At 60.3% G+C, this 57,671-nt stretch carries 53 protein-coding genes (2 of these 53 running past the window's edge); 25 read left to right on the top strand and 28 right to left on the bottom strand.

Annotation, left to right across the window (positions count from 1 at the left end; all coding sequences use genetic code 11):
• The 4 genes in view from NMD1_RS14780 to NMD1_RS14765 are tightly spaced (at most 1 nt apart) and all read right to left on the bottom strand, a layout consistent with a single transcriptional unit that may run on beyond the window.
• On the bottom strand, nt 1-1,054 hold the 5' end (the start) of the coding sequence (locus tag NMD1_RS14780; RefSeq protein WP_125955325.1) for a 2Fe-2S iron-sulfur cluster-binding protein. It extends 1,646 nt beyond the left edge of the window; 1,054 of the gene's 2,700 nt are visible here — the first part of the coding sequence; it begins with the start codon at nt 1,052-1,054; the stop codon falls past the left edge of the window.
• Entirely contained in the window at nt 1,051-1,314 is a 264-nt protein-coding gene (locus tag NMD1_RS14775; protein WP_054123171.1) for a sarcosine oxidase subunit delta, read from the bottom strand. Before NMD1_RS14775 ends, NMD1_RS14780 begins: the two co-directional genes overlap by 4 nt.
• A 1-nt stretch (nt 1,315) precedes the next feature.
• Nucleotides 1,316-2,569 (bottom strand): sarcosine oxidase subunit beta family protein, encoded by a 1,254-nt coding sequence (locus NMD1_RS14770; protein WP_125955324.1) that lies wholly within the window; start codon nt 2,567-2,569, stop codon nt 1,316-1,318.
• Nucleotides 2,566-4,158: an NAD(P)/FAD-dependent oxidoreductase gene (locus NMD1_RS14765; RefSeq protein ID WP_158453969.1), complete on the bottom strand. Its 1,593-nt coding sequence runs from the start codon at nt 4,156-4,158 to the stop codon at nt 2,566-2,568. Before NMD1_RS14765 ends, NMD1_RS14770 begins: the two co-directional genes overlap by 4 nt.
• 77 nt (nt 4,159-4,235) lie before the next feature.
• Here NMD1_RS14765 and NMD1_RS14760 point away from each other — a divergent pair, with 77 nt between their 5' ends.
• Nucleotides 4,236-5,387: an MFS transporter gene (locus NMD1_RS14760; protein WP_158453968.1), complete on the top strand. Its 1,152-nt coding sequence runs from the start codon at nt 4,236-4,238 to the stop codon at nt 5,385-5,387.
• A gap of 310 nt (nt 5,388-5,697) precedes the next feature.
• The gene (locus NMD1_RS14755; protein WP_125955321.1) at nt 5,698-6,894 is read left to right on the top strand and encodes a nitrate/nitrite transporter; all 1,197 of its coding nucleotides are present in this window, start codon (nt 5,698-5,700) and stop codon (nt 6,892-6,894) included.
• A 56-nt stretch (nt 6,895-6,950) separates the two neighbouring features.
• Here NMD1_RS14755 and NMD1_RS14750 read toward each other — a convergent pair whose 3' ends face one another.
• Nucleotides 6,951-7,853: a LysR substrate-binding domain-containing protein gene (locus tag NMD1_RS14750; protein ID WP_125955320.1), complete on the bottom strand. Its 903-nt coding sequence runs from the start codon at nt 7,851-7,853 to the stop codon at nt 6,951-6,953.
• Nucleotides 7,854-8,051: 198 nt separating this feature from the next.
• Between NMD1_RS14750 and NMD1_RS14745 the strand changes: the two genes are divergently transcribed.
• The 5 genes from NMD1_RS14745 (at nt 8,052) to NMD1_RS14725 (ending at nt 14,489) form a co-directional block, all read left to right on the top strand.
• Entirely contained in the window at nt 8,052-9,407 is a 1,356-nt protein-coding gene (locus NMD1_RS14745) for a hydrolase (RefSeq protein ID WP_125955319.1), read from the top strand.
• 221 nt (nt 9,408-9,628) lie between these two features.
• On the top strand, nt 9,629-10,840 hold the full coding sequence (locus NMD1_RS14740; RefSeq protein ID WP_199558136.1) for an aspartate aminotransferase family protein: 1,212 nt from the start codon (nt 9,629-9,631) through the stop codon (nt 10,838-10,840).
• Nucleotides 10,837-12,279: a succinylglutamate-semialdehyde dehydrogenase gene (astD, locus tag NMD1_RS14735; RefSeq protein WP_125955318.1), complete on the top strand. Its 1,443-nt coding sequence runs from the start codon at nt 10,837-10,839 to the stop codon at nt 12,277-12,279. The genes NMD1_RS14740 and astD overlap by 4 nt, the downstream gene beginning before the upstream one ends.
• Complete coding sequence (locus NMD1_RS14730; protein WP_125955317.1) at nt 12,269-13,558, top strand: N-succinylarginine dihydrolase; 1,290 nt, start codon at nt 12,269-12,271, stop codon at nt 13,556-13,558. Before astD ends, NMD1_RS14730 begins: the two co-directional genes overlap by 11 nt.
• Nucleotide 13,559: 1 nt before the next feature.
• A complete protein-coding gene (locus NMD1_RS14725; RefSeq protein WP_118074338.1) occupies nt 13,560-14,489 on the top strand; it encodes an arginine N-succinyltransferase in 930 nt (309 codons plus the stop codon).
• A 169-nt stretch (nt 14,490-14,658) separates the two neighbouring features.
• On the opposite strand, the gene NMD1_RS14720 is transcribed toward NMD1_RS14725, so the two are convergent.
• The 20 genes from NMD1_RS14720 to NMD1_RS14625 all read right to left on the bottom strand — a co-directional run bounded on the left by NMD1_RS14720 (nt 14,659) and on the right by NMD1_RS14625 (nt 34,894).
• Complete coding sequence (locus NMD1_RS14720) at nt 14,659-15,735, bottom strand: IS5 family transposase (RefSeq protein ID WP_125955316.1); 1,077 nt, start codon at nt 15,733-15,735, stop codon at nt 14,659-14,661.
• 328 nt (nt 15,736-16,063) lie between these two features.
• Nucleotides 16,064-17,206 (bottom strand): hypothetical protein, encoded by a 1,143-nt coding sequence (locus tag NMD1_RS14715; protein ID WP_125955315.1) that lies wholly within the window; start codon nt 17,204-17,206, stop codon nt 16,064-16,066.
• Nucleotides 17,203-18,354, bottom strand: a complete 1,152-nt coding sequence (locus NMD1_RS14710) for a hypothetical protein (RefSeq protein ID WP_125955314.1) — start codon at nt 18,352-18,354, stop codon at nt 17,203-17,205. Before NMD1_RS14710 ends, NMD1_RS14715 begins: the two co-directional genes overlap by 4 nt.
• A gap of 502 nt (nt 18,355-18,856) precedes the next feature.
• Nucleotides 18,857-19,954 (bottom strand): cupin domain-containing protein, encoded by a 1,098-nt coding sequence (locus NMD1_RS14705; RefSeq protein WP_125955313.1) that lies wholly within the window; start codon nt 19,952-19,954, stop codon nt 18,857-18,859.
• A 22-nt stretch (nt 19,955-19,976) separates the two neighbouring features.
• On the bottom strand, nt 19,977-20,624 hold the full coding sequence (maiA, locus tag NMD1_RS14700) for a maleylacetoacetate isomerase (protein WP_125955312.1): 648 nt from the start codon (nt 20,622-20,624) through the stop codon (nt 19,977-19,979).
• Complete coding sequence (locus tag NMD1_RS14695; RefSeq protein WP_199558135.1) at nt 20,621-21,319, bottom strand: fumarylacetoacetate hydrolase family protein; 699 nt, start codon at nt 21,317-21,319, stop codon at nt 20,621-20,623. Before NMD1_RS14695 ends, maiA begins: the two co-directional genes overlap by 4 nt.
• A 50-nt stretch (nt 21,320-21,369) precedes the next feature.
• Nucleotides 21,370-22,569: an FAD-dependent monooxygenase gene (locus NMD1_RS14690; RefSeq protein WP_158453967.1), complete on the bottom strand. Its 1,200-nt coding sequence runs from the start codon at nt 22,567-22,569 to the stop codon at nt 21,370-21,372.
• 79 nt (nt 22,570-22,648) lie between these two features.
• On the bottom strand, nt 22,649-24,343 hold the full coding sequence (locus tag NMD1_RS14685; protein ID WP_125955311.1) for an aryl-sulfate sulfotransferase: 1,695 nt from the start codon (nt 24,341-24,343) through the stop codon (nt 22,649-22,651).
• 79 nt (nt 24,344-24,422) lie between these two features.
• Nucleotides 24,423-24,860 (bottom strand): VOC family protein, encoded by a 438-nt coding sequence (locus NMD1_RS14680; RefSeq protein ID WP_158453966.1) that lies wholly within the window; start codon nt 24,858-24,860, stop codon nt 24,423-24,425.
• Nucleotides 24,857-25,099: a lipoyl domain-containing protein gene (locus NMD1_RS14675; protein WP_118074345.1), complete on the bottom strand. Its 243-nt coding sequence runs from the start codon at nt 25,097-25,099 to the stop codon at nt 24,857-24,859. Before NMD1_RS14675 ends, NMD1_RS14680 begins: the two co-directional genes overlap by 4 nt.
• On the bottom strand, nt 25,096-26,079 hold the full coding sequence (locus tag NMD1_RS14670) for an alpha-ketoacid dehydrogenase subunit beta (RefSeq protein ID WP_118074346.1): 984 nt from the start codon (nt 26,077-26,079) through the stop codon (nt 25,096-25,098). The genes NMD1_RS14675 and NMD1_RS14670 overlap by 4 nt, the downstream gene beginning before the upstream one ends.
• 2 nt (nt 26,080-26,081) lie before the next feature.
• Nucleotides 26,082-27,029, bottom strand: coding sequence for a thiamine pyrophosphate-dependent dehydrogenase E1 component subunit alpha (locus NMD1_RS14665; protein WP_162896116.1), 948 nt, complete (start codon nt 27,027-27,029; stop codon nt 26,082-26,084).
• A 41-nt stretch (nt 27,030-27,070) separates the two neighbouring features.
• Nucleotides 27,071-28,498, bottom strand: coding sequence for an aldehyde dehydrogenase family protein (locus tag NMD1_RS14660; protein WP_118074348.1), 1,428 nt, complete (start codon nt 28,496-28,498; stop codon nt 27,071-27,073).
• Nucleotides 28,495-30,111, bottom strand: coding sequence for a sulfatase-like hydrolase/transferase (locus tag NMD1_RS14655; RefSeq protein ID WP_118074349.1), 1,617 nt, complete (start codon nt 30,109-30,111; stop codon nt 28,495-28,497). The genes NMD1_RS14660 and NMD1_RS14655 overlap by 4 nt, the downstream gene beginning before the upstream one ends.
• Nucleotides 30,112-30,113: 2 nt before the next feature.
• On the bottom strand, nt 30,114-31,559 hold the full coding sequence (locus tag NMD1_RS14650; RefSeq protein WP_118074832.1) for an aldehyde dehydrogenase family protein: 1,446 nt from the start codon (nt 31,557-31,559) through the stop codon (nt 30,114-30,116).
• A gap of 13 nt (nt 31,560-31,572) precedes the next feature.
• Complete coding sequence (locus tag NMD1_RS14645) at nt 31,573-32,283, bottom strand: SDR family NAD(P)-dependent oxidoreductase (RefSeq protein ID WP_125955310.1); 711 nt, start codon at nt 32,281-32,283, stop codon at nt 31,573-31,575.
• The gene (locus NMD1_RS14640; RefSeq protein WP_118074351.1) at nt 32,283-33,053 is read right to left on the bottom strand and encodes an SDR family NAD(P)-dependent oxidoreductase; all 771 of its coding nucleotides are present in this window, start codon (nt 33,051-33,053) and stop codon (nt 32,283-32,285) included. The genes NMD1_RS14645 and NMD1_RS14640 overlap by 1 nt, the downstream gene beginning before the upstream one ends.
• The gene (locus NMD1_RS14635; protein ID WP_233497708.1) at nt 33,050-33,808 is read right to left on the bottom strand and encodes a GntR family transcriptional regulator; all 759 of its coding nucleotides are present in this window, start codon (nt 33,806-33,808) and stop codon (nt 33,050-33,052) included. The genes NMD1_RS14640 and NMD1_RS14635 overlap by 4 nt, the downstream gene beginning before the upstream one ends.
• A gap of 339 nt (nt 33,809-34,147) precedes the next feature.
• Entirely contained in the window at nt 34,148-34,387 is a 240-nt protein-coding gene (locus tag NMD1_RS14630; protein WP_370073149.1) for an AlpA family transcriptional regulator, read from the bottom strand.
• 45 nt (nt 34,388-34,432) lie between these two features.
• Nucleotides 34,433-34,894, bottom strand: coding sequence for a transcriptional regulator (locus NMD1_RS14625; protein ID WP_118074354.1), 462 nt, complete (start codon nt 34,892-34,894; stop codon nt 34,433-34,435).
• Nucleotides 34,895-35,244: 350 nt separating this feature from the next.
• Here NMD1_RS14625 and NMD1_RS14620 point away from each other — a divergent pair, with 350 nt between their 5' ends.
• Genes NMD1_RS14620 through NMD1_RS14535 form a run of 18 tightly spaced genes read left to right on the top strand, consistent with a single transcriptional unit; the run spans nt 35,245 to nt 53,328 of the window.
• On the top strand, nt 35,245-35,574 hold the full coding sequence (locus NMD1_RS14620; RefSeq protein WP_011445803.1) for a hypothetical protein: 330 nt from the start codon (nt 35,245-35,247) through the stop codon (nt 35,572-35,574).
• A gap of 26 nt (nt 35,575-35,600) precedes the next feature.
• On the top strand, nt 35,601-35,888 hold the full coding sequence (gene traL / locus NMD1_RS14615) for a type IV conjugative transfer system protein TraL (protein ID WP_020819170.1): 288 nt from the start codon (nt 35,601-35,603) through the stop codon (nt 35,886-35,888).
• Between the two features lie 11 nt (nt 35,889-35,899).
• Nucleotides 35,900-36,472 (top strand): type IV conjugative transfer system protein TraE, encoded by a 573-nt coding sequence (locus NMD1_RS14610; RefSeq protein WP_125955308.1) that lies wholly within the window; start codon nt 35,900-35,902, stop codon nt 36,470-36,472.
• Nucleotides 36,472-37,230, top strand: a complete 759-nt coding sequence (locus tag NMD1_RS14605; protein WP_125955307.1) for a type-F conjugative transfer system secretin TraK — start codon at nt 36,472-36,474, stop codon at nt 37,228-37,230. Before NMD1_RS14610 ends, NMD1_RS14605 begins: the two co-directional genes overlap by 1 nt.
• Nucleotides 37,223-38,563: a TrbI/VirB10 family protein gene (locus NMD1_RS14600; protein ID WP_125955306.1), complete on the top strand. Its 1,341-nt coding sequence runs from the start codon at nt 37,223-37,225 to the stop codon at nt 38,561-38,563. The genes NMD1_RS14605 and NMD1_RS14600 overlap by 8 nt, the downstream gene beginning before the upstream one ends.
• On the top strand, nt 38,560-39,474 hold the full coding sequence (locus tag NMD1_RS14595) for a DsbC family protein (protein ID WP_125955305.1): 915 nt from the start codon (nt 38,560-38,562) through the stop codon (nt 39,472-39,474). The genes NMD1_RS14600 and NMD1_RS14595 overlap by 4 nt, the downstream gene beginning before the upstream one ends.
• 4 nt (nt 39,475-39,478) lie before the next feature.
• Nucleotides 39,479-40,288, top strand: a complete 810-nt coding sequence (locus tag NMD1_RS14590) for a conjugal transfer protein TraV (RefSeq protein ID WP_125955304.1) — start codon at nt 39,479-39,481, stop codon at nt 40,286-40,288.
• Nucleotides 40,288-42,831 (top strand): type IV secretion system protein TraC, encoded by a 2,544-nt coding sequence (gene traC / locus NMD1_RS14585; protein ID WP_125955303.1) that lies wholly within the window; start codon nt 40,288-40,290, stop codon nt 42,829-42,831. Before NMD1_RS14590 ends, traC begins: the two co-directional genes overlap by 1 nt.
• A 29-nt stretch (nt 42,832-42,860) precedes the next feature.
• Nucleotides 42,861-43,253 carry a hypothetical protein gene (locus tag NMD1_RS14580; protein WP_125955302.1) on the top strand — a complete coding sequence of 131 codons (393 nt, stop codon included), beginning with the start codon at nt 42,861-42,863 and terminating at the stop codon, nt 43,251-43,253.
• Complete coding sequence (locus NMD1_RS14575; RefSeq protein WP_125955301.1) at nt 43,250-43,657, top strand: type-F conjugative transfer system protein TrbI; 408 nt, start codon at nt 43,250-43,252, stop codon at nt 43,655-43,657. The genes NMD1_RS14580 and NMD1_RS14575 overlap by 4 nt, the downstream gene beginning before the upstream one ends.
• Nucleotides 43,644-44,168: a S26 family signal peptidase gene (locus NMD1_RS14570; RefSeq protein WP_125955300.1), complete on the top strand. Its 525-nt coding sequence runs from the start codon at nt 43,644-43,646 to the stop codon at nt 44,166-44,168. The genes NMD1_RS14575 and NMD1_RS14570 overlap by 14 nt, the downstream gene beginning before the upstream one ends.
• A gap of 59 nt (nt 44,169-44,227) precedes the next feature.
• Nucleotides 44,228-44,812 (top strand): type-F conjugative transfer system protein TraW, encoded by a 585-nt coding sequence (traW, locus tag NMD1_RS14565; RefSeq protein ID WP_375600805.1) that lies wholly within the window; start codon nt 44,228-44,230, stop codon nt 44,810-44,812.
• Complete coding sequence (gene traU, locus NMD1_RS14560; RefSeq protein WP_125955298.1) at nt 44,809-45,837, top strand: conjugal transfer pilus assembly protein TraU; 1,029 nt, start codon at nt 44,809-44,811, stop codon at nt 45,835-45,837. Before traW ends, traU begins: the two co-directional genes overlap by 4 nt.
• Nucleotides 45,834-46,598, top strand: a complete 765-nt coding sequence (gene trbC, locus NMD1_RS14555) for a type-F conjugative transfer system pilin assembly protein TrbC (protein WP_125955297.1) — start codon at nt 45,834-45,836, stop codon at nt 46,596-46,598. Before traU ends, trbC begins: the two co-directional genes overlap by 4 nt.
• Complete coding sequence (locus NMD1_RS14550; protein WP_233497655.1) at nt 46,595-48,322, top strand: conjugal transfer protein TraN; 1,728 nt, start codon at nt 46,595-46,597, stop codon at nt 48,320-48,322. The genes trbC and NMD1_RS14550 overlap by 4 nt, the downstream gene beginning before the upstream one ends.
• Nucleotides 48,303-49,154, top strand: coding sequence for a conjugal transfer protein TraF (locus NMD1_RS14545; RefSeq protein ID WP_125955296.1), 852 nt, complete (start codon nt 48,303-48,305; stop codon nt 49,152-49,154). Before NMD1_RS14550 ends, NMD1_RS14545 begins: the two co-directional genes overlap by 20 nt.
• A 1-nt stretch (nt 49,155) precedes the next feature.
• Complete coding sequence (locus tag NMD1_RS14540; RefSeq protein WP_125955295.1) at nt 49,156-50,592, top strand: conjugal transfer protein TraH; 1,437 nt, start codon at nt 49,156-49,158, stop codon at nt 50,590-50,592.
• Nucleotides 50,593-50,625: 33 nt separating this feature from the next.
• Nucleotides 50,626-53,328, top strand: a complete 2,703-nt coding sequence (locus NMD1_RS14535; RefSeq protein WP_125955294.1) for a conjugal transfer protein TraG N-terminal domain-containing protein — start codon at nt 50,626-50,628, stop codon at nt 53,326-53,328.
• Between the two features lie 9 nt (nt 53,329-53,337).
• Here the strand turns inward: NMD1_RS14535 and NMD1_RS14530 are convergent, their stop codons facing one another.
• The 3 genes from NMD1_RS14530 to NMD1_RS14520 all read right to left on the bottom strand — a co-directional run.
• Nucleotides 53,338-53,568 (bottom strand): hypothetical protein, encoded by a 231-nt coding sequence (locus tag NMD1_RS14530; RefSeq protein ID WP_125955293.1) that lies wholly within the window; start codon nt 53,566-53,568, stop codon nt 53,338-53,340.
• A gap of 293 nt (nt 53,569-53,861) precedes the next feature.
• Complete coding sequence (locus NMD1_RS14525) at nt 53,862-56,978, bottom strand: type III restriction-modification system endonuclease (protein ID WP_125955292.1); 3,117 nt, start codon at nt 56,976-56,978, stop codon at nt 53,862-53,864.
• A 12-nt stretch (nt 56,979-56,990) separates the two neighbouring features.
• On the bottom strand, nt 56,991-57,671 hold the final stretch of the coding sequence (locus NMD1_RS14520) for a site-specific DNA-methyltransferase (protein WP_125955291.1). The gene runs 1,335 nt beyond the window's last position; 681 of the gene's 2,016 nt are visible here — the last part of the coding sequence; its start codon lies beyond the right edge, outside the window — the gene reads right to left on this strand; the stop codon is at nt 56,991-56,993.

Below are 57,671 nucleotides of genomic sequence, written 5' to 3'. Positions count from 1 at the left end.
CTATGGTGACGCCGGTGACGCGTCCGCGCCCATGGGCCGACCGGACTAATGACGAAAAGAATAGATCGATTCCGTGCGCACGGGCGCGATCGGCAAGTTCGGGCAGCACCTGCGGCCTTGCATCGACAATGGCGCGCACCCCTACACCACACTGCGCAGCTTCAATAGCGGACCGCCAGCCCAGATCGTTGTTGACGAAGAAAATGCCGGATCGACCCGGCGCCACCGCATAATCCGCGACATATCTGCCGATCGCACCGGCGAGCATGATGCCGGGCAAGTCGTTGTTCGCAAATGCGATGCCGCGCTCTTGCTTGCCCGTCGCGAGAATGATCTGCTCAGCCCGGATGCGGTGGAGTACCCGACCTTCCGATGCGGCCAGCACAAAACCATGATCCCAGACTCCAAGAGCTGCAGTCTTTTCAAAGGTCCGAACACCTTCAAGGCTTGGAAGACCCTGATCCAGATCGACAAGCAATACCGATTTGCCGTCTCGCGCTGCCTGTGCCGCAGCGGCCAACCCCCTTCTGCCTCCACCTATCACTAGCAGATCACATTCCACATGACGCGCTTCGTAGCGCTGCGGATCGGGCACGACCGGCACCTTGCCAAGTCCGGCGGCGCGCCGAATCAGCCATTCGAACCAGTGCCAGTCCGGCCACATGAATGTCTTGTAGTAGAATCCGGCAGAGAACAGTCCGCGGAGACGATCATTCACGCCAGCAATGTCCCAGGTCAGTGAAGGCCAGGCATTGATGCTCCGGGCAACCAGCCCTTCCTCCAGAGCGATCATGGTGGCCTGCACGTTGGGAATGGAGGATAGGCCGTGCTCAAGTTGAACCAGTGCGTTGGTTTCCTCGCAGCCGACTCCCATAATACCGCGTGGTCGATGGAGCTTGAAGCTCCGTCCGACAAGCTGCACGCCGTTGGCGAGCAAGGCCGACGCCAGTGTATCGCCCGCAAGGCCTGCGTAGCGCTTGCCATTGAACGAAAAGTCGATGGACTGGCCGCGATCGATCCTGCCGCCGCCATGGGAAAGTCGGTAACCGGTCACGGCCGCGCAACTCCCATTACGTAAACCGCTACGACCTCGTGTGTTTCAGTATGCCGGATCAGATTGAACCAGACCCCGCAACCGTGCACATGGACCCATCGCTCGGCATGCTCGCCCTTGGGGTTAGCGCGCAGGAAGAGATACTCCTCCCAAGCCTGGTCGTCGCAGTCCAGCTCTGGTCGGTCGATATGGGCTTCGCCGCCATAGGCAAATTCGCGCTCGTCGCGCAGGCCACAGTTCGGGCAGGCAATCCGCATCATGTCAGTGTTCAATCCCGGCTGCCGCAGCTTCGTCGATGAGCGCGCCATCCCTGAAACGCTGGAGTCCGAAGGCGGTGGTTAGCGGATGGGGCTCATCCTTCGCGATCAAGTGCGCAAAAGCCTCACCGCCGGCCGGGATCGCCTTGAACCCGCCTCCGCCCCAGCCGACGTTCAGATAAATCCCCGGTACCGGACTGCGGTCAATGATCGGCGAGCTATCGGCCGTGTAGTCGACGATTCCAGCCCATTGGCGCAGGAGGCGCAGACTACTGAAGGTCGGAACAAGCTGGACGATGCCGGCAAGCACTTTTTCCATTGTCGCTGCGCTTCCGCGCTGGGCAAAGGACGGATAGGGATCGATGCCGCCACCGCACACAATGCCGCCCTTGTCCGACTGGCTGCAATAGCTTCCGATCACGGCTGAACCGATCACGGTGTGCAAGACGGGCTTGACCGGTTCGGAGACAAAGGCTTGGAGCCCATAGCTGGCGACAGGCAATCGGAAACCGGCCATCTGCGCGACCACTGACGAATGACCGGCCGTGGCGATCCCCACCTTGGTCGCACCAATGAAGCCTTTACTTGTTTCGACGCCCTGCACACCGCCGCTGATGTCCCGACGGAACCCGGTGACTTCGGTATTCTGAAGGATGTCGACACCCAGGGCATCGGCTGCCCGTGCATAGCCCCAGGCTACCGCGTCATGCCGGACAGTCCCTCCTCGTTTCTGGCGCATGGCCCCGTAAATGGGAAACCTTGCATTAGGATCGCCATTCAGGACAGGACAGAATTTGAGCACTTCCTCCCGTCCAAGCAGTTCGGCATGGATCCCGTTCAACTGCATCGCGTTCACAATTCGGCGCTGAAAATCGACCTCGTGCCGGCTGTGCGCGAGATTAAGGATTCCGCGGGCGGAATACATGATGTTGAAATTGAGCTCCTGCGAAAGGCTGGCATAGAGACGGAGCGAATGGTCGTAGAAGTCGGCACTTTCCTTGTAGAAATAGTCCGAGCGCACGATGGTCGTGTTGCGGCCGGTGTTACCGCCGCCGAGCCACCCCTTATCAATCACAGCAATGCGTCCAGGCCTGTAGTGCTTGGCCAGATGGTAGGCGGTCGCAAGGCCGTGGCCGCCAGCTCCGATGATAATCACATCGTAGCTGCTCGCCGGTTCGGGGGAGCGCCAAACCGGATCCCAATCCGTATTGCCACCAAGCCAGTTCCTGAGAAGCGCGAACGCCGAATATCGGCTCATCGGCGCAAATCCTTCAGAATGACTTGTGCTGAATTCCGGCCAGGAGCTCCCGTCACGCCCCCACCGGGGTGCGTGCCCGCGCCGCACAGATACAAACCGGCCACAGGCGTGCGGTAGCCCGACCAATCGGGGTGCGGGCGCATGAAGAACAACTGGGCGAGATTGAGATCCCCGTGGAAGATGTTGCCTTCGGTCAGTCCGTAGGTGCGCTCCAAATCCAGCGGTGTGATGACTTTACGTGCGACGATGCTGCCAGGGACGTTGGGCGCGACCCGGCCAATCTGTTGCACCACCTGATCGCCGAGCGCTTCACGTCGCGAGTCCCAGTCCCCCTCTCGCAGCCGAAAAGGAACATACTGGACAAAGCAAGTGAGCATGGTGCGGTCCGACGGGCAGAGCGTGGGATCGACCAAACTTGGAACCACGCAATCGACCCACAGCTCGTCTGCCACTTCGCCGAACTTTGAGGCATCATAGCAGCGCTGCATAGCCTCCATGCTGCCCATGACCGAAAAGACCGCGCGTTCCGCCGGAGTGGCGTCGAGCGACATGCCCCTGATCGAAGGTGGCTCGCTCAGGACCATGTTCACCTTGGCCGAAGGACCGGCCATCTTGATGGCGGCGATGTCCGATCGAAATGTCGGGTCGAGATGTTCCGCGTCGACCAACCCAAGGAACGTTCGCTTTGGGTCCGCATTCGACACGACCGCCTTGGCGTGAAACACTCGGCCATCGACCAGCTCGACGCCGGATGCCCGCCCGCCCTTTACGTAGATCCGCGCAACCTCTGCATTCGTGATGATTTCGGCGCCAAAGCCCCGGGCAGCGTTGGCCAGCGCATCGCTGACTGATCCCATCCCCCCGATAACATGGCCGCTGAAGCCCTGGATGCTATTATCACCACCGCCCAACAGGTGGAACAACAAGCCTAGGGTCGAGCCCGGATCATATGGCCCCCCATGCTTGCCGTAAACGTTGTTGGCCAGAAAGAGCCGGTGCGTCTCCTCGCTTTCGAAGTGTCGCTCGAGAAATTCGGCGAGGGAACCGGTCAGAAACCGCGTCATCGATGCAATTTCATCTCGCGAGATTCCCCAGAATTGGCGGGCCATTGATGCCAATTCCCCGAGCCGGTCGACCAAGCTCCCGCTCAGAGCCGGCGGAGGCTTGAGAAAGAACGGCTGCAGGTAGCGAGCGAGCGCCTTGAGTTGATGCTCGACCGCTACGAAGTTGTCGGCATCCTTCTGACTGTAGGTCCGAAGGCTTGCCGCAGTCCGCAACGGATCGGACCAAAGCGTCACGAGGCCCTCATCGGATGTCGGCACATTAAGCGCCGGGTCGCATGCGACCATTTTCAGCCCATGATCGGCGAGCCTCAGTTCCTTGACCACGGCGGGGGTAAGCATGCTGGCGATATACGAGCAAAATGACACACGGCACCCCGGCATCACTTCCTCGGTCACGGCAGCCCCGCCCACAATTTGGCGACGCTCGAGGACCAGAACTCTTGCACCCGAACGGGCAAGATATGCGGCCGCAGTCAGACCGTTGTGACCACCGCCTACCACAATTGCATCGAAAAAATCGGTCACGTGACTCGCCTGCCCTCTGGACTCTTGAAACAACCTCTCTACCATACACTAGTGTTTGGAGTTCGGAAGGTCAAAATTTGCTTGGACGCTTCGCCTCGATTTCGGGAATGCTTGCGGGATCGCTGATTGCCGAGATTGGCGGTTATACGATGCCTTTTGTGGTTGGCGGCATAGTCAAGGCCTACGCGATTCCTGAAGGTTGGATCGGCTTCATCATTGCGGGGCAGATCGCCTGTGCATCGCTGGTATCGATTGGACTGGCACCCTACCTGTTGCGTCTTGACCGAAGAAAGCTAGCTTTCGCAGGTGCGTTGCTGGTTTTGGCTGGCTATGCTGGCTCAGCATTGAGCCATGGCGCGGAGTTCCTCGTTGTGTCACGCTTGATAGGCGGGATCGGTGAGGGGCTGCTCTATGCTGCAATTGCCGCAACCGCTGCGGAAACCCCCAATGCGGATAGAACGTTTGCTCTGATTTGGGCCGCCGTCGTTGGATTGGCAGTGGTACTCTTTGTGACTTTACCACTCTTGCCTGACTGGGCTGGTCCGCGCGGAATCTTCGTAGCGTTGGGCATTGTTGTGTTGGCCCTTGTCCCATTGCTCCGAAACATCCCACCACGAGCCCAGGTGGTCGACACGACGGCGAAGCAACATCTTGCCACTATCGACGCCCGCGCGGTTACGCTTGGCCTTGTCGCTGCACTCCTCGCTATTCTGGCAAACGGGTACTATTACTTCATCGAAGGAATCGCCCAATCTATCGGTGGGACCGAAGCTCAAGCCGGCTATGCAATGGCTATCTCTGCTACTTGCGCTCTAGCCGGACCTGCCTTGGCGCATCGGCTTGGCACCCGGTTCGGAAGGACACCACCGTTGGTGCTTGGGTACCTGATAACTGGCTTAGGCGCCTATGCGGTTACCCATTCGGGCGACCAGACAATGCTTACAATTGCCATGTGCGTGTCCGGCACTGCCTATGTCTTCACTCTGCCATATCTTCTCGGCCTTGCTGCCGCCTCGGGTGGAGCGCCGCTCGCCGCGGTTGCGCGTGGAGGTCAGGGAATCGGAAGCGCATCAGCACCTGCGATTTCAGGGCTGATCCTGCTGAACGGAGGAACGTATCAGCAAATCGGAGCCTTGGCGCTTGGCTGTGCTGTATTGGCTCTGCTCCCCCTACTTCTCTTCAGCAGGTCAATTGCCTCCAATTCCATTGCAGCTGGAGGCGACAGATAAGCCCAGGCTTTTTGGCTAAGCCGATCCATCAATCTGCAACGGGCTTCGGGCCGACTGTGTCGGCAAATCCGAGAGTGAGACGGAATTGCAGAACATGTCCGAAGGAACTGGACGCAGGGTCCCTGACGGAATGGCGGAAGGCATTGCGGCAATGCGTATTTTGAGAATCAGAAGAACTTGCTGTCGGCTTACCAAAGTGATTTCACCAAGTGCACTCGGACACGAGGACATCGCGAAACGCTCCCGTTCTGAACACTCTGCTTACTGACATGCAAGATACGGGGGGGCAGGCTTGCGCAGGTCAATCACAATGCTGGTATTGGGCAGCGCAGGTACCACGCTGTTTCTGTTCCCGTTTCTGCATGAAATCTATTACGATCCCCTGCGTCTCGCTCTGGGCCAAACGAATGTGCAGATCGGCAGTCTTTCGTCGGCATATGGCCTGGCATCACTAATCGGCTACGTCCCGGGAGGCTGGCTTGCTGACAGGTTCAAGCCTCGCACTCTGCTTCCGATCGGGTTGATCGGAACCGGCATAGGTGGAGCGTTTTTCGCTTCGTTTCCGTCCTATCCATTCACCCTTCTCCTCTACGTGCTTTGGGGCGCCATGACCGTTGTGTGCTGGAGCACAATGATCCGCGCAACACGCGAATGGGCGGTCGCCGGGAGCCAGGGCCGCGCCTTTGGCCTGCTCGAAAGTGTCCGCGGCGTTACAGAAGGCGCTATTGGAGCGGCCGGAGTCGCGGTGTTTGCTTGGGCGGGAAGCACAAGCGGCGCGCTCGGCACGGTCATCATCGGCTTTGCCGTTCTGAACATCGCACTTGGGATCATCGCGTTTTTCACGCTCGACCGCGCAGCACCGAGCGGCGCGAAATTGCAGGCAGCATCTTACAGCGGATGGCGGGAATTGCTCCCAAATCCAGATCTATGGCTGATCTCGCTGATCGTCTTGAGCAGCTACACTGCCTACACGGCGCTCTATTATTTCACGCCCTATAGTTCGAGCATGCTGGAATTGTCGGTTGCGGCGGCAGGTGCCATTGCGGTTGGGAAGATTTGGCTCAAGCCAGTTGCAGCCATTGCGGCCGGCTTTGCAGCCGACCGTTGGGGAGTTTGGCAGACGATGGTGTTCGCCTTCGCCATCCTCGTTGCAAGCATGATGATCTTTGCGATATCTCCGGGAACCGCAAAAAATGCCCCCATCATGATCGCAAACCTTGCATGCGCATCGCTGGCTGTCTTCGCGATCCGAGGGGTCTATTTCGCGCTGATCGAGGAGTGCCGGATTCCCGAATCGAGCACTGGCTCAGCAACCGGTCTGATTTCGTTGGTCGGCTTTACGCCCGACATCTTCGTGCCCCCAGTTGCAGGTTATCTCCTGGACAGTTTCCCAGGCGAGAGCGGCTACCGGATACTCTTTGGAATCGTCGCATTGGCATGCGCGATGGGCTTGGCGACAACCGCTATGATCGGTCGGCGAGTTCGCTCGCGTACCCAGCAGGCGTAGCATGCTATGGGAAACCACATGTGATGGGTATAGGCTTCAGGAGCGGCGGACCGACACTAGGCCTGATGACCGCTGGCCTCTCCGCAAATGAAATCCCGGACCTGTCTGACGGCCTGCTTCTCCAGATTTTCCTTGGGGTAGACCAAGTAGTAGCTGCGGTCCTCGTCCAACGGGACGTCGAAAGGAACAACCAGACTGCCAGATTGAAGCTCGGCCTCGATCAAAAAAGTTGGCAACAAGGCCGCGCCGGCTCCCGCAGCAACAGCTTGGGCTAACATCAAAAAGTGGGCCACACTGGTGGTGCTGGGAGGCTCCTCGTAAGGGACGGAAACAATTTCGAACCAGCGCTTCCAAGCATCCTTACGTCGCGACTGGACGAGCAGAGGGATGTTTCGGAGGTCACTCGGCGAGCGGATTGCGCGATCACGGACGAGCGCTGGAGCCACCACAGGTACGACACGTTCGCTGAAAAGGAGGTCATGTTGGGCATTCGGCCAGTCTGCTTGCCCGACATGGACAGCCAGATCGAAAGGCTCGACAGCAAAGTCGAATTCTTCAGATCGCGCGGAGATGTTTACCGTGAGGTCAGGGTGGAGAGCAGATAGCCGGCTCCAGCGCGGCGCGAGCCAACGCATGCCAAAACTGGGCAAGGTTGCAATTTCGACGATCCGCCCCCCAGGCGTGCTCATCAACTTGCCCGTTGCCCGTGCGATACGCCGGAGGGCAGGTTCGATTTCGCCCAGATAGGACGTTCCCGCAGCATTCAGCACAACATTGCGTCCAACCCTGTCGAACAACTCACAACCGACCCAGCCCTCGAGCGAGGCAATCTGCCGGCTTACCGCGCCCTGTGTGAGGCCAGTTTCCCTTGCCGCTTGAGAAATCGTGCCGTGCCTCGCGGCAACAACGAACCCCAGTAGCATGGAGAGAGGTGGAAGATGCTTGCGAGTCGATTCCATTCACAAACCTCATATATCAGCGAAACGAAGTCGCTTGTGTTCTGGCTCCTGATTGCCGATCTCAATCAAAGGTTCAATCGCGGATCCATAGCCCTTGATTTGACATCCATGCTTGGGCCTGAAGTGCGACTCACTGAGCGGCGTTACCTGACTAATCATGTGGGGGCCGCATAAGGGAGGAAAAGCATTGCGGGCGCCATGTTGCAACAAAGCCGCCCCATAAAGGCAAAGGCAAGTTGGAGATTGATTGTGGAGCAATGGCCATCCTGCACTCGACGGTTCCAGATCAGCGATGCCGATCAAGCAGTCCTGGATGCCGTCGCGAAGACAGGGCCGAACTTGGTTGCTCGTGCGATCGAGTGGTCGGAGATAAACAGCGGGAGTTCCAACCTGCTGGGGCTGGCCACAATGGCTGATTGCCTATTCGAAGTCCTAAGTGCCTTTGATGGTGATCTTGAAGCCATTTCGCTTGACGAAGCACTGCAGATAAACACGCGAGGCGAGGCTTGCGCTACACCGGCAGGGCAATCCCTCCTACTCCGATTGCGCCCCGAAGCACCCGTTCAGGTCGCGTTGACCGGACATTACGACACGGTCTTTCCCGCTGACAGTCCGTTTCAGGCAGTTCGACCGCTTGCCGATGGTCGCATCAACGGCCCCGGAATCGCCGACATGAAAGGCGGCATCAGTGTCATGCTGGGTGCGCTCGCCGCATTCGAGCGCCACCCGCTAGCTTCGCAGCTGGGCTTCCAGGTGCTTCTGTCCCCTGACGAAGAGACGGGCTCGATGGGCTCAGCCGCCTGGCTAGCCGAACTTGGTCGGAACTGCCACATAGGGCTTACCTACGAACCTACACTTGCAGATGGCTCCCTTGTTTCGGCAAGAAAGGGGTCGGGGAACTACCACATCGCAGTCTTTGGGCTGGCCGCGCACGCCGGTCGTGATTTTGCCAGCGGTCGAAACGCGCTGGTCGCAGCTGCGCGTATCGCTACGAAGCTCGCAGATCTCAACGGAGTCCGGGACGACGTCACCATCAATGTAGGTCGCATCGATGGGGGTGGTGCGCTGAATGCGGTCCCGGACCGTGCCGTGCTGCGACTGGACGTGCGAGTCCCTGACAAGGCGGGTGCGATCTGGATCGACGAGCAGGTGCGCATTGTGACCGGCGCAATGGAAGGAGGCGGCATTTCCGTTCAAGTCCATGGCGGGGTGCATCGTCCGGCAAAGCCATTCTTCAACGCCCAGGAGGTCCTGTTTAGCCAGGTTCGCGAGTTGGGCGCACTACTTGACCTGTCAATCGGCTGGAAGCCATCCGGTGGCGTCTGCGAAGGCAACAATCTGCTTGCGCAGGGGCTCCCGGGAATCGACACACTAGGCGTTCGGGGTGGCGACATTCATAGTGAACAGGAGTTCGCCTGGCCTGAAAGTTTCGCAGAGCAGGCCCGGCTTTCAGCCCTGATACTCTGCAAGCTCGCAAGCGCCGAGATCGATGCGCTCGCATTGCGGGCGCAACTGATCGCCGAGCAGGAAAATGACAGATTGTCAGCCGACTGACTGAAGGACTGCACCTTCTCGTCGTGCGCCAAGGCAGGATAATGCCGCTGATGACCTGCTTGCTCACCGAGCCGCGGCAGTATCACAACGTCAGCAGGTGTACCAGCTCCGAAAGACGGCCCAAACATTCCTTTTGGTAATTAATGCTAGCCTCTTTTTCCCTATTATCCGGCGAATGTTGGCATATTCTCATTACCTCAACTCGGTAAGGGGCTGCGAATATGATCTCTTCGGTGATGCCGGTCTATGCACCCGCGCCTATTGCACCCGTAAGGGGTTTCGGAAGCTGGTTGTTCGATGAGAATGGTTTAGAATGGCTCGACTGCATCGGGGGGGTCGCCGTCAACGCCTTGGGTCATTGCCATCCTGCACTTGTGGATGCATTGCAACGCCAGTCGGAACGCCTTTGGCATGTTGGCAACGGCTTGCAAATTCCCGGACAATCCCAGCTGGCAGAGCGCCTGATCGCCGCCACATTTGCAGATACGGCCTTTTTCGCCAACACTGGTACCGAGGCGATCGAATGCGCGATCAAGACTGCGCGCCGCCATTTTTCGGTCAAGGGCAATCATGAACGCGTCGACATCGTCGGCTTCCAAGGTTCGTTTCACGGCCGCACTTTCGCCGCGTTGAACGCTGCCGGCAATGCGGCCTATCTCGACGGCTTCGGCCCGCCAATGCAGGGCTTTTGTCATGCCGCCTTCGACGAAGTCGCTGCCTGGGAGAAACTGGTAGCATCGCCCAGCACAGCGGCCGTGATCGTCGAACCCGTGCAGGGCGAAGGAGGCGCGCGAGCGCTCGATCCCGAGAAGTTGCGACACCTTCGCCGAGTCTGCTCGCGCAATGGCGTACTGCTTATCTTTGACGAAGTGCAGTGTGGAATGGGGCGCACCGGTCGTCTTTTTGCTCATCAGTGGATCAAGGACTGCGAGCCAGACATCATGGCTATTGCCAAGGCCCTTGGCGCAGGCTTTCCAGTCTCTGCCTGCCTCGCAACTGCGCAGGCCGCGATCGGTATGACTATTGGATCACATGGTTCGACATTTGGCGGTAATCCGCTTGCGATGGCCGTCGCGATCGCGGCCTTCGATGAGATAAGCAACGCAGAAACTCTCGATACCGTGAACCAGCGCGCTAAAGAATTCCGTGCCGGCCTTGAATCCATAACCGCTCGCTATCCGCACATAGTGCGCGAGATCCGTGGGCTCGGCCTCCTGATTGGTGTGCAGCTAGCAGTCGTCAATCGGGAGTTCATCAATCTTGCGCGCCAACAGAGACTCTTGATCACGGGTGGCGGAGACAATGTCGTGCGCCTCTTGCCGGCTCTCACCATTTCAGCACAGGAAGTGCGCGAGGTCCTCATTCGGTTCGAGCAGACCTGTGAGAAGGCAAGCGAACTACTTGCTGTTGACGCATTGCAGGTCGCAGTATGACTAATTTCCGATCAGTGTGCCCGGCGACGGGAGAAACAGTTTGGGAAGGAAGGTCGGCGGGCCCGAAGGAAGTCGCTCTGGCCGTCGAACGTGCGAGGCGATCCTCCGATGGCTGGTCCGCTACGCCACTTTTCGAGCGAATTCGGCTCGTCGAGCGATACCGGCAGATGATATCGGATCACGCAGAACGGCTTGCTGCGGCAATCGGCCGTGAGACCGGAAAGCCTTTGTGGGAAGGCCGCCAGGAAGTCGCATCCATGGCCAACAAGGTCGCGATTTCGATCCAGTCCCTTAGCGAGCGCGCTGGCGAGTCCGAGCGGGAGGCCGCATTCGGCCGGTCGGTGCTACGCCACAGGCCGTATGGTGTAATGGCCGTCTACGGCCCATACAACTTTCCTGGCCATCTTCCCAACGGGCACTTCGTTCCGGCGCTCCTTGCGGGAAACACAATCGTCTTCAAGCCGTCGGAGGAAGCGCCCCTCGTTGGCGAAATCATTGATGGTCTGTTGCAAGAGGCTGGCCTGCCGGATGGTGTTTTCAACATTGTGCAGGGCGGGCGCGACACCGGCATCGCCCTCGCCGAATCCCGGATCGATGGCCTACTCTTTACTGGTTCGGCCGCTACCGGCGCACACCTTCGGCGCCAGTTCGTTGATCGTCCAGAAGTCATTCTTGCGCTCGAGCTCGGCGGCAACAATCCCCTGATCGCTTGGGACGGGATGCCGGACGCGGCAGCCTCAATCGTCGTGAGCTCCGCTTTCATCTCGGCCGGGCAACGCTGCTCGTGTGCGCGTCGCCTCATTATCCCGAAGGGTAGCGTCGGTGACGCAACGCTTGCAGCTGTCGTCGACTACGCGCAGCGTTTGTCGATCGGCAGCTGGGACGAAGCTCCGGAGCCAGCAATGGGACCGCTGGTATCCGCTCACGCTGCCGATCGCGTGCGCGCCGCCTATGATGCGCTGGTGGCATCCGGGGCGCGCGTGGTTTTGCCCTTGCTATCCCCGCCGGATCGTTCGGGTGCATTTCTGACTCCCGCAATCGTCGACGTAACGGACATGGAAGTCCCTGACCGGGAAATCTTCGGCCCACTTCTCCAGGTCATGCGAGTGCCTGACTTCGACACCGCTATCCGCGTCGCCAACAATACCGCCTTCGGACTGGCGGGGGGGCTGATCTCTTCAGATCAATCCTTGTGGGATTGCTATGCGCTTCGCGCACGCGTCGGTGTGTGCAACTGGAACAGGCCCACGACCGGCGCCGCCGCGACGATGCCGTTCGGCGGGCTGGGTGCCTCGGGCAATCACCGGCCAAGCGCCTTTTACGCGGCTGATTATTGCGCCTATCCGGTCGCAAGCTTCGAAGCAGAAGCAGTGATCGACCAAACCAGCGACATTCGCGGCCTGCGATCAGCCCGAAGGGATCATTCCAATGGTGCGTGAAGTCAATTTTGACGGTCTGGTCGGCCCGAGCCACAATTATGCGGGCCTCTCGTTCGGAAATGTCGCCTCTGCGCGGAATGCCGGCGTGGTCTCAAGCCCTCGAAAAGCGGCCATCCAGGGGATTGGCAAGATGCGGCGAATGCTCGGGCTTGGCCTAACACAAGGCCTGCTGCTGCCGCATGACCGCCCTTTCGCTCCGTGGCTACGAGATCTTGGTTTCGCAGGCAGCGACGATGACGTCTACTCCGCCGCCTGGGCAAGCGATCCGGCATTGCTGACGAGTGTGTTCTCCGCATCCCCGATGTGGACCGCAAATGCAGCGACCGTCTCGCCCGCCCCCGACACGCGCGACGGGCGTTGCCACCTGACAGTCGCAAACCTTTCGTCGATGCTCCATCGCAGCATCGAGGCACAACAGACTGTGCGACAACTTCGGCTGGCATTTCCCGATAAGCGTCTGTTCGCCGTGCATGACCCGCTCCCCGCAAGACTAACAGACGAAGGAGCCGCCAATGCAATGCGGCTAACAGCCAGTCATGGCGAACACGGCCTCGAGATCTTCGTTTACGGTGTTTCAAGCGGCAGGTACCCCGCCCGGCAGAATCGGATCGCGGGGGAAGCCGTGGCTCGGCGCCATGGCCTGAGCGCCGAGGGGCAACTCCACGTCCAACAAAGTGCTGCGGCGATAGAAGCCGGTGCCTTCCACAATGACGTGGTGGCGGTCGCGAACGAGAATGTCTTGTTGACACACCAACAGGCCTTCGAGGATCGCGACCAAGTCCTCGAAACCATCCGCATGCGAGTACCTTCGGTCCAGATTATCGAGGCGCCTTCGGATCGAGTATCACTTGCAGATGCGGTGGGTTCCTATCTGTTCAACTCGCAACTGGTCACACTGCCTTGCGGCGGAATGGCCCTGGTCGTACCGGGCGAATGCCGAGAGAACTCTGCTGTGTGGAAATGGTTGAACGATAGCGTGGTGGGCCAAGGCGTCATCACACGATTGGAAATCGTCGAGGTTCGCGAATCCATGCGTAATGGAGGAGGCCCTGCTTGTTTGCGCCTACGGGTTGCCATGAGCGAGGGCGCGCTGGCAGCCGTCGACAAGAGGTTCCTCGTTGACGAAAGGATCTGTGACAGGCTCGAGAGAACCATAGAAGAACATTGGCCGGAGAGAATTGCCGAGTCCGACCTGGCGGACGCCGAACTCTGGGCAGAATGCCGTGCTGCACGCGGAGCACTGATGAAAATGCTCGGCTTTGGAATTGGGGAACTCTGATATGACGCACCAAGTGCGCATGGCATGCAAGAATGACGTGGATGCATTGCTGGAACTGGCGGCATTGACCGCGGGCGGCCTCACCAACTTTCCTCATGACCGGGGTGTACTGGCGGAACGAGTAGCGTGGAGCGAGCAATCCTGCGGCGTCATTATCGATTCACCGCAGGATGAATTCTATCTGTTCGTCCTTGAAGACACTGAGACGGGCCGAATTGTTGGAACCTCGAGCATTTACTCGAAGATCGGGGTCCGATGGCCATTCTACAGCTACAAGCTGAGCCGAATATCCCATGTTTCCAATGGCACTGGCCGACATTTCTCGACTCATATTCTAACACTGGTCAATGATTTCGATGGCGCTTCGGAAGTGGGCGGGCTCTTTTTGGCGCCACAAGCCCGATCCGCGGGGCTGGGACAACTTCTCTCGCGCAGCCGCTACCTCTTTATTTCTCAACACAGGGAGAGGTTTGGAAGCACTATAGTTGCTGAAATGCGCGGCTGGCTAGATGGCGCCATCTCACCATTCTGGGAGGCCGTTGGCCGAAAATTCTTTGACAGCGAATTTCATGCTGCCGACCTATACAATGCGACCCAAGGCAATCAGTTCATTGCCGATCTCATGCCAAAATTTCCCATATATACTGCGCTCTTGCCACTCGATGCGCAGTCTGCGATCGGGCGCCCCCACGTAGACGCAGTTCCGGCCAAGGCAATGCTTGAAGCCGAAGGATTTGTTTACGACGGCTATGTCGACATCTTCGATGCAGGTCCCACGCTTCATGCCCGCATTGACCAGTTGCGTACGATTACCGAATGCCGCCTCGTAGGCGACGGCCTGGAATTACCGCTACCTGGCCGCAATCAGCGCCTGCGTGCCAGAAATTCTGGTCTGGAATTCACGGTAAGCCTCGAAGCGCTGGAATCGTAACGCAACTTTTCAACCCCTTGTGCAATGCACCAGGACACCCTGATTTACCCGCTCACGGTGCTGGGCATAACCTGAAGGTGCGAGGCCGACCGTTTCGGGTTTCCATATCCGGGCATTTTCCGGTCACCGCGTAGGCGTTACGGGCCGTTTCGGGACCTTGGCCGCGTGATCATGCGGTGCTCGCCCGGTTTTCCCAGTAGAGGAAGCGTTTGAAGTTGAACGCGATGTTGGCGAGGCCGATCTTCACCTTGGCCCGCTCAATGCCGATCGTGCGGATGAACAGGCCCATGCGGTGCTTCTGTGTGGCAAAGACGTGCTCGACAGCAGAGCGCACTTTGGATCGGGCGGCATTGGCGCGTTGGCGCTGCGTGGGAAGCGGCTTTCCTGGTGCGCGGCGGAAGTGGATTTTCGATACCAGCCCCGCGCGCAGGATAGCCCGCTCGTTCTTTTGGCTGCGATAGGCGGTATCCGCCCAGATCGCGCTGCCGGTGTTGGCCGGATCGATCAGGTTCGGCAGTTCGCGGCCATCGTAGCGGGCGGCATCACTGGCGCCCCACGTGCGGATGAAGCCGTGCCGCTGGTCGATGCCGATGTGGGATTTGTAGCCGAACATGGGCGTGGCTATCTCGGCCATGAGTTTGCCATCTGGGCCTTTCTTGCGGCGCCCGCGCTTGAGCGTCCAGCGCGCGTCGCGATCCTTCTGCGCGAGCTTTGCCGGCTTGGCGGCCCAGTCTTCCGGAATGCCGCCGCCCTTGACCAGGGCGCGCTCCTCGTCGGTCATGCGCTGACGCGGAGCGGCGATGATGCTGGCATCGACGATCTGCCCGCCCATGGCCAGATAGCCCAGACCTCTGAGGTGGGCGTCGAAGCGGGCAAACAAGGCGTCGATGGCATTAGCGCGCACCAAGCCCTCGCGGAACCGCCAGATCGTCGTCTCGTCGGGCGTGTTGTCGCCATCGTTGAGGCCGAGGAAGCGCCCGAAGCTGCGCCGGTCGAGGATCTGGAACTCGGCTTGCGCATCAGACAGGCCGTAGAGCGTCTGCAGGATTAGCGTCTTGAACATCATCACCGCGTCCAGCGGCGGCCGCCCGCCCTTGCTGCAGTCAGATCGTTGCAGGGCCGCATCCAGCGCGGGGCGAAATATCTCAAAGTCGATCAGCGCCACGAGTTTCTCCAGCGGATCGCCCGCCGCCGACAGCGCCGCATACCGCTCATCCAGATCGAAAAAGCCACGCTGCACAGACACATACGCCTCCATCGCTCAAAACGATGGAATCACATTTACACCCTCACCGCCACCAGTAAATCAGGGTGTCCACCAGGTGATCGCCTTCGAAGGGATTGGCAAAACGCGGCAAGGCGTCCGATACTCAATCCCTGCATTGTCCGATCTTAGGATGCTGGAGTCAGGACCTACGAATTTGGCGTCTGGTCTGCATCTGCTGCGAAGCCTTCACATCAAGCATCGTCTCATACCAGCGCGCTGGTATGGTGACGCATCACACGCTGGAAATTCTCAAGCGCCGCACGGGCTTAAGCAGAATGCGATGAGTCAGGCTCATCGCATTCTGGTATCAGCGGACCACATTATAGTCTTTGTGGTAGCTCTGCGCCCAATCTTTTTCAACAAGCTGCTTCCAGCCGACATGGCACTGGGCCAGAAGGTTAAAGTATGAAACCAATGGTCCACCCTCCCCCAGCTGATCATAAAATATCTTAGCCTCTATACGCTTCGGCTCTAAAACTTCATAAATGCGATTGTTCAGTAAATTGAAGAATTTGACATCTTGCATCTCTTTAGCCAACCAAAGAGCTGCAAAAATATCCTCTAGTTGAAAACCAAGAGGTGTTACGAAAGACTGTCCAGACTTCCCTTTCAACGCCCCTAAATCGATCCGCATCAATTCGTCAGAAAATGCGAACTTAAACTGCTCCCAAAGCGCCTCAGCTTCCTGCGGCCTGAAATAATGCATCAGGTTAAGTGCCAACGCATTGGATCTTGGTCGAATATTTCTAGAGATCCAAAATGACTCTCTATTCAATTCCTGCTTGTCGAAACCAAAACTTCCAGTTTGCAGTGATTCGAAGAACAGTCCTGATTTATCATCGCGTAACAGAACGCCTATACCGTCCAAAATTTTGTCATTATCGTCGGAATAAGTTGTCCCATGAATCTTATCATGAATTTCAAATGCAAGCATCGCCAGTAGATTTGGAAAAATTTCGAACCTACCGGTCACAGTTTCAAGCGCGAAAATATTTTGCGCAGATTGGTAATTGTTAATGATCTTTCCTTTTATTGCTTCGATGAATGCGCGAGATTTTTCATCGAATTGCCCCCTTCCGCTGACCAATCGGTAGAATTCATACGACAGGGCGCTCAGGACGACGCGGACATTTTCAGAATCGTACATATTCAATGGGTTGGAAAGATTTGGATTACAGATATTTTTTGCGGTCAGGTTAAGATTATACTCAACCTCTCTGGTTCTGAACGGGTCAATATAGGCTACAGATGGCAAAGTCAGGGCCATGAAGCCCATGGCCTTGTAAAAAGCGACCCCCGAACCAGGAACGTGACAGACGTGGCAATTATTGTAGCAAGCCAGGTCCAGGTCGAACAGAAGCGTCCTGTAATGCGCCTCAACTTGATCTGTGAACCGCCCGTCTTCAACCATCGCCCAGATGTCTTGGCGCGAAGCCTCTGCACCGATCATGACAACACCGCCCGATGCCGGGCCCTCAGCGCGCTCCAATCATGCTGAAAGACCGCGTTCCAGGATTCGTGAAGGGCGCCCCATAGGATGTAGCTGTTGGCGTGATGCTCTTCCCCATTTGTCACTTCGACGAGGCGGACCCTTCCGTCGACATACGCAATACCAGACGTCTTACCCAGGTACTTCATAAAACCAGCCCAAAGGTCAGGGTCCTGATACTCCCTCGCCAAGCCGAGCGCATATAGAAGCCCGAAACTCTCCTCCAGCCCCATGGCGGGATCGGAGGCATGGACACATTCCTTGAGGTAGAGCGCGCCATCCGGTTGCTGCGCAACGAGCAGACGCTTGAAGTTCTCATAGCCGGTCTGCATGTCTGCCGGATTGGTATAATGCAATTGGGTCAGTCCCCAGGTGTTGCAAGCGCCGGACAGATAGGCTTCAGCCTGGTCATGGGAGGGATGATACTTGTACAGTATCATCTTGGTCACTGGATCACTGATCCTGTCTGCAATGAAATCAGCAACTCTTTTTCCATATTCATTGTAGTAATTCGTTCCAAAAATTAAGTCATGTATCGACATGCCGATGACTATCTGGGAATTACATACAGGAAAATATTGATCATCTTCGCAAACTATACCTTCAAATCCCTCATTTTCGCTATTTTCATTCAACTCCTTTTTCATTATGTCTGTTAGCTGAATGTACTCCCTCTCAAAATCCTGCGATCCGGTAATGAGCTGATACAAGCCGTACATGACGTGCAGATGCGCCTTGTACATGATATTCCGGCAGCATATCGGATCTGGCCCATGGCCGTACTTGACCCATTCGTCCCAGATCGGCGTATCTTTGAACAGTAGTATTGATTTCCTCAGACAGATTGAAGCTTCCGCGTACCGGGCTTCCTCAACCATGATCACCGAGGGGATCGAGTATGTCGCGAATGCCAGCGGGTATTTCCACCACCCATGCATGTTGCGGTCCCACGGAAATGCGGCATTGTCCCAACCACCCTCGAACGTGGCATCGATCCGGTCCCGGTGGAAGTTCCAGATCATCTCGGCGAAATGGCTGAGTTTTCCAGCCCGCTTTTGCAAAAAGATATCCGCAGCAATGCTGTCGAAATCTGTGATTTTCTCAGCCATATTAAATCACCAATCCAATAAGTTGGGAGGACTTGCAGGGACAACGAAAACCGTCCTCGACTGCGAATCCATGGAATGGAACAACATTGTGAAAAGGCCGACTATGACCACGCTGCTGTCGATCACCGAAGCGCTGGTTTGGGTCGCCACCTCAACAGCGCGTCCTTTCCGCCAACCAACCTTTCCAAACACTGGTGTATGGTAGCACCATGGCACCAAGAGTCCAGTAGGATCAGGATGCCTTCTTGCACTTTGGCATATCAGGATCAGGCGCAGACTGGTCATTCAGACCTACTTTGAAGAACGGCAATGATGCTCGAAGCATTCCGCTTGAGGATTGCTGCCGCCTCTCAATACTGCTCACGTTCCGGCGACATCGAGCCTTGCCCGCTTTGCCCCGAGAACGGCACAGCTGCTCGGGTGAGAAGTCGGATCTATGGTCTTGTGGATCAAACGCGCAACCGTTCGATACCGTGTCGTTGCTCGAGCGAAAATGCCAAGCTCACGCGTCGACCCAACTTCGCATAAAGCCCAGCTTCTCCATGATGGGAGCATCCGAAAAGCGGAACAGATCGAAGCCTGTCTCGGCCTGCAACGACCAGGGGATCCACGACGGGACGACAAACATGTCCCCTTTTTCCACACTGTGCGTTTCGCCATCCATCACAACCGCGCCGTTGCCTTCGAAGACTTGGAAGACGGTCGAACCGACGTCACGTCTCATTTTTGTCTCGGTGCCCTCGAGCAAACGGTGAAATTCAAGGCGGATTGTGGGCATAACGTCTCCGCCCGTAGTTGGATTGATGTAACGAATTGCGGCATGGCCTGGGGCAACCGTGGCCGCATACCCCTCCGCCTCGAGCGCGAGTTGCTGCGTCAAGGCTGCGTCGGTATGCGCCCACCGGTAGGCACCGATAGGCGAGCTGACACTGTCCTTGAGCTGCGAAAGCGGGCGCAGTCCAGGATGACACCAGAGACGCTCGCCCCGGCTGAATTCTGGTGTTTCGAGGCACGTAAGTTTGTCTGAACCAAATTCGAAAAAGCCAACGTCCATCTGCTGGCTGAACGGGATGTCGAGCCCATCGATCCAGGCCATAGACTTATCGGTGGCGTTCTGGTGGCCGTGAAAGTTGCCGCCGGGCGTTAACAGCAAGTCGCCTCTGCTCATTCGTACTGGATCGCCATTGACCACGGTCCAGACCCCTTCTCCTTCGACAACGAAGCGGAAGGCGTTCTGGCTGTGACGGTGCTCAGGTGCGACTTCACGTGGGCCTAGATACTGGATCGCTGCCCATAATGTAGGGCTGATATAGGCATGGGGAGCAAGGCCCGGATTACTCAGCCCGATCGCGCGGCGTTCGCCTCCCCGCCCAACGGGTACCAGTTCGCCCGAACGTTCAGCCAGTGGGAGCAGTTTTGACCATTTCCAGACGTGCGGCACCGCTCTGGACTTGGGATGAACCGGCATGAGGTCGCCAAGCTGGGTCCACAGGGGTAACAGGCTCTGCTTTTCGAACCCGCGATATAGCTCGCGCAGCTCGGGCGTGTCATCCGGCTGCATAGCATGGTCGACTGTGCTGTGATCGAGCGCTTCACTCATGATCTTGCTCCTGCAATTTTGGTCATTCGGCATCGGGCTGGTTGGGTGGCGCCGCATTGCGAAAGGCGGGGAGGCCGTCTAAGTCCGAAAAAATTCGTGCAATTGTCGGCCAGGTTTCAATTGGAATTGAAAAGCGCTGATTATTCCAGATTTGGCTGTAAAGGCAGATGTCAGCGAGCGTTGGAGCATCGCCATGGCAGAACTGGCCCGTCTCCCGACTGCCGGCCAGCATGGCTTCCAGCGGATCGAACGTCGCCGTTACCCAATGGACGAACCATTGCGCCACCGCATCGTCGTCAGCGTCGAACTGCGTGCCTAGCCGGTTCAGAACGCGCAGGTTGTTGAGCGGGTGGATCTCGAAAGCCACCATATAGGCCAATGACCGGACCCGCGCCCGCCCGAGCGGGTCGGTCGGGAGCAGGGGGGGGTCGGGGTAGGTTTCGTCGAGCCATTCGATGATGGCCAGCGACTGGGTCAGAACCGTGCCATCTTCCAATTCAAGCGCCGGCACGAGCCCTGCTGGATTTAGTGCCAGATATTCTGGGCTCCGGTGTTGATTCTTGCGCAGGACATAGGCCACATAATCATATTCCAGCCCCTTGAGGTTGAGAGCCACGCGCAAGCGGGTCGAGGTGGACGACCTGAAGAAGTTGTGCAGGCGAAGTGTCATTCGCGTGGGCCAATCTTGGTGATCAGGTCTCCAAGGCCCTCAATCGAGACGGTGCAAACATCTCCCGGGACAAGCGGGCCAACCCCCGCAGGCGTACCGGTCATGATCAAGTCGCCGGGCTTTATCGTCACCGAGTGCGACAGGATCGAGACGATTTCTGGCACCGACCATATGAGTTCGGCAAGGTTTGCATCCTGCTTGACCGCGCCATTCACCGTCAGCCGGATCGACCCGCTGTCCGGATGGCCCACTTCGTCAACCGGATGGATGGGACCAATGACGGCCGAATTGTCAAATGCCTTACCCCAATCCCAAGGACGCCCCTTCTCGCGCGCCTGGATCTGAAGGTCGCGACGCGTCAGGTCGTTGCCCACGGCATAGCCCCAGATATGTAGCGGGCTCGCCTCCACTGACAGGTTGCGCCCCTCTGTGCCAATCGCGACGACCAACTCAGCCTCATAGTGGAAATTCTCCGTCAACGGCGGATAGGCAATCGTGGCACCATCTTGGACGACTGCATCGGCCGGTTTGGTGAAGAAAAAGGGGGCCTCGCGGTTCGGATCGAAGCCCATCTCTCGCGCATGTTCGGCATAATTGCGTCCTACGCAAAAAATACGGCGGACGGGAAAAACCTGCCGCGATCCGGCGATGGGAACGAAGCTGGATGGTTGGGGCGGAAAGGAATAGTCGATCATGGAATTCCCCAAAATGGTTTGTCGGTGGTGGCAACGCGCGGCAAGAATAGTCACGCCGTTTCGGCACCGATCGGCACGGTGAGCGGATTGTAGTTGTAGAGCCACAAGCCACGGTCTCTTGCCGGATCCTTCCGCGCGAAGGCCTCGCGAAATTCGTCGTGGGTCTGAAAATGGAAAAGCCGCGCGTGTTCGGTGCTTTCATTGACTATCCGCGCGGTGCGCTCGATACGGGCCTTCTCATAGCCTCGCAGGGCCTCGGCCAGGTCGTCGAATTCGTTCAACGCGCGCATCAAAACGGCCGCGTCCTCGATCGCCATCACCGCTCCCTGCGCCATGTATGGTAGCGTAGGGTGCGCACTATCTCCAAGCAGGGTGACCCGTTCGGTGCTCCAGAATTCCAGGCGAGGCCTGTTGTTAAGCGCCCAGCAGAAGCAATTATCCTTGTCCGCTGCGTCGATCATTGTCTGCACATCTTGATGGAACCCGACAAAATCGGCCTTCAGGTCGTCCCAGGGCGCCTTGATTGCCCAGCCCTCCTGCGTCCATTCAGGCTTTTCGACACAACCGACGAAATTGAGCAGCTTGCCGCCATGGACCCAATAAACAACCATGTGCTTGTCTGGCCCCATCCAGTTTACAAAAATAGGTGGCTGGAAATCAGGCGGCAGCTTCTCGACGGGTACCATGACCCGCCACGCGACGTTACCGGTATAGCGGGCCGGTTCGAGGCCATGCATCTGTGCCCGCACAACCGACTTGATGCCATCCGCACCGATCAGCAAGTCGCCGCTCGCCATAGTGCCGTCAGCAAAGTAGAGGGTCACGTTGTCAGGGCCTTCCTCATAGCGTTCAAGCGCCTTGCCAAGATGGATTGCCGAGGGCGCCAGTTCACGGACTCTGGCTTCCAGGATGCCTAGGATATCGGGCCGGTAGACATGAAGATATGGAGCACCGAACCGCTCTTCGTGGCTGTCGCCCAGCAGGATCTGGCTGACAATCTCCGCCGTGTCGTGCAGGCGGAACTCCGTTCTGAGCGGTCGCACGGACACCGACGCAAGCCGCTCGAGTACGCCTAAGTGGCGCAGAACATGTGTGGCATTGGCACTAACCTGAATGCCGGCTCCGACTTCGCCAAGTTCGAGCGCCTGCTCGAAGACCTGGACGTCATGTCCAGCAAGGAGAAGCAGCCCAGCGGCCGTAAGTCCGCCGATGCCACCGCCCACAATAAGTACTCTGCGTCGCTCGCTCATCAGATGGTCCTCGGTAGAAATGTTGCCATGATAGCTCGTGACATTGCCGCCCGGTCGTCCGGCATGACCGACGCCACACTCAGTTCGCTGCCCCGGCCTTGTCCTCCCAGTAGATCGACGGCGCGTGAAAGCCTCCGTAGAGCTGCCACTGGAGAATCTCGTTGGGGTCGTCGAAACGCGTTTGGGAAAGCCGCGTCCCAGGCGAAGTGCGCGAGTATTCCTCGACCCGGCCGGCATACGGCACATCATCTACGAAGCGCTGCGTGAGATCATACTCGTTCTGATCGTTGAGCTTGTCAGTGATCGGCGGGCAGAAGCTGCGAATGACTAACATGTTGTTCGTGGTGGGCAGCCTGTGAGCATCGCCCATCGCCCAGTTTATGCAACTGCCTGGCTTCTGCTCCTTTTCCGAAGTCCAGAGTTCGGACACGGTCATCGCGCGGGGGTCGACCTTTATCTCGACTGCCCGGCTGTAGCTCTCGTGGAAGGGCACGATCCGTCGGCCGTCGAACGGCCGAGCCTGGAACATGCCGTTGTCAAAATAGACGATGGTTCCCCAAGGTGTGACGTGAGGGTGGTGTTGCGACCATGGAAAACGTGTGAGGCCAACGGGTTTGAGTATCCGTGATTGAAATCTCTCCGGCCAGCCCTGCGGGTCACTGAAAATCCATCGGATCTCCTTCGTCTTGCGGTCGATGGCGACCAGAGCATCCAGATGCTTGAAAGAGGCGATGACGAGATTGTTCTTTTCATCGAACGTGATCCCATTACCATGCGTCCAATCCGCATAGCCAGGGTAACCCCTTACGGCCCAATAGGGCTGGAGCGTGTGATAGTGCAGCATCTTGGGATCGAGATGGTCGAACGTATCCCACTCCCAGACTATTTTCCCATCCGCATCGAATTCGACGATCTTGTCGCCCATAACCATGGTCGGCTTGCGCGGGGCCTGCGGATCGGTGACACTCGTAGGATAGTCCGCGATCTCGCGGCCATTCGCCGACATCGAGATATAGGTGCCCCACGGCGTGAGCGACGGTTCATGGTGCAGTGTCTGCAGTCCGGTAATCTGCGTTCCGCCCTGCACCGGACCAAGCCGGCGCATCTCGGGATACCATTGACGCAGGATGTTGCCGAGCATGTCGATCTTGACGACACGCTGGTCCTCGGTGGTGAAGATGAGTGTCCCATCGGGTGACGGCTTGATCCCCGCAACGCGCCGCTGGCTGATATAGTACCAGCGCACCTCCCCCCGGGCATCGAGTGCCAGGATCAGGCCCCAGCCCCGCGAGAATTGCTGCTGCGCCCTTGTCTGGAAGTCCTGCCGACCTGGCGCGCGCCGCCGCACACTGATGAACCGCAGGCCGGGTTCAAGCACTGCGCTGTCGGCGAGGGTCGTCGTCAGGGTCGGCCAGGAAAGCCCCGGTGCCGGGAGCTCCGGTGTGCGCAGGGACAATGATCCGGGCGCATCAACCGCGCCCGTCTTGTCGCTGATGCGAACGCGCAAGCGGATGTCCTTGCCCGCGCCGAGGTCGACCAGCGGTAGGCCTTTGGCGGGATCATGGCGCGGCCCGAACTGGACCTGCCACTGCCTAGATCCATCGTCGAGGCTGACCGTGGTGGTCACCGGACCGCTAGTTCTGAAGCTGAGCACCGCGGCCAGCGGCACGGCAGGATTGGGATTGGTCCTTACACTGGGCGCTTCGAGGAATGCCGGTTCCGCGAGCGCGGGCTGGCAGAAAAAGACGGCGAGAGGCAACAGGCGGCGGATCATGATCCTTCTCCAGGCTTGCGGGAGTCGCGGGAAATCTGCTTGTCGGCCGTAACCGGTCGAGTACGAGTATACGCAGACATCAATCCCCACCCGGCTTCTCGATCAGTTCGACGGTCAGACCATCAGGTCCGTAGACATAGGTCGCCCTTTGACCCTTGGCCGGCCCTCGTTGGACGCGATGGGGAGGAGCGCAGGAACCAAGCTGGGCCTGGACAGCATCGAGATCGTCGACATGCAATGCAAAATGGAAATAGCCTGTATCGCATGGTTGACGCAGGCCGATCGCGCGCTCAGGAGCTTCGTACTCGAGCAATTCGAAATGATAGGCGTCACGCGCAACATAGGCGATCTCGCGAACCTTGGCCCCATCCAGTCGAGTGATTCCAGCCACAGCACCCGGATCGAACGGCGTGAAGCGAGACTGCGTTACGAAGCCGAGAATCGTCAGAAAGTCGAGCGCCCGCTCCATGTCGGCGACTGTAACGCCGATGTGTTCGAGGCGTCCGGTATTGCTCACTGATCGACCTCGACCACGCATACCACATCCCCGACCTGCGCTTCCTCGCCTTCGGGAACGCAAATCTCGACCAACCTGCCATCGGCGCTAGCCTCGAACGCCTGGGTCACTTTTTCGGTCTCGAATTCGTATAGCGCCTCACCATTGGCGAAAGTTTCGCCAGGCAACTTATGCCAAGCAACAATCGTTGCTTCTTCCATGTTCATGCCGACGCGCGGAAGTTTGAGCTTAATCTTCATTGGTAGTCCCTGCAGTTCAACAGTTCGCGCACCACATCAGCAATGCGCTCCGCATTCGGATAGACGCTGCGCTCGAGCACAGGCGCATAGGGCATGCAGACATCCGGCACGGTGACGCGGCGCACCGGCCCCTTCAACATGGCAAACCCGCGATCTGCCGCGACGGCCGCGATCTGGCTCGCGGCACTGCAGCGATCACGCGCCTCGTCGACAACCACCAAGCGGCCTGTCCTCGACAGCGAGGCGAGGATGCCGTCCTCGTCGAGCGGGACCAACGTGCGGGGGTCCAGGATTTCGGCTTCGATCCCGTCCTGAGCAAGCTGCTTCGCCGCCTGTTCGGCAAGCTTCACCATCGCTGATATCGCAACGATCGTGACATCGCTGCCTGAACGCCGCACTGATGCTCTGCCGAACGGAACCAGATGGTCACCGTCGGGCACTTCGCCCATTTCCCCACCGCGCCCGCCCGGCTCGAGGAAGATCACGGGATCGTCGCTGCGCACGGCTGACTTGAACAGTCCCTTGGCGTCGCCGGCATTGGATGGAACAGCCACATGGACTCCGCCCAAATTCATGAACAGCGGATATGGGCAATCCGAATGCTGTGCTGCGGTTGATCGACCCCCACCGAACCCAGCCATGATCGTGATGGGAAGCTTCATCTGCCCGCCAGTCATAAGGCGAAGCTTCGCCATCTGATTGGCGATGGCGTCAAAGCCCGTGTACATGAAATTGGCGAACATCATGTGCAGCACGGGTCGCCAGCCGGCCGCTGCCATGCCCACTGCCATTCCCGTCAGCAGCGCCTCGCAGATCGGCGTGTCCCGAACGCGATCAGGACCAAAGCGCTCGCGAAGCCCCTTGGTATCGCCGAACATGGAAATCTCGACGTCCTCGCCAAACAGGACGATCCGCGGATCGCGCTCCATTTCTTCGAACATCGCATCGTTGATCGCCTGGATCATCCGCCGCTTCGCCATGATCAGGCCTCCGCTGCCGAAAACATCATTGAACGAACCCGCGCAGGATCAGGATCAGCCGCAGATCTGGCCCTCTTGGCCATTTCCGCGATCGACGCCTTCACACGCGCACGGATTGCGGAAATCTCCTCTTCTGCGATACCTCCTTGGGCCAGAAGAGCGGCGCCGCGCTCTATTGGATCCTTTGCTACCCAGCTAGCGACCTCCTCCTCGCTGCGGTAGGGCTGCGACAGAAAATTGACTTCCGCCTCGACATGGCCGCGCGTGCGATAGGTGTAGGTCACCAGCAAAGCGGGGCCTTCGCCTGAGCGAACGCTCTCCAACGCACGGCCTGATACGCGCCATACGTCCGCTACGTCGTTGCCATCGGCTTCGAACCCCGGAATATTGAAGGGGCTTGCCCGGTCAATGATCCGGCCGCTCGTCGCCACTTCGGATCGAGTGAATTCGGACCAGCCATTGTGCTCACACACCAGCAGAAGCGGCAGCTTCCACAGCGAGGCTAAATTCATTGCTTCCATGAAGGTGCCCTGGTTGGCCGCACCGTCGCCGAAGAAGCAGACGGCTACCTTGCCATTTCCTTCCAGCTTGGCCGCAAAGGCAGCGCCTGTGGCAATGCCAAGCCCGCCACCAACAATGCCATTCGCTCCCAGAATTCCACGCGCCACATCGGCGACGTGCATGGTTCCGCCGAACCCCCCGCAGATGCCATCAGATTTGGCATGGATTTCGGCGATCATCGCATAAGGATCGCCGCCTTTTGCCAGGAAATGCCCGTGCCCGCGATGGGTGCTCGTAATCCAGTCTTCGTCTCCCAGGTGCGCACAGATGCCTACGCCGGATGCTTCCTGCCCGATATAGAGATGCACCCCGGCAGGCAGTTCGCCCGCTCTAAACTGGGCCCCGAGATATTCCTCGGTCTCACGGATGACCAGCATCCGTTCGAACATGGCGACCAGCTTCTCGGGATCGGGATTATGATAGTCGTTCCTCACAAGCTCACCACCGTTGTTGTCACCTGGGAAAAGAAATCGAGAGACTCGCGTCCGCCCTGAGCACCGATCCCCGAACGACCAAGACCTTGCAGGGGGGTCAGAAAATCGCGGACCTGCCAGCAGTTCACCCAGTTGATCCCTGCCCGCAGCCGTGCAGACATACGGTGCCCTCGCGACAGGTCGCGGGTCCAGACCATGGATGCGAGGCCATATGGGGTGTCGTTCGCACGACTGACCGCCTCGTCCTCATGATCGAACGGGGAGACATGAATGACAGGGCCAAAGGTTTCCTCGCGCAACAAGGGCGAGTTATCGGAAAGGCCCGTTAGCACGGTGGCCGGATAGAAAGCGCCTTCACCAGGCGGAATGACTCCGCCAGCATGAAGCCGCGCCCCGCCTGCCATTGCTTGTTCGACAGCTGCATGGACCTTCGCGCGATGGGATTGCGAGATCAGCGGTCCCAGTTTCTGCCTTCCCGCCAGTTCGGCCAGTCTTGCAACGAACCCATCGAAAACAGGACGCTCGACAAAGAGCCGCTCGATAGACAGGCAGACCTGACCACTGTTGGCAAAGGCTGCGAGAGCGCTAGCTTCGACCGCCCGGTCGAGATCAGAATCGGCAAAAACCAACCCGGCATTCTTGCCGCCCAGTTCAAACAGCACGGGCCGAAGGCCCGCTGCAGCGGCAGTCATGATCTGGGTCGCGGCGCGCCCTTCGCCGGTGAAGGCGATGCCATCAACACCCGGATTTGATACAAGAGCGGCTCCCGTCGAATTGGCGCCGAAACCATGTACCAGGTTGAACACCCCCGGTGGCAGGCCGGCATCATGAAGGATTTCAGCCAGTAGTGCTGCAGAGCAAGGCGACTCCTCTGATGGCTTTGCGACAATGCAATTGCCTGCCGCCAGAGCCGGCACCAGGTTCAGTGCTAGAAGCAGGAGCGGGACGTTCCATGGAGCGATGACTGCCACCACCCCAAGCGCACGTCGGCTTGTATAGGCGATGGTCCTGGGAGCCGCTTCAGTCACCATGTTCGGAGATGCAGCCCGGCCATGCCAAGCCTGTTCCGACCAGGTGCGCAAAAGGCTGGCATAAAGCCGAAATACCTCGATCGTGCGCCCAACATGTGCGCCCATCACCTGCGCGCGGGGCCGGCCAGTGTCAGCGGTCTCGGCGTCGGCAAGGTCATCCGCTCTGGCTGCCACCGCACCCGCCAGGCTTTCGAACAGGTCGGCGCGCTCAATTCGATCAAGGGCCTCCCAATCAGGTTGGGCCGCCCGCGCCGCGAGCACGGCGCAGTTTACAAGTTCCGCATCGGCTTCGTGTACCTTCGCAATCAATTGGCCGTCCACCGGCGACCGCTTTTCGAAACACCGCCATCCGTCCACCGGAGCACCAGCTATAAAGGATCGGATCTGCCTCACGCTTGCGCCTCTTCCCGCAAAGCAACATCAAGTTCTTCTGAATTGCGGATGCCGAGCTTGATGCCCCGCGTCACTTGCGTATCGGTGCGTCGCTCAATGCTGGCTGCACTCTCGGTCACCCGGCGCGGACGCAAGGCCCAATCGCGCAGGGCAGCTTCCAGTTCGGCGCGCACCTCCGCGCAACCCGGATCGCCCGCGCGATCGGTGAGTTCGTGGGGATCGTTTACAAGGTCGAACAACAACGGCTCAAAGCCAGGGCAGGCAATTAACTTCCATTGCGCGCCTACCACGGCAACGATACCGGTCTGATCAATCGCCTGCCCCAGTTCGCGCCGAAAACGCATTGTCGCATAATCAAATTCGCAGAAGCTGTATTCGCGAGTTCCCTCTTGTCCGTCGAGCAGCGGTATTAGGGAATGACCTTCCAGCCGGGGATGCCCTGGGTCGCCTCCGCCCGCTTCGACGAACGTGGGCAGCAAGTCGATCGCCTCGACCAGGGCGTCGCAAGCCAGTCCGCGCGTAGCGTCAGCTGGTTCGCGCGGATCGACGACGATCATCGGCACACGGATCGAAGGTTCGTGCAGGAACTCCTTCTCACCCAGCCAGTGGTCGCCCAGATAATCACCATGGTCTGAAGTGAAAACAATCAGAGTGTTTTCCATCAACCCGCGCTCTTTGAGCGCGCCGAACAGCACTCCCAACTGGTCATCCAGTTGCTTAACCAGGCCCATGTAGGCCGCCACAACTGGTGTGCGCACAGCATCATCTGAGAAGCTCTGGCTGACCCGTCGTCGCTGGAAGCCAGCAAAGACAGAGTGCGAGGTTACGCGCTCCTCCGGAGTACGGATTGCCGGGAGAACATCGTTTTCAGAGTAGGTCGCATGATAAGGGGCAGGCGCAACATAGGGCCAGTGTGGTTTGATGTAACTGAGATGCAGGCACCAGGGGTCGCTTCCCAACGCATCAATGCACTCAATGGCGCGCCGCGTGAGATAGGGCGTTTCACTGTCTTCTTCTTGGACGCGGGCAGGATAGGGAGCCGTCTCCAGCAACCATCCGGAGACCGGTACTCCATCGATCTCGACTGAGTTGACCCACTCGTGCCAAGGGTTCTCGCCGTCATAGCCCCGCTCGCGCAAGTATCTGTTGTAATCAGCCCCGAACCGCTTCTCTGCCGGCCAATGGTCGAGGTAAATCCCTTCTTCGCGCGAGTAGGTTTCGAAGCCGGCCTCAGAGATCAGAAGCCCCGAGGGAGATGCCGGATCGATCCCCCGCTTTTCCATGCCATCGACGTCAGCGCGCATATGGGTTTTGCCGACAAGCACGGTGCGATACCCGAGTGGTCGCAAGAAATCACCGATTGTCCATTCGTCCTGTCGCAATGGCGTATCGTTAAGGGTTGATCCATGCGAGAGCACGTATCGTCCAGTGTAGACGCTCATGCGCGCTGGACCGCATACAGCCGATTGCGCATATGCCCGATTGAAGCGCACGCCGCGTGACGCAAGCCAATCAAGATTTGGTGTTTCCAATGTCGGGTGTCCGTAACAGGACAGATAGTCCGCGCGAAGCTGATCCGCCATGATGAACAAGATATTCGGCCGTTTGGTCATAATCAGTAGCCGACAGCGGGAACAAAGCCCGCTTCCGAGAATATGTGCTTCGTCTCCATAAACACATCGAGGCCCATAAGGCCGTGTAGCCGTCCAATTCCGCTCTGCTTGTAACCGCCGGTCTCGGCCTCAGCGAACAGGCGGTTGTGGCTATTGATCCACACAGTACCAGACTTGATTGAGCGCGCGATCCGCTGCGCCCGGCTCCCGTCGCGCGTCCACACGCTTGCGGCGAGTCCAAAGTCGGTTGCATTGGCACTTTTTGTTGCATCTGCTTCGTCGCCAAAACGTTCAATTGTGACGATCGGCCCGAAGAGTTCATCGCGAACGAGTGTGCTGGTGCGATCATCCACCGCGATCAGGCTGGGCGAGAGATAACTTCCGCCGGCTGGTGCATCATCAGGATGTCCGCCAGCCACCAGCACATCGCTTGCACTCGCTACAATCGCTGCAAGCCGGTCGCGATTGGCCATGTCGATCACCGGCCCCATCTCCGATCGGGGATCATCGGCGGCGTTGACATTCAATGCACGGAAATGTTGGGCAAGCCGGTCGGCAACCTGCTCATACGCCGCAGATTCGACCAACACCCGGGTGACAGCCGTGCACATTTGCCCCGCCGCTGCCGTGGCCCCACGGACGATCTCAGGCAGAGCGCGGCCCAGGTCGGCGTCGGCGAAAACGACAGCGGGTGCTTTCCCGCCCAGTTCGAGGTTGAGGCGCTTGAGCGTCGCGGCCGAGGCTTCAAAGATGCGTCCCGCAGTATGGCGTGAGCCCGTAAAACTGATCGCATCGACCTCTCGATGCACCACCAGGGCCTGCCCCACCTCATGCCCGTTTTCGTTGACCGAGTTGAGCACACCAGGCGGCAAATCGGGAACCGCTGCCATCGCCTCGATCATCAAGGCATTGGTTAGCGAGGTTTGCGGCGCTGGCTTCACCACGACAGTACAGCCCGCTGCCAGCGCTGGCCCAAGACTGCGTGCCAACAGAGTCACCGGTGCGTTCCATGGTACGATGATCGCGGCCACCCCGATCGGCTCGCGGCTGAAGATTGAAAGCTGACCCTCGCCAACCTCCTGGACCCGGCCGAAGATCGTTCGCGCTACCCCGGCATAATAGCGAAGTTCAGATACGGCCGCGCCAACCTCCCCCTCCATCTCTGCAGTACGTTTGCCGCATTCCGATACCGATACCGCGACAAGCTGGCCGCGGATGCGTTCGATCGCATCGGCCATAGCCAGCAGGACGGCCGCCCGCTTTCGGGGATTGTTGGACCATCCTCCGCGTTCAAAAGCTCTCCGCGCTGCAGACACCGCTGCATCGGCGCAGTCCGTATCGCCTGGCGAAAACACGCTGGCTACTTCCCCTGTGGAAGGGTTGATCGTTTCCATGGTTCCAGAACCGGCATGCCAACTGCCGTCGATGTAGTTTCGAGCAAGTTTCATCGTCACGCGAACCTCACAAGATGCGCCATCCGCCATCGGCACCAATTGCCTCGCCGGTCAGGTACGACGACGCATCGGACGCCAGCCAAAGCGCAACCTCGGCAATCTCCCTAGGGGTGGCGGAACGCCCCATGGGAATGAACGGCTTCGGAAAATTCGGCAGGGCATCGTCAGTGACGATCGTTTCAGCCATGTTTGTTTCGACCAGTCCCGGGCAGATCGCATTGATACGAATGCCCTGGCTCGCATACTGCACTGCTGTCGCCTTGGTGAGCCCGAGAACGCCGTGCTTTGCGGCCGAATAGGCAGGGTTCCGCGGAGCTGCAAGAAAGCCCATGACCGAAGATAGGTTTATGATCGTTCCGCATCCTTGGACAGCCATCGCGCGCAGTTCGTGCTTCATGCACAGAAACACGCCCTTGAGGTTCACGTTCATCGCGCGATCCCATTCTGCTGCTTCGACATCGGCCAACATTTTGCCGAGCGGACCGAGAATGCCGGCGTTATTGACGGCGATATCCAGTTGGCCATGTCGACCGAGAACCCCAGAAACCATCGCTTCGATCTGCCTCTCGTCGGCAACGTCGCACGCAATATCGGCCTCGCTCGACAGATCGGCAGTCACGACTCTGGCGCCCATCGCAGAAAACAGGTCGGAAATTGCTCGTCCGATACCCGCAGCCCCGCCTGTGACTAGCGCAACCTTGCCGTTCAAATTTGCCATCAGATGTTCACCGAGCCGCCATCAACGAGGAGTGTCTGCCCAGTCATGAAGTCGCTGTCCGACGAGCAGAGGAAGATGAGCCCGCCGAGCAGGTCTTCGGGATAGCCATCCCGCTTGAGAGCGCGGCTCGCGACTACGCGATCACGGTTCGTATCAAGATGTTCCTGGTTGGCGCTGATTGAATCCGACATGATCAGACCGGGCGCGAGCGTGTTGATGTTAAGGTTGTGAGCACCAAGCTCGCGGGCAAGAGCACGAGTGAAGCCTAACATCGCGCCCTTCGACGTGACGTAATGAGACATGAAGGGCAGGCCCTTATAGGCACTGCCCGACGAGATGTTGACGATCTTTCCTGCGCCCTTCCCGATCATCATCGGCGCAACATGCTTCACCATCAGAAATGGACCGCGCACATTGACGGCCATCACCTTATCCCACAAATCGACATCGAGTTCGGTCACTTTGACGTCGCCAAGGGTGGCAAACACCGCCGCATTGTTGACAAGGATGCCAACATCTCCAGCCCATGCTGCAACGCTCGCAATCCCGGCCCTGACAGCAGATTCGTCGCTGACATCCACTCGGAAAAAACGAGCGGCGTCGCGTCCTTCGACAGAGTTGATGTCGGCCGCTAGGTTTTCTCCGTCGGCCAGGTCGAAAATGGCCACGCGCGCGCCTTCCTGCGCGAGCGCGCGGCTGTAATGCACACCGATCCCGCGCGCTCCGCCAGTCAGGATCGCGACTTTACCTTCAAGCTTTCGACTGGTCATGTCTGCTCCGGAAAATGGGTGGTAATGAGGGAGAGTTCATGCGCCACCATCTGTGCGCGGGCCCGCTCGGAATCCCGAGCCTCGAAGGCGCTTACAATCTCGTGATGATACCAGCAGGCCCGCTCCATGGATTGGGCGAGCGTCGCATCGAGCCGACCCAGGACATTGAAGGGCGAGTTCAGAGCGGTCTCCAGGATGCGCTCGCCCCGCGGGCTGTCCGCCGCCCGCCAGATGGTCGCATGAAACTCGCGATTCAACTCGTCGAAAATCGGCCTTGCCTCGTCACCAAGCTCGCGTACGGCGCGTTCCATCCGGTTAGAAAGTTCTCGCAGCGAGGCGATTTCGGAACTATTGAGCCGCGATGCAGCACGGGCCGCAGCACGACCCTCAATCAACGCCTTCAACTCCATGATTTCGATCCGGTCAGCCTCGTTGAACTGGGCCACCACGTGCTTTCGGTAGCGCTCCTTGACAACAAGGCCTTCCGCACTGAGCCGACCAATCGCCTCACGCAAAGGGGTTCGGCTCACACCAATGCGAACTGCTAATTCTGCCTCAGGCAAACTCTGGCCAGCGACGAGCGACCCCTGTAGAATCCATTCCCGCAAGGCTCGATAAGCGACATCCACCGACTTGGGCAGATCAGAGCTTCCCGGGTTCGAATCGCCTCCATTTGTCCTTGCATTGCTCATGGCAGCACCTCGCGACCGAATTCGGTCAGAGCCGTCATGCGGCAAGATGTCAGCTTCGAGCACCAACGAATGATCCCTTCCGGCCAGCGCGAATCTAAACCTCGTGACTCTTGGTATACCATACCTAGCTCTCCTTCAAGTTTTTGTGCCATTTTTCGTAATTCAAGTATACCCGCGTTGAGTGCGCGAGATCGCGAGAGGCAGTTTTGACCTTCCTCGAACTGTAAGTCATCCTCTTCGTAAAACCGGCGAGTTCCCGTCCATTAGGAGCCAGAAAGCAACAGACCAGAGAGCGATCTCACATCGGCAGACATTTGCACTGGACGGGCAAGCGCCGGATTGATGGTGTATGATCATCGCGGTCTGACGCGAGAAGTGCCGACGACATAGATCACGACAAGATCAGGTTTGCATTCGCGATACGGCGCGGATCCACTCGTCAATTTCCGCCTCAACCCATACGGCACATTTGGGCCCCAGCGATCGCGACCTTGGGAAGCGCCCCTCGCTCATACGCTGATAGATGGCGGAGCGGCGCAGTCCGACGCGGGCGATCACTTCCGGCAGGCGCAAAAGCCTCGCCGGCGGCGCTGCTTCGGGCGGTTGATGCGTGTGCATTTCATCTGGTATTGCATGCGGCATTGTTGATCTCATTTGCTCGGGTTCGGTCCCCTCCGAACTCTCAGGCTACCGCGACAGCGCCAGCGCGATGTCGCGGCCCACAAAATCATCGATGTGCTTGGCAAGCATTCGCGCCACCAGCTGTGAGGTGCCGTTGGCCCACCGAGGCCGCAGATCCTCAATCCGCCGCCCCAGGGTCCGCTGAAGATGGACTGGGAGGCTGGTGAAGAACTCTTCGAGAAATTCGCCCATCTCGCCATGCATCCACTCGCAAGCGAGCTCTTCTTGCCCGGCAAGAGCAAGGATCATGGTCGCGAGGGGGTGCGCTCCACAGGCGGCGAGCACTAGTGCCGCTTCGTCGAGCCCGATAGGCCGCTCGCCACGCGCTACGCGAAGCAGGGTCTCGCGGTGCATCCCGCATTCACTGGCAATCCTGTGGCGGGGTTTGCCGCCGGCATCGATCGCATGGGCGAGCACGCGAGCCAGACTTTGATTAGCCGGTCTGGCAACGGTGGTTGGATGGTGCATGGCTGTCTCCTTGCATCTGCACTGATGCGATTCGCAGGCATATCGCGAAGCATCCCATGTAGGAAAATGAAAAGAACATACATGGAACATCTCGTTTAGAGGCGAATCAGTTCCTCTATCCGAGTCGTCGCCAAATCCCGGCTGCCGAGACGGCGTTCACCGACACAAAAAGACTGACTTTACGTCCTTATCGTCGATTTTATGCGTTGAGCGGGAAAAGATGCGTCCGCATCCTTCCACCTCCAGACGGTATTGCCGCTCAACACTTTCCTACGAACATTTCCTAGATGCATGTGGAACACACAGCGAACGCAAGAACGCTGTGACCACCCCTCCAACCGGAGCTTCACATGCAGTCTCTCACCCTCCCCCGGCGCGCCAGCGTCAAGGGTCTCGGCAAGACCCTCAACATTGCCATCCCGGTCGCAATCGCGGCGCTTGCGGCGAGCGCCGCCTATGCCGGCGCTGACACGACCTTCACCCCTGCCCTCACGAAGTTCACGGACTTTCTGGAAGGCTCGGGCGGCAAGATCATCACGGTTCTCAGCCTCGCTGGCGGCCTGATCGGTCTGGCATCCGGGCGTTTTTCGCTCGGCCAGGTCGCCGTTCCGGTGGGTGTCGGCATCGGTGTCGGCACGGGTGTTCCGATCGTCACCTCGGTCGTGACCGCGGTCATCTGAGCGCGGCAAGGGAAGGCGGCGTCGCCATGGCAGACCCATACATCATTCCTCGACGGCTCGACGACCCGGAGCTTATCGGCTTTTGGACCATCGACGAGTTCGCGGGAATGTTGGCCCCCTTCACCTGGGGGATCCTCACCCAGCATATCTTTATCGGCATTATAGTCGCCTTCGGCGCCTGGTTCGCATTGCGAAAGGCAAAAGCAGGACGCGCCAGCTCCTGGGTAGCCCACGCCGCATACTGGTATCTGCCTGCAGGATTTCTGGGCCTCAAGGCAACGCCGCCTTCTCACTGCCGACTACTCGCCGGTTGAGGGGCACTTCCATGTATTCCGACATTTCTCACGAACGCCAGCAATCGCTGCTGCGCCAGCGGAACCTCTTTGCGCTCACCAGCGCTGGCCTAGGCCTTGCTCTGGTCGTCGCCGGGAGCCTTGCCGCCACCCGCGACCGCGAAGTGGTGCTGGTTCCGACCGTTCCCAAAGCGCTCACCGTGAGCAGTGCCGGGGTCGAGGCCGATTATCTCGAGCTCGTCACCCGCGATGCGGCTCTTGTTCTCCTCAATCGCAGCCCGGAAGGCCTCGATTACTGGATGGACGAAATCCTGAAGCTGGCAGATCCGGCCAGCTACGGCCGCCTCAAGGCCGAGCTCGTCCGGATCGTCGAAGAGCAGCGGGGCTCGGATGTCACCCAGGCATTCGTGATCCGGTCGATGACTGTCGATCCGAAAGGCCTCACCTCGGATGTGACGGGCACGCTCAAGACCTTCGTCGGCGCGCAGGTGATTGCGAGTGACGAACGCCGCTTCCGTTTCAGCTGGACTTACCGCGGCCTGCGCCTCGCGCTCTCCGGGTTTGCGCAGCTCCCCCCACAGGACAAATCCAAGGAGGCCCAGTGATGGCTTACCGACCAGCGGCCCACGCACGGGTCCTACTTCTGAGCGCGGCCGCGCTGCTCGCCGTAGCAACTACCCCCGCCCATGCGGCCGACCAGTTCAAACAGGCCGCCGATGGCGCGGCGATCGAATGCAGCGTTTCAGCGCGCGAGCTGACCCGCTTCGCCTTGGTCGACGACCAGTTCGCCAGCGTCTCGAAGATCTCGACCGGCACTCCGTACAATGACTTTGCCGTGACGAACGAGCCGGTGCGCGGCGACATATACGTGTCCGTGCCCGAAACCTACGCGGCGCGGGCCATCAGCTTCTTCGCCACCACCAAAAGGGGTTTCGTCTACAAGGTTGCGTGCCGGGTCGAGCAGATCCCGGCAGCGCAGATCTTTGTGACCAACCCGGCGATCGCGAAAACCAAAGCCGCTGACTGGGAAAGCCAGACCCCGATCGAGACCAGCGCCGTCAGGCTCATCCAGGCGATGGCCAATGACCGGACGGTCGACGGTTTCGAGGTCCGCCAATCGACTGCCATACCCGCACGGGTCGGCGATCTCGAAGTCCAGCTCATCGCTGATTATCGCGGCGCCAGCCTCACTGGGAAGGTCGTCCGCATCCACAATCGCGGAGCGAAACCCGTGACGCTCGCCGAACGCGATCTCGCGCCGCGCGACACGCTCGCCGTCTCGATCGCCGAGCCAAAGCTCGAACCCGGGGCCAGCACCACGGCCTTTGTTGTCGGCGCAAGTGGGGAGACCGGCCATGACTGATGCAACCCATACGCCAAGCACTGCCCCTTTACAGGCCGAGAGCGCGGCATCGTCCGAACTTTCCGGGCTCAACGCCCGCACCGCGCGCCGTCAGAAGCTGCTGCTGGGGTCGCTGGGAGCACTCGCCCTCATCGGCGGAAGCTGGTTCATCCTTGGCGGCGACGACAAGGACAAGACCGGCGATCCCAATGCGGCGCAGACGATCGACACGGCAGGCCTGGTCAACCGCGACTTGTCGCAGCGCGAGTTCGTCGCGACCTACGGCAACAGGCTCGATGCGGTCACCCGCGAGCAGAAGGCGCTTAAAGACGGCAGCGTTCCGCGGACGGAGATCGAGGCGCAGCTCGCGGCTCTCAAGGCCGAAAACCAGGCCATGCGGGTCGATGGACAGGCCGCGATCGATGCCATCTCGGCAGAGAACGCCGAGCTCAAGACCCGGCTTGCCGCGCAGCCTGCATCACCGGCACCGGCTGTTCTGCCACCGGCTTATGGGCCGCAGGCAGGCGGCTACGACGCGCGAGCCCGTTCGTCCCAGTCAGGAGCTGCGCCCACAGGGGGTGATCCGCAGGGCGGCATGATCTCGTCGCCTGGCGAGGTGAAGCTGATGAGCTTCAGCTCCGACAAGGCAGCGACCAATGGCCTCCGTGTGGGCCGGCCCGATGCGCCACCGGTCGTCGTCGAGGATTCGCCCGATTACCTGCCCCCCAATTCCTACGCTTCGGCACGGGTAATTGTCGGCGTCGATGCCTCGGCAGGCGTCGTCAGCCAGACCGATCCGCTGCCTGTGGTGCTTCGGATTACCGGCCCTGCCCGGTCGGTCATTCAGAACGGAAAGGTTCTGACCACCCGGATTCAGGGCTGCGTCGTCAACGGCGCGGCACGCGGCGATCTCAGCAGCGAGAAGGTCTATGTGAAACTCGCCCGCATGACCTGCGATCAGCCCGGCGGCCGGGTCGCAGTGAGCGAGGTCAAAGGCTTCATAAGCTTCGCTGGCAAGTCCGGGGTCCGCGGCCGCGTGGTCAGCCGCGAGGGCAGTCTGGTCAGTCAGGCACTGCTGGCCGGGATCGTCGGCGGCTTCGGGCGCGGCTTCTCCGCAAACGCCAACAGCGTGTTCTCCGGCGTCACGACCAACCCCGATGGCAGTCGCTCCAAGCTCTCGGCTGGCGACATTCTCGGCGGCGGGCTTGGCCAGGGTGCCGCCGATGCGGCCGACACGGTCAGCAAATACCTGATCGAGCGCGCCGAACAGTACCAACCCGTCGTCGAGATGCCCACCGGCATCGATGTCGAGATCGTGTTCCTCGACGGCGTCTACGTGAGGAACTCCCAATGATCGAAAATACTTTCCTCGAGCAGGACAATCGTCGGCGCCGCTGGTTGCGTACCAGCGCCGGACTGGCGGCGATCATCGCCGTGTCAGCCGCGACGGGATGGGGTGTGGCAAGCCTTGCTGCCCCTGCTGCTGCTCCGGACACGGCGAAAGTTCGAGAGGCGCTCAAGCTCCGCCTGCCCAAGACGCCGATCGACGCGATCAACTGCAAGGGCCTTGGCGGCCTGTGCGAGGTCGCGTCCAAATCGACACTCTTCTACGTCGACCGGGCTGCGAAGTATCTGGTGATCGGCCGGGTCTACGACATGGAAGCCCGTCAGGATCTCACGGCTGCCCGGTTGCTTGCCCTTAATCCGGACTTGTTGGCAGCGGGGGCAGCGCGGCGCAGCAATTCCGAGACGCAAGCGGAAGGCGGTCCAAGCGCAGCCGCAGCGTCAGCCCGGACCACCCCGCCGCGCCATGTCCCGCTCGGCAATCTTCCAGCCAAAGGCGCGATCACCTGGGGTCCTGCCAACGGTCCGCGTGTCGTCGTCTTTTCAGACTTCCACTGCGGCTATTGCAAGAAGCTCGAGGCCGAATTGAAGGCGATCGGAGCGCGGGTCGAAGAGCGGCCGATCTCGATCTTCGGGGCGGAAAGCCGGCGCGATGCCGAACGGGTTCTGTGCTCGCCGCGGCCTGAGCTGGCGCTGCATATGGCCTATTCGGGTCTCGCGCTCGCCAATCCCAAACCCTGCGACACGAGCGGTCTCGATGCCAACGAGGCCTTCGCGCGAGCCCACGGCTTTGGCGGCACCCCTGTGATCGTGCGCCCCGCCGATGGCGCCGTTCTCGAAGGCTTCCGGCCTGCCGCTGTGCTCCGGGACTTCCTGCGCGCTGGCCCCTCCCTGGCCCCCACCCCTGCTCCCAAAGGATAGACCCATGCTTTTTCCGACACGTCTCCTTGCCTGCGCCTGTATGGCCGGCCTTGCCAGTGGCTGCGCCACGTTCGGCACCAACGTCGATGGCGATTTCACCTGCCGCGCGCCGAAGGGCGACTGCGCACCGGCTCACGTTATCGATGCCAAGGCGACGGACAATCTGTCGAACGGCACGCTGCTCCATGCTGACGCTCGGCAGAGGTCAGGCGTCGTGGATGCCGACACCAGCCGCACAGCGGAACGCACCTTGCGCGTCGTCTTCCCCGCTCATGTCGATGAAGCTGGAACGCTGCATGACGAAGCGGTCGCCTGGACCGTCGTCGAAAATCCACGCTGGGCCACCGAGCTGCGCCGCAAGGCGGGCGAGGGCCAGGGCGGATCCCTGATGCGCCAGGTCCGTCGGCAGCTGAAAGCCGCTCAGATAGCCCCAGCACCGGACGGCGCGGAGGGAAACTTGAGCGTAGCTGACGAGGCGTCGCCCTTCTCGTCTGCACGCGACGACGCGGGTCAGGCTGGCGGCATCTCGGACGCCGATGCCACCAGTCCCTTCAACGAAACTTCAGATGCCTCGCCGCTGGTCCTCCCCTCCACGGCGCGCGAGGCCGTTGCCGGTGCCAAGGTACCGGCGGTCGAGGGGTTCGACACGTTGCCTCCCCCGCGTGATCGAGCCCCTCGGCCTGAGGCGGGGCAGAGCGCTCCGGTGTTCCCAAGCGCAGCGGCGATTGAAGCCGCGAAAGCTGCAATCCGCCCGGCAGTCAGAACCGGCGAACAGCCGATCGTCAGCACCTCGCAGCCCAAGGAGCCCAAGTGATGGCCGAACAACTCAAGACCGTCGTCGATCGGCTGCTCAGCGGATTGCTGGGTGATGCCGAGCACGCCGACAAAGCCCGCCCGCAGCTCATGGTCGATATGCTCTCCGACTGGCTCCCCTACCGGGTCTACGATCCGGCAACCCGCCTTTACTTCAACGCACGCTCGAAGGGCTTTGTCCTTTCGGTTACGCCGCTGATCGGAGCCGACGAGCGCACCGGGGAAATCCTGGGACAGTTCTTCTCGGAAGGCCTGCCAGCGGGCGCCTGCCTGCAGGTGCTCCACCTTGCAAGCCCGCGCATCAGCAGGATCATCGCCCCGTGGTTCGCCCCACGGTACATTCAGGGCGGGGTTTACGAGGCGATTGCCCGGCACCGGGCGCGGCGGCTCTATTCGCTCGTCTGGGAGTCTGGCTCGCCGGATGCGCCCTTCCATGCGCGGCATCACCAGGTGATCGTCTCGGTCGGGGTGCCGACCTCCAAGTCGGTCAGCAACGAGGATCTCAAGCAGACCCGCGAGGGCCTGATGGCGATGCTCAAGTCGCTCAATCTCGGCGTGGTCGAAGTCGGGCCGGAAGCGCTCATCGCTGTCATCGATGATCTGACTTCGCCCACCACCGCTCCGCAGGACGATGCGGTGCCCTACAACCCGAATGATCCAATCGCATCCCAGGCAATCCGCCACGACATCGAACTGGTGGTGGCTGAAGACCGCATGCGGCTCGTGACCGAGCGTTTCCGCCCCACTGGCAAGGTCAATGACGGCGTGCCCGAGATCGGGACCGTCTATCCCGATGCCTTCGATGTCCGGCATTTTGCCGTACGCAACATGCCATCGCGCTGGGCTCCGTGGGAATGCGCGCGGCTGATCGGCGACCTGTTCACCGACAAGCTGCGCTTCCCCTGCCCCGCTGCCACCATGCTGTGTCTCGTCTATCCGGACCAGGAGGCGGCTTCGGCGAAGGCCGGATTCAAGTTCATGCGGACGACCAGCCTCGCCGGGACCCGCAGCGCCCGGTTCCTGCCTCGGATCGGCGAACAGGCCGCCGAGTGGCAGCATGTTCAGGCCGAGCTCCAGGAAGGCCGCCGTCTCGTGCGGGTCTTCTACGGTGTCACGACCTATTCGCCGCTAGGCCAGGGCGACCGCCATGAACGCGCGATCAAATCGATCTACAAGGCGGCGGGCTGGGACCTTACCGACGAGCGCTACCTCCAGATCCAGGGGTTGCTCGCTGCGATGCCGCTCACCCTGGCTGACGGGCTCGGCGCCGATATGGAGCGGCTGAAGCGGTTCAAGACCGTGCTATCGACGACCGCTGCCAATATCGCGCCCATGCAGGGCGAGTATCTCGGCAGCGCCCACCCCCACCTGCTGTTCGTCGGGCGGCGCGGCCAGCCCTTCTTCTGGTCCCCGTTCGAGAACGAGGCGGGCAACCACAATGTCGCGATCTGCGGCAAGTCGGGATCGGGCAAGTCGGTACTGCTCCAGGAGATGTGCGCCGCGCTGCGCGGTGCCGGCGCACAGGTTGTCGTGATCGACGATGGCCGCAGCTTCGAGCACTCGGTCAAGCTGCAGGGCGGCCGCTTTGTCGAGTTCACGATTGCAGCGGGCTTCTGCCTCAACCCGTTCTCGATGATCGATGCGACGCGCGCCGCCGAAGACGAGGACTACCGCCTCGACTGCTTCGGGATGATCAAGGCCATCGTCGGGCAAATGGCTCGCCACAGCGCGAAGCTGACGGATACTGAGCGCGGATTGATCGACCGGGCGGTCAACCTCGTCTGGGCGCAGCACGGCGCGGCTGCCACGGTCACGACCGTCGGCGAGATGCTAGCCGGTCTCGGGCATGACACTGCCGCTGACATCGCAACCGCGCTGGCCCCCTACATGGCGGGCGGAACTTACGGCGCCTTCTTCGAAGGCCAGGCAAGCCTCGACCTCGATGCGGACTTCACGGTCTTCGAGATGTCCGACCTCGCGAGCCGGGAGGATCTGCGCAGCGTCGTGCTCTCAGCCATCATGTTCATGACCAGCCAGGCCATGACGCGAAGTCCGCGGTCACTGCGCAAGCTTCTGCTGATCGATGAAGCCTGGTCGATGCTCAAGGGCGGTTCGATGGGTGAATTCGTCGAAACCTACGCCCGGACCTGCCGCAAATATGGCGGCGCGCTGGCGACCGCTACCCAGTCGCTCAACGACTACTACAAGTCGGACGGGGCGACGGCGGCGCTCGAGAACAGCGACTGGATGCTGATCCTTCAGCAGAAGCCGGAGACGATCGCCGATTTCAAGGCGAGCAAGCGCCTCGATATGGACGATCGCACCGAGACGCTGATCCGCAGTCTCAAGCGCTCCGGGAGCGACTATTCCGAGGTTTTCATCAAGGGGCCGGAGACCGAGGCGATCGGGCGGCTCGTGCTCGATGACTATTCGGCAACGCTCTTCTCGAGTTCGCCCCAAACCTTCGCCGCCATCGATGCCGAGATCGCGCGCGGGCACCAGCTCGCCGATGCCATCGAGCGCATCGCTCATCCCAACCGCTGACACCCCATCACCAAAGGATCCCTATCTCCATGCCTCTCCACCTCGTCACCCCCTTCGACCGGACCGACCCGTCCGAAGACGAACAGCCCGTCAGCCCGCAGGTGCAGACCTTGCGCTCGCGCATGGCCGATGGCTGCTACATCCTGCTTCGCGGCTGCCTGTTTCTCGGCTCGTCCTACCTGATGGCGCTGGGCCTGCCGCTGCTGTTCTTCCTGCTGTTATCGGGCGGCAATCCCGATACCTTCTTCGCCCATGTCGCCAATCTCGGTGACCGCTTCCTGGCGGCCGACCTCGCACGGCGCGTGACATTCCTCGGCCAGTGCAAGTTCGTTCTGATCGGTCTCGCGACGCTCGTCGTCGTGTGGCGCATGCCGCGCTTCATCCGCGATCTCGACCGCGAACTTTCGGGAGAAAAGCTGTGAAGAACATTTTGGCAACATCAAGCCTGCGCGAGCGGCTTTCAGCGATCAATCTCACCGCTGTCGTGGTCGGCGCCGGCATGGTCGGTCAGGTTCTGTGGGGTGTCTGGGCGACGGACAAGCTGCTCACCCTGGAAAAACGCGAGGTCGTCACGGTCCAGCTGAGCCGGATCATGGGCGACTTCATCGAAGCCGAAGCGCGTGCCGGTCGGCCGCCTGAAGAAACCAGACTGCGCGTCCAGGCCTACCTCAAGGCCGTGGAAGCCTCGGTACAGAAGCTCGGACGCGAAGGCCGAACAGTTCTGGTTGCCGAAGCAGTGGTCGCCGGGAGCACGCCGGACCTGACCGGGTCTGTGCGTGCCGACGTCATGCGCCGCATGGGAGCCCTTCCCGATGCTGCCCGCTGATCTCTTGATCCGCTCAGCTTCGGCGCGCCGGCTCGTGCTTTGGGGCGGGCTCGGCGCCGGGGCACTGGCGCTCTCCTCGCTTGCCGCTTTCGCGCAGGGCCATGCGCTTATGATCAATGTGAGCCCCAGCCTGCCCTACTGGGCCATCTGGGTCACGCGGGGGGCACCCGTGCATCGCGGGGACATCATCCTGTTCGACCCACCCACCTCGCCTTTGTTGGTCAAGCATTTCGGGGCGAAGCCCAAGCCATTCGGCAAGCATGTGAGCGGTGTTCCGGGCGACATCATCACCGAGCAAAACCGCATCTACTTCGTCAACGGTGAGGCCGTGGCCAAGGCCAAGCTTGAGAGCCGCTTTGGCGAACCGCTGGCGCTTGGACCTACGGGGCGCGTGCCGCAAGGCTGCTACTTCGTTACCAGCGAACACAAGGATGGCTTTGACAGCCGCTATGCCGCGATCGGTTGGATCTGTGGGCCGCGCATACTCGGGGTCGGGAGGCCGATCCTGTGAGGCTCCTCACTCTGCCGGTTTGCACCACTGCGCTGGCGCTGGCCATCGCACCACAGGCAATGGCTCGCGATTACGGCCAGCACGGCGCGGTATGGCCGGTCATCGAACCGGACCTGCTTCAGCAGATCCATGCCAGGCTCACCCAGCTTGAGAAGACCGGCGAAACGGCCCGTCTCAACGAAGAGCTGAAGCAGCGGACCATCGCCCGGGTCAACCGGCCAGAGCCGGTCGCGGGCGTTACCCTCGCCTCTGCGCTGCGCAGCTGGCGCTTCGATCCGACGATCACCGTCCCGCGCGATATTGCCGACGACAAGGGCCGGGTCATCATTGCCGCAGGCACGCGGGTCAATCCTCTGGATACCGTGCCGCTGCGCGCACCCCTCGTTTTTCTCGACGGGGACGATCCGGCGCAGCTCGCCTGGGCCACCCGCCGCTTTGCCAGCACCAAGGCGAAGCTCATCCTCGTAGCCGGTGCGCCGCTCGAACTCATGAAGGCCCGTCAGCGGCGCTTCTACTTCGATCAGGGCGGCACGCTGGTGAAACACTTTGGCATTCGCGCGGTGCCCGCAACCGTCGAGCAGCAGGGCCGCGCGCTCATCATCACCGAGCTGCCCGTGCCTCTCAAGGAGCGTGCGCCGTCATGAGCAAGAAAAAACGCTTTCTGTCATGGCTTTGCGGAGCACTTCTACTCGCCAGCCTGAATATCATCTCAGCTGCTCCAGCCCAGGCTGCGGCCGGCCCCGGGCGCTGCACCGGCAAGTTCGTCAATCCGATCACGGACATTTGCTGGTCATGCCTGTTTCCGATCTCGATCGGTGGCCTGAAGATCTGGCCGTCGAGCCGTCCCGATCCGAGCAACCCGGCTCTCCCCGTTTGCCTCTGCGGTTTGCGGCCCGGCATCGCCATGGGGTTCTGGGAGCCGGTCCGGCTTGCCGACGTCAGCATGAAGCCATGGTGCTTTGTCAATCTCGGCGGGATGAAGCTCGATCCGGGGTTCGACATCGGCTTCAAGTCGATGGCGGGGCCATCGGCGGTTGGCGGCGCCACGCAGTACAACTCGCAGTGGCATGTCCACTGGTATGCCTATCCGCTGATATACTGGATGGAGATCGTCGCCGATTTCCTGTGCCTCGAGTCCGGCTCGATCGACATCCTCTACATCACCGAGATTGATCCGCTGTGGCAGGACAGCGAGCTAACCGCGATCATCAATCCCGAGGCGGTCCTCTTCGCCAATCCCTTGGCGCTTGCCGCATGTGCAGCGGACTGCGTGGCGGCAACGGCCAAGCTGCCGACCGATGAGCTGTTCTGGTGCGCGGGCTGCCAGGGCACGATGTATCCGCTCAACGGCAATGTCTCGGCAACGATCGGCCATGTGCAGGCATCGCGGCTCGCGCTCGCCCGCTTCTCCTACAAGCTCCACCGCGAACTCGTCGCTTGGGGGACGATGGGCAGCAAAGGGCTTTGCGGCAAGTACCTGATGCCGGTGATGCGCAAGCAACAGTACCGCTTCCAGGCCACCAATCCCAATCCGCAGACCAAGGGCCGCTATGCCTGCGCGCCCATTGGTGCCTCCACCACCTTCATGTCGGCAGGCCAGGTCTATCCCGCCATTGGCGAGGACATGGGCTACCTGGTCTGGCGCAAGCGGAATTGCTGTGCGCTATGAACAAACTTCCTCATCTTCTTGTCGTCGCATCGCTTTCCAGCCTTGCTGCTTTGGCTGGCGCCTCGGCGCAGACGGCCGAACCGGACCTCGATCTGGCCGCTATCCGGGCGCGGGCCAGTGCTGGTGCCCCCGATGCCGACGCGCTGTCTGCCAATGCTCGCGCCAGAGCCGAAGCCCTGGCGCGGGAGGCGAGGACCAGCTCCGACGAGGCCGAGGCGCACGCTCGCCGCTACACGCGTGAGGCCGCCGCAAACACGAAGCCTGGTGAGGCCAGCACATTCGATTTTGACCGGATGGTGGCCGATGCCGGCGCCATGACCAGCGAAGGCATGGGCGAGGCGCCAAGGTTCATTGCCTTTGCTTCACTATCGATGCCGCCTGCAGCGCTGCGTGCGATGATCGACGACGTGACCAAGGCTGGCGGTGTTGTTGCCTTGCGCGGGCTGCCCGGCAACAGCGCCAAGGCTCTCACGGCGGCATTGGCCAAAGTTGCCAAGCCCGGCGAGCAGCTGGACGGCGTCGGCATCGACCCGCGGCTGTTCCGCGCCTTCGGGATCGAGGCGGTTCCCACCTACGTCGTCACCAGCAGCGACTTCGATCTATGCGACGGGTTCGGCTGCCGGACGCAAGTTCCGCCGCACGACCGGATGAGCGGCAATGTCAGCGCAGCTTACGCGCTCGAGACCTTCGCGCGCGGCGGCGGCCCCGGCGCTTTGCTCGCCGCCCAGCATCTCGCCCGTCTTGAAAGGCAGGTTCCATGAAGCGATCGGTCCTCTCTCTCGCTGGCGTGGGCGCGCTTCTTCTCGCCCTCGTCGGCCCGCTCAACGCCCAGACTACAACCGATGCTGCCAAGGCGGATGGCAAGGCTTTCGGGCGGGACAAGACAGCCGCGGCGCAAAGCGCGGCAACGACGAACCCGGATGCAAGCCGCATCCCCAATTTCGGCGGCACGCCGAGCCAGTCGGGTTACTTCGACGATCCTGACCGGATGAGCCGCGAAGCGGCGAGCCAGGCGACGACCAACACCGGCTACAAGGCCATGCGGGATTCGATGGACCGGCGCGCCCGATTTGCGCCGCAGGATCTCGATGCAACGATCGCGCGCAGCAATGTGATCAGCGATGACCCGCTCGCCTATACGAGCGGAATGGCCATCGGCGGTTCGCAGGGACGCTGCGTGCCCTTGCCGCCGGCCAGCGGAACCGCGGCGCGCTACATGGCGACCTGCAATGTCGGCTATACGGCGACACAGGAAACGCGGACCTGCCCCGTGACGTTGACCGCGCGTGTCGAACAGCGGCAAGTCTACGGCTACTATTGCGTAGGCGGCAGCGGGGTCGATCCGGCTTCGGTCTACAATTGCAACCGCTACCCCGCTCCGCAATGCACGGTCACGCAGTCCTATCCGATCAACCTGTGCGATCCTTATTTCGGGATCTACTGGGGCTGTAACTCGGGCGATCTGAGGGTCGATCTCGTCAGTTGCACGTCGCCGGTCGATGGCGCCACGCCCTACACGGTGACAGGCGAGAACGTCGTCACAACGGCGCGCGATGAAAGCCAGTGTGCTGGTCTTGCGGCTGATACCTCGTGCCAGCAGGACACCGAGACGTGCGCGGACAGCGATCCGGTGACCCGCATCGTCGATGGCATCGCCGTGACGCAGCCGTGCTGGGCGTGGAGCCGCAGTTACAGCTGTGCGCAGTTCACCGAGGCACAGGACTGCCAGACACTTGAAGCCACTCCGGGCTGCAAGCTGGTGCGCGAAGACTGCCTCGCGGGGGAGCCCTGCCGCACCTGGGAGCGGGTCTATGATTGCCCGGTTCCAGACCGGCCTGGGAACACCGGCCAGTTCATCTGCGACGGCGATGTCTACTGCATCGATGGCTCGTGCGAGACCATCCAGCGCGAGGCCAACGACGAGTTCAAGGACGCGGCCGTCGCCTTGAACGCGATGAACCAGGCGCGCCGCGAATTCGATCCGAACAATCTCACTCTGTTCAAGGGGACCCGAGAAAGCTGCTCGTCCAAGGTCTTCGGCGTGCTCAACTGCTGCAAGGGCAAGGGCTTCCCGCTTATCCCGGGCATCCAGCTGCTCGTGGCGCTGGGCTGCAGCCGCGAAGAGATGCTGCTGCATCAGAAGGATGCACAGGGTCTGTGCGCCTACGTCGGCACTTATTGCTCGTCCTCGTTCCTTGGCGTGTGCCTGACCAAGCGCAAGGTCTATTGCTGCTTTGAATCCAAGCTCTCGCGGATCCTGCAGGAGCAAGGCCGCCAGCAGCTGAACAAGCCCTGGGGCAAGCCGAAGACTGAGCAATGCCAGGGCTTCACCATCGACGAGTTTGCTCGGCTCGACCTCTCGAAAATGGATTTCAGCGAGGTCTATGCCGAGTTCACCGACGCCGCCCGCCTGCCTGACGAGCTGCAGGCAACCCAGGACATCCAACAGAAAATCGAGGACTACTATGCCCGCGCCCGCCAGTAAGGTCGCGTGGCGGCTGCTTGCCGCCTGCGCGATTGCCAATTCCGTTTGCCAGTTTTCTCCGGCGACCGCCCAGTCGGCCACAAGCCGGGCCGATGCGCCGCCGAGCGCGAAGCCGGCCGAGCGCCAGGATAGCTTCTATTGCGAGGAGCGGCGGCTTGGATACTGGTTCTACTGCGAACGTCCCAAGACGCCGGAGCAGAATACACCCCTGCCTGCGCCTACGGCCAGCGCGACCAGCCAACTTGATGCGATCACGGCGACTTTGCGCGAACTGAAGGCCAAGGCGATCCTCGAGCCGACGCCAGCAAATGTGACGGCCTACATCCGCTTCCAGCGGGCCCAGCTAGACCGGGCGTCGCTCTTCAGCGACGTCTGGCAACGGGCCATCTGGCAGGATCCCGAGCTCGACTACACGCTACAGCGCCCGGTCTCGACGCTCGGCAAACGCCAGTGGCAGGATTCGCGCAGCGCGGAACGGAACGCGGCAATGGCACAGCTCTCCGAGCGCTACGGCCTCTTCTACTTCTTCGCCCAGAGCTGCGGCGCTTGCGAAGTCATGTCGCCAATCGTGCAGAGTGTTGCCTCGACCTGGAATATCGCCGTGCGCGCTATTTCCACCGATGGCGGCCCATCGCGGCATTTCCCGAACTACACGGTCGAGACCAACCAGCGCAGCCGCATGGGGCTCGAGCCCAAGATCACGCCAGCGGTCGTGCTCTGGGACGCGCAGACCGGCCGCCCCATCCCGATCGGCTACGGCGTCATGAGCGCCGACGAGCTGCAGGACCGGATTTACCTACTCACATCGAAGGAAGCTGGACGTGACTACTAGGATGAAAAGAGCCGTCGCTGCGCTTCTTGCAGCCGCCCTCCCCTTCGCCCTCCCGCTGTCTGGCGCATCGGCCGACGTCGGCAGTTCGATGGACTCGTTTCTGAACGACGTCGGGGGGGCTGCCAACGTCAACGGACCGACCGCGTTCCAGGGGCAGTCTGCTGGCTATTACAGCCTCGGCAATGTCTGGACACGCTTCCCGCAGAAGACCACCAACATCGCCAATCTGCAGTTGCCGCGCGCTCGCGCCGGTTGCGGCGGCATCGACATCTTTGCGGGGTCCTTCAGCTTCATCAACGCGAGCGAGATCGTCGCGATGCTGAAGGCAGTCGCGAACAATGCAGTCGGCTTCGCCTTCAGCCTGGCGATCGACACGGTCTGCCCGGAATGCTCGAAGATCATGCAGGAGTTCAGCCAGAAGGCTCAGCTCATGAACAACCTCAACATCAACTCCTGCGAAATGGCGCAGGGACTGGTGGGCGGGATCTGGCCGAAGGGCGACCTTGCCGACAAGGCAATCTGCGAAGCGATCGGCAACTCCGAAGGGATTTTCACCGACTATGCTGCAGCCAAGCATGGGTGCGGCACCAGGGGGCAGCGATCGAGCACTACCGCGCAAGGCTCGGGCAAATACGATGACGTCAATCCCGGCGTGCCGCGCAACTACACCTGGACGATCCTCAAGAAGTCGGCGTTCTTCTCGCCAGGCGGTCGGTTCGACGAAGAGCTCGCCGAATATGCGATGACGCTGCTCGGCACGATAATATACGTGCCGGCCAAGGACGATGAGCCGGGCAAGTTCGTGCCAATCGTCGGCGAAGCCTCGTCCACCCTCGTGTCTTCGCTGCTGGATGGCACCGCGAATGGCAACGTCCTCATTTTCGACTGCGACGAGCCGGAGAAGTGCCTTAACCCCGGCTTCAAGTCGCTGAGCCTGCCGGCATCGAAAGCGCTGCGACCGCGGGTGGCGGCGCTTATCGGCGGCATGGTTCAGGCCATCCGCGACGACACCGCGATCAGCGAAGAGCAAAAGGAACTGCTGCAAGTCGCGTCCATCCCGCTCTACAAGATCCTAACCGTCCAGGCGGCCTATGGCCGAGGCATGCCGACCGACGACAGGGAGACCTTGGCCGAGATCGCCAGTGTCGACCTGCTGTTTGCCGTGCTCGACCGGATCGTGAGCGAGGCGGGCCGCTCGATGTCGAGCTTTATCGGGGCCGACGAAGCCAAGATCGCGATGTGGCAGAATCAGGTCAATGTCGTGCGTCAGGCGCTCGCTGACCGGCAGGCCAACACGCATCTCAAGGTCAATGCGGTGCTGCAGATCATCGAGAAGACGGCGTTCATCGAGAACATGCTGGCCGCCTCGATGTCGCCCGGAATGGCCGCATCGCTGGACTGGTCGCGCGGCGTCCAGAACCGCGCCCTCACCCACTGACCGGACCAACCACATCCAGGCGGGACAACAGACATGGTCGAGATTTTCACGGTCGGCGGCGGGGACTATCTGGTCAACGTCTTCCAGGCGGTCGCCGCCTGGACCGGCAACGGCGGTTACAAGAGCCTGCTCCAGGTGGTGATGGTAATGGGGCTTGGCCTGTCCGCCCTCACCCTTGCGTTCAATCAGGACTGGCGCGCCTGGATCAACTGGTTCCTCGGCGCAACGCTCATTTACTCCTGCCTCATGGTGCCGCGGCTCGATGTCCATGTGACCGACCGGCTCAACCCGAGCCTTGCCCCGGCCAATGTCAGCAACGTGCCGCTGGGCCTGGCCTTGATGGCGAGCTTTACCAGCCAGGTCGGCGACTATCTCACGGGCTCGGCAGAAGTGGTGTTCGGCCTGCCTGGGGATCTCAACTATTCGAAAAACGGGATGATCTACGGCGCGCGGCTCTACGATGCGACCCGCTCCTTGCGGATTTCTGATCCGGAGTTTGCTGCCAATCTCGACGAGCATTTCCGGCAATGCGTGTTCTACGACGTCCTGCTCGGCCGCTACTCGATGAAGGAGCTGGCGGAAACAGGCGACATCTGGGCGACGATCGCGCCGGGGAGCCAGGCGCGCGCGCAACGGTTCCTGACCCGGGATGCCACTTCAGGCCAGGTGAGCTCGAACATCGTGACCTGCCGCGAGGCCTACGACACGCTCAATGCGCAGTGGTCCGGACTGGTCGATGCGATGGGATCAGTGTTCGGCCGTCAACTTTACCCCAACCAGACGGCCGCGCTCGCCAAGGCGAAGCTCTTTGCCGACCTGCCGGTGGCCTATCAGTACCTCACCGGCGTCTCGGCCAACGCGACCGAAATCTTCAAGCAGACGCTGACCATCAACGCGATGAGCCAGGCCATGCATTCGATGTCCGGCACCAGCGGCGCGGGCAATGTCGACGTCTACGCCCAGACCCGCGCCGACATTCAGACCGAGCGGACCTATGGCTCGATTGCGAGCAACGCCATGAAGTGGGTCCCACTCCTGAACGTCGTGCTGACCGTGCTGTTCTATGCGCTGTTTCCGGTGCTCTTCCCGCTTTTCCTGCTCCCCAAGACGGGACCTGTCGCACTCAAGGGCTATGTGACAGGCTTCTTCTATCTCGCGGCCTGGGGGCCGCTGTTCGTGATCCTCCACATGATGCTGATGTACAAGGGCGCGGCTGACATGAGCGCGGTCACGGGCAGCAACGGCCTCAGCCTGGCGAGCTTTACCGGCATGGCCGACGTCAACAGCGATATCGGTCTGCTGGCAGGCTATCTCATCGCATCGGTGCCGTTCCTGGCAGGGGGTGTGGCCAAGGGCGCCATGGCGATTTCCCACCATGCCACGAGCTACCTCAACCCGAGCCAGAACGCGGCCGAGGAAGCGGCCCGCGAGGCGAGTACCGGCAACGTCTCGCTCGGCAACACGAGCTTCGAAAACTCGAGCGTCCTCACCCGCCAATTCGCACAAGGCACGATCGCGCCGAGCTTCACCTATGGCGCACCGCAGACGCGGACCTTCAGCGACACTGGGGCAATGACCACGAGCTTTCCGGACGGCAGCTACGACCAGATCCCGACCTCCAGCTATCCCTTCACGCCGACGCTGGGCCAGGAGTTCACGGCGCGCCTTTCGACGATGGCATCGCAGGCCCGCGCCAACAGCGAGACCTATGCCAATGTCGCCACGGAATCGACAACCAGCGCGGTCACGAAGTTCCGCGAGCTCAGAGACCAGTTCAGCCGCGGCGCATCCTTCGAGAGCGCGACCGGCACCTCGAATTCCGACAGCATCCAGACCGCGTTCAGCGAGGTCGATCAGGCCTCCACTAATCTGCAGCGGCAATTCGGGCTGTCGCGCAGAGCAGCCGATGACATCTCTACGGCCTGGTTTCTAGGTGGTGAGGCCGGGGCAAAGGCCGGAATTTCGAATGGCGTGCTCTCGGGAAGCATCGGAGCAAAGGGCGGCGGGACACGCACTTGGACAGACAGCGACATCGGCATCGCATCCGAAGACCGTTCGCGGATCTTTGGGAGCCTGTCCCAGATGTCTGACAGCCGCAATTGGTCGAGCACCCGCGATGGGTTCGTTCGCTCAGTCAGCACCTCGTCAAGCTCATCGATCTCGAGCACCGCGAGCGGCATGAACGCATCTCTGACAGAAGCCCAGAGCTTCACAATCGAAGCTCGTCGGGCGGAGGAGCTTGCCAATCGTCTCGAGAGCCAGGCTTCTTTCTTCGAAGGAAACAGCGCCGCAGGCAGCCTCAATTTGTCCCAAGCCTACCGCGAATGGGGTCTCGCCGAGATCGAGAGCAACCGCGACTTCTATGGCAATGCGCGGTTCGACGATGTCACTTTCCAGCTCAGCCCAGAAGGCCAAGCATTGCAGGTAAAGTTCATCGAAAGCTATGCCGAGCAGCTTCGCGACGGGATCGATGATCGCCTCGTACTCGTCCCCGGACAGTCCGTATCCCGTCCGGCAGTCTCTGGCGCAGGGTCGGTGCGCGGCCGAGCACAAACCGGCGGCGGAGGTTCAGGTTCAGTACCACGGGTGGGTGCCGACGGTCTTCATGAAGAAGTGCAAAGGGCTCAGGCGGCCGGTCGCCAGAAGATTACCGGCTCTAGGGGACGTCTGGACGCGATCACCAAGGGAGCCCAAGGTGCCAGTGCAGAAGCAGCGGATGATGTGAAGGAGTGGTGACTGCAACGGTCACCACAGGCCGAAGGACGCTCCAGCCAGAAACGCGAAAACTGCGCCAATGACGATAAGGCCGATTATCGTCAGCTTGCGCCCCCAAGGGTCGGCCCACGACTTCTTGATCCTGTACTCCATTAGGCGATTCTCGCGGATCGCCTGATCAAGCTCCGACAGACCCTCCCAATTCCGGGATGCAGGTCGGTTGCCAGTATCGATGTCAAAGTTGCTCATGATTGCATTCATCTCGCCGCTCCTTGGAACATAGCAGAAACGAGGCCGGTAACCAGCAAAACATGCTCCGTAGCCGGGAGTGCGCAGCCTCTCCTCCAATTCGGTCTAGGCCATCACGTATTTGCATCTTGATCCGGCACGAGCATTGTCTCGCTTCGGATGACAGGACGGGTGAGGGAACGTGGCCCGACCATGTTTATCTGCAGTTGTCTGAACGCGACGGCCTTGCTCGCGGACATCGAGATTTGGGCGACCCTGATGCCGTCCAGATCGCCATCGAACTGGAAGATATGATGGAGTGGGGGTCATGAGCCGCCGCTCATCGCAACAGCGCCTTGGCCAACCATTTCCATCAACTTCCCGTAGTCCGTAACCACATCGTAATTGACCTGATCCTCGGTGATCTGCTCGTTGATTTCATCGAAGAATTTTCGGGCGCACTCAATTTTTGTTTTCTCGATCTCGCGCAGTTTCATCGAGGACATCGTCCCCTTCGTTTCAGCCACGAAATAGATGTGCCGCACGCTGCCAGCCTTGAACGAAATCGCCCAGTCCGGGTTGTAGTCCCCGACCGGGGTCGGGATTAGGAAACCCCGTGGCAGTTTGGCGTACACGACGACCTCGGTGCTCGTGTCCAGCTCTTTGACGAATGCTCTTTCTATATCCGAGTCCGTGATTGCGTAGTCATAGACATGGTTTTTGAGCTTTGCCGAGGCGCGTGAGAAGTCTTGGCCGGTCTGGTTGGCAGTGAAGATGTCGACGTCGTAACGCTCTTCGACTTCGTCGTAGGCCAAGCGCTCGATGACCATCGCAGCCTTCTGCTCGGCGATGATCCGCGAGGCCTCGGAAATGAAGTGTTCAGGGTTCATCTTGAACTGCCCGAATACCGCAGGCTCGGTCTGGCCAAGGATGGTTGCGGCCGTTTCTCGCGTCAGCTGCGCGCTTTCGGCGACCTTTCCGACAAGGTCATATTTCACCAGCGAGTGGATTGAACCTCCCTGTTCGGTAGTCGTGGCCGTAACCGTGAAGCCATCGCCGGTGCGGAGCTGGTCGTCGGTCAGGCCGTCGTTCTGTTTGCCTTCCTGAATCGTGTATTGCAGCGGCGTAACGCGCAGCTGGCTGTTCAGCGCACTGACGCATTTCCTGGCAAGTTCCGAAGAATCGAACTCGACACGGTACACCGCCTTGCGATTAATCCGCGCCCACAGTTCCTGGAACTCTTTCTTTTCGAAGTTCGCATTGAGCGGATTGGTCTTGGGCTTGCGGCCATCACCCACCTTGGGCAACTGCGCGTCGCTGAACACGCTGTCGATCAGCTGGAATACCTGATCCGCATAGGGCTTTAGCTCCTCGGGCAATTCCGCCAGTGCGCCGGCGGCTTTTGCCTCGTGATAGGTGCCTGCAATCTGGTCGGCATCGTCGGTATAGTCGTTTTTCACCAGATAGCGGTAGATTTGCTTCGCCATCGAGCCGGTCACCTCGACTGGGCCTTGCTCGGTGGTGATCGTCTTGCCCGTAAAATAGGCTTCAGTTGCCTGACGGGGACGCGAAGAGAGGGTCTCCGCAATTTCCCTCTGAAGACCCGTTACGAAGTCCCTGTAGCTCTCGCTGGCAACCACTGTCAGCACGTTGATATCGTGCACTACGGCTGGATGATCTATGCGGTCGCCGTGCTGGTCGACACAAAGCCGTAGACCTCGACCGACCTCCTGACGGCGCGAAACGGTATTGTCGCTGTGCTTTAGCATGCACATGACAAAGACGTTCGGGTTATCCCACCCCTCGCGCAGCGCTGAGTGCGAGAAAATGAACCGGGTGGGTTCGGCGAAGGAAAGCAGGCGCTCCTTATCCTTCAGGATCAGGTCGTAGGCGTCCACGTCGTCGGAATCGACCGAGCGGGCCCCAACAGGTGGATCCTTGAGGCGGTTCGTCTTCTTGTCGATAGAGAAATAGCCATTGTGGGTCCTGGCCGGGTCTATGCCGGCAAGGTACTTCCGATACGCCTCATTATCGATGGCAAGCTCTGACAGGTACTCGGCCTTCAGTAATTCGTACTCTTCCTCGAAGACCCGCGCATATTCGCCCTTCTCATCGGCCTGGTCGTAGTCGCGGTACTTAACCACTTCGTCGATGAAGAACAGCGACAGGACCTTGATGCCCTGTGCAAATAGCTGCTTTTCCTTGTCGAAATGCGCCTTAATCGTCTCACGGATCTGGATGCGACGGATGTCGCGTTCAGAGACGTCACCATTGGCCTCACCAGCGTGCAGCACGACGCCGTTCATGAATTCAACCGTGTCGTTGACGGCGTCGATCTGGCTAATCGTGAATCCGCGATACTGGTCCAGGTCGCCAGACTCCACGAACAGGTCGTCGCGGAATTCCAACCGCCGAATCTGGCGCTTGATTTCACCAGACTTCAGCTTCACCTCGAGCTCGATCCGGGCAACCGGGGCCTTCTTCGAGATGTCGATGCCTTCGAGATAGAGGTAGGCATTTGTGCCGGCGAGCCCGCGGGTCTGGATGCCGCGCACGGCTATCTTCTTCACCAGCTTCTGATTGTAGGCGTCCAGTGCGTCCAGGCGGTGAATTCGGCTATGCTGGGTCTTGTGCGTAGCGGAGTAGCGCAGGACCATCAGTGGCTTGAACTTCGGCAACGCCTCCATGGTTGCCGCACCTTCCATCTTCTGTGGTTCGTCCAGGATCAGGATCGGCCGGTTGGACGCGATGACGTCGATGGGTTTGCGTGACTGGAAGTCGTCCAGCTCTTCATAGATGCGCCGGTTGTCAGCCCCGCGCGCGGCGAACGCCTGGATGTTGATCACCATGACGTTGATACCGGCGTCGGAGGAAAAACTTTCCAGCTCATGCAGGCGCTTGGAGTTATAGATGAAGAACCGCGCCTTTTTTCCGTAGCTTTCCGTGAAGTGATCGGCGGTAATCTGGAGGGACTTGTAAACGCCTTCGCGGATGGCGATCGACGGCACCATGATGATGAACTTCGACCAGCCGTAGCGCTTGTTCATCTCGAAGATGGTCTTGATGTAGCAGTAAGTCTTTCCGGTGCCGGTCTCCATTTCGACGTCGAGGTGAACGCGGGTCGCGGCCAGCGCGTCGCGCTTGTAGGTGGCCGCAACCGGCACACGCTCGCCCCGGGCGTTGAAGGTCGTGAAATCCGTCAGCGACTGCGAGACAGGCAGGTTCTGGCGCCGCTGGACCTTCTGGACGTTTTCCAGGATCTGCACGTCGCTCAGCGCAAGGTCGGCGTTCTTGAAGCCTTCTTCGAAGGCGCTGGACTGTGCCTTGCGGCCGGGGTCGATGCGGTAGGTTAGGCCAGAGGTCATGGGCTGGCCGGCGAAGCAGTCGACCACATCGTTGACGGCGTTGGTCTGATAAGGCTGGACCTTGAACTTGAGCTTCATGGGCAGCGTCCCTCAGATCGACTTCACGTCGGTGGCGGGCGAGACCTGGCGGAAGATCTGCGCGACGTTGATCTTCACCGCGTCCGAGACGAAGCCGTTGTCGCGGAAGACGACGCGCAGGGGCTCGTGTCCCGCCAGTTCCTTCACCAAATCCTCGGTGATGCCGCGGTCGAAGCTAGCGACAAGGGCGTTGTCGTCGACGAAGAACACGGTCTTGCCCTGCACCGTCTCGCGGCGGATGGGGAGTGTCAGGTCCACGCCCCAATCGACCAGCACCTGGAACAGCAGGTCCTCGGCCGTGCGGCCTTCCTTCACGTTGTCGACCATGTCGAGCAGGTCGGACTGCTTCAGCTCATCCGGGCGGTAGTAGACGTCCTTCATGTTCGAGGTGTCAACCTTGAGCACCCGGAAGCCAACATCGCGGTTCCAATCGGGGTGACACTTGCCTTCAAGAATTTTTTTGCCCGCGCGTCGCAAACGCTCCTTGCAGATCTCGGCAACGGTCGTCGGACGCTTCAATTTCTTCATTAAGCTAATGGCATTTTGCGTCACCTTCTTGGCCCCTCCTGTCGCTAGCTTGAGGGACTCATTCAGGTCTTCTGGGATCTGAACGAGAATCGTTCTGCATTTACTCCCTTGCTGACGATTGAGCTCAAAAAGCGCATGGGCGGTCGATCCCGAGCCAGCAAAAAA

The organism is Novosphingobium sp. MD-1 (assembly GCF_001014975.1).
Taxonomy (GTDB): Bacteria; Pseudomonadota; Alphaproteobacteria; order Sphingomonadales; family Sphingomonadaceae; genus Novosphingobium.
Note: the sequence above shows the minus strand (reverse complement) of the source record. Positions and strands in the feature narration are given on the sequence as shown.

Coding starts and splice junctions, on each gene's coding strand:
- NMD1_RS14625 (WP_118074354.1), bottom strand. CDS start 34,894: ATGCACCATCCAACCACCGTTGCCAGACCGGCTAATCAAAGTCTGGCT.
- NMD1_RS14650 (WP_118074832.1), bottom strand. CDS start 31,559: ATGAAACTTGCTCGAAACTACATCGACGGCAGTTGGCATGCCGGTTCT.
- maiA (WP_125955312.1), bottom strand. CDS start 20,624: ATGACACTTCGCCTGCACAACTTCTTCAGGTCGTCCACCTCGACCCGC.
- NMD1_RS14545 (WP_125955296.1), top strand. CDS start 48,303: ATGCCCGCGCCCGCCAGTAAGGTCGCGTGGCGGCTGCTTGCCGCCTGC.
- NMD1_RS14715 (WP_125955315.1), bottom strand. CDS start 17,206: ATGATCGGTGCAGAGGCTTCGCGCCAAGACATCTGGGCGATGGTTGAA.
- NMD1_RS14605 (WP_125955307.1), top strand. CDS start 36,472: ATGGCTTACCGACCAGCGGCCCACGCACGGGTCCTACTTCTGAGCGCG.
- NMD1_RS14655 (WP_118074349.1), bottom strand. CDS start 30,111: ATGACCAAACGGCCGAATATCTTGTTCATCATGGCGGATCAGCTTCGC.
- NMD1_RS14595 (WP_125955305.1), top strand. CDS start 38,560: ATGATCGAAAATACTTTCCTCGAGCAGGACAATCGTCGGCGCCGCTGG.
- traU (WP_125955298.1), top strand. CDS start 44,809: ATGAGCAAGAAAAAACGCTTTCTGTCATGGCTTTGCGGAGCACTTCTA.
- NMD1_RS14705 (WP_125955313.1), bottom strand. CDS start 19,954: ATGAGTGAAGCGCTCGATCACAGCACAGTCGACCATGCTATGCAGCCG.
- NMD1_RS14525 (WP_125955292.1), bottom strand. CDS start 56,978: ATGAAGCTCAAGTTCAAGGTCCAGCCTTATCAGACCAACGCCGTCAAC.
- NMD1_RS14620 (WP_011445803.1), top strand. CDS start 35,245: ATGCAGTCTCTCACCCTCCCCCGGCGCGCCAGCGTCAAGGGTCTCGGC.
- NMD1_RS14740 (WP_199558136.1), top strand. CDS start 9,629: ATGATCTCTTCGGTGATGCCGGTCTATGCACCCGCGCCTATTGCACCC.
- NMD1_RS14570 (WP_125955300.1), top strand. CDS start 43,644: ATGCTGCCCGCTGATCTCTTGATCCGCTCAGCTTCGGCGCGCCGGCTC.
- NMD1_RS14725 (WP_118074338.1), top strand. CDS start 13,560: ATGACGCACCAAGTGCGCATGGCATGCAAGAATGACGTGGATGCATTG.
- NMD1_RS14775 (WP_054123171.1), bottom strand. CDS start 1,314: ATGATGCGGATTGCCTGCCCGAACTGTGGCCTGCGCGACGAGCGCGAA.
- traC (WP_125955303.1), top strand. CDS start 40,288: ATGGCCGAACAACTCAAGACCGTCGTCGATCGGCTGCTCAGCGGATTG.
- NMD1_RS14550 (WP_233497655.1), top strand. CDS start 46,595: ATGAAGCGATCGGTCCTCTCTCTCGCTGGCGTGGGCGCGCTTCTTCTC.
- NMD1_RS14770 (WP_125955324.1), bottom strand. CDS start 2,569: ATGAGCCGATATTCGGCGTTCGCGCTTCTCAGGAACTGGCTTGGTGGC.
- NMD1_RS14730 (WP_125955317.1), top strand. CDS start 12,269: ATGGTGCGTGAAGTCAATTTTGACGGTCTGGTCGGCCCGAGCCACAAT.
- NMD1_RS14690 (WP_158453967.1), bottom strand. CDS start 22,569: ATGAGCGAGCGACGCAGAGTACTTATTGTGGGCGGTGGCATCGGCGGA.
- trbC (WP_125955297.1), top strand. CDS start 45,834: ATGAACAAACTTCCTCATCTTCTTGTCGTCGCATCGCTTTCCAGCCTT.
- NMD1_RS14530 (WP_125955293.1), bottom strand. CDS start 53,568: ATGAATGCAATCATGAGCAACTTTGACATCGATACTGGCAACCGACCT.
- astD (WP_125955318.1), top strand. CDS start 10,837: ATGACTAATTTCCGATCAGTGTGCCCGGCGACGGGAGAAACAGTTTGG.
- NMD1_RS14610 (WP_125955308.1), top strand. CDS start 35,900: ATGTATTCCGACATTTCTCACGAACGCCAGCAATCGCTGCTGCGCCAG.
- NMD1_RS14670 (WP_118074346.1), bottom strand. CDS start 26,079: ATGGCGAAGCGGCGGATGATCCAGGCGATCAACGATGCGATGTTCGAA.
- NMD1_RS14640 (WP_118074351.1), bottom strand. CDS start 33,053: ATGACCAGTCGAAAGCTTGAAGGTAAAGTCGCGATCCTGACTGGCGGA.
- NMD1_RS14535 (WP_125955294.1), top strand. CDS start 50,626: ATGGTCGAGATTTTCACGGTCGGCGGCGGGGACTATCTGGTCAACGTC.
- NMD1_RS14710 (WP_125955314.1), bottom strand. CDS start 18,354: ATGGCTGAGAAAATCACAGATTTCGACAGCATTGCTGCGGATATCTTT.
- NMD1_RS14745 (WP_125955319.1), top strand. CDS start 8,052: ATGTTGCAACAAAGCCGCCCCATAAAGGCAAAGGCAAGTTGGAGATTG.
- NMD1_RS14665 (WP_162896116.1), bottom strand. CDS start 27,029: ATGTTCGAACGGATGCTGGTCATCCGTGAGACCGAGGAATATCTCGGG.
- NMD1_RS14675 (WP_118074345.1), bottom strand. CDS start 25,099: ATGAAGATTAAGCTCAAACTTCCGCGCGTCGGCATGAACATGGAAGAA.
- NMD1_RS14590 (WP_125955304.1), top strand. CDS start 39,479: ATGCTTTTTCCGACACGTCTCCTTGCCTGCGCCTGTATGGCCGGCCTT.
- NMD1_RS14540 (WP_125955295.1), top strand. CDS start 49,156: ATGAAAAGAGCCGTCGCTGCGCTTCTTGCAGCCGCCCTCCCCTTCGCC.
- traL (WP_020819170.1), top strand. CDS start 35,601: ATGGCAGACCCATACATCATTCCTCGACGGCTCGACGACCCGGAGCTT.
- NMD1_RS14755 (WP_125955321.1), top strand. CDS start 5,698: ATGCTGGTATTGGGCAGCGCAGGTACCACGCTGTTTCTGTTCCCGTTT.
- NMD1_RS14750 (WP_125955320.1), bottom strand. CDS start 7,853: ATGGAATCGACTCGCAAGCATCTTCCACCTCTCTCCATGCTACTGGGG.
- NMD1_RS14685 (WP_125955311.1), bottom strand. CDS start 24,343: ATGATCCGCCGCCTGTTGCCTCTCGCCGTCTTTTTCTGCCAGCCCGCG.
- NMD1_RS14695 (WP_199558135.1), bottom strand. CDS start 21,319: ATGATCGACTATTCCTTTCCGCCCCAACCATCCAGCTTCGTTCCCATC.
- NMD1_RS14645 (WP_125955310.1), bottom strand. CDS start 32,283: ATGGCAAATTTGAACGGCAAGGTTGCGCTAGTCACAGGCGGGGCTGCG.
- NMD1_RS14630 (WP_370073149.1), bottom strand. CDS start 34,387: ATGCCGCATGCAATACCAGATGAAATGCACACGCATCAACCGCCCGAA.
- traW (WP_375600805.1), top strand. CDS start 44,228: ATGGCTCGCGATTACGGCCAGCACGGCGCGGTATGGCCGGTCATCGAA.
- NMD1_RS14580 (WP_125955302.1), top strand. CDS start 42,861: ATGCCTCTCCACCTCGTCACCCCCTTCGACCGGACCGACCCGTCCGAA.
- NMD1_RS14600 (WP_125955306.1), top strand. CDS start 37,223: ATGACTGATGCAACCCATACGCCAAGCACTGCCCCTTTACAGGCCGAG.